Annotated in this window: 53 protein-coding genes, 1 pseudogene and 1 riboswitch (2 of these 55 only partly in view); of the genes and pseudogenes, 36 read left to right on the plus strand and 18 right to left on the minus strand. The window is 69.5% G+C overall.

The genetic code is table 11. The features are described from left to right. The 6 genes in view from alr to tsaD are tightly spaced (each overlapping or abutting the next) and all read left to right on the plus strand, a layout consistent with a single transcriptional unit that may run on beyond the window. Positions 1-462 carry the final stretch of an alanine racemase gene (alr, locus tag AB8K43_RS11685; RefSeq protein WP_370894377.1) on the plus strand. It extends 705 nt beyond the left edge of the window, so only the last 462 of its 1167 coding nucleotides appear in the window; the start codon falls outside the window, past its left edge; it ends in the stop codon at positions 460-462. Next, the gene (locus AB8K43_RS11690) at positions 449-1561 is read left to right on the plus strand and encodes an alpha/beta fold hydrolase (RefSeq protein WP_370894378.1); all 1113 of its coding nucleotides are present in this window, start codon (positions 449-451) and stop codon (positions 1559-1561) included. The genes alr and AB8K43_RS11690 overlap by 14 nt, the downstream gene beginning before the upstream one ends. Further along, entirely contained in the window at positions 1562-2041 is a 480-nt protein-coding gene (gene tsaE, locus AB8K43_RS11695; protein WP_370894379.1) for a tRNA (adenosine(37)-N6)-threonylcarbamoyltransferase complex ATPase subunit type 1 TsaE, read from the plus strand. Beyond that, a complete protein-coding gene (gene tsaB / locus AB8K43_RS11700; RefSeq protein WP_370894380.1) occupies positions 2038-2754 on the plus strand; it encodes a tRNA (adenosine(37)-N6)-threonylcarbamoyltransferase complex dimerization subunit type 1 TsaB in 717 nt (238 codons plus the stop codon). Before tsaE ends, tsaB begins: the two co-directional genes overlap by 4 nt. Then, complete coding sequence (rimI, locus tag AB8K43_RS11705; RefSeq protein ID WP_370894381.1) at positions 2751-3212, plus strand: ribosomal protein S18-alanine N-acetyltransferase; 462 nt, start codon at positions 2751-2753, stop codon at positions 3210-3212. Before tsaB ends, rimI begins: the two co-directional genes overlap by 4 nt. Next, positions 3209-4291 (plus strand): tRNA (adenosine(37)-N6)-threonylcarbamoyltransferase complex transferase subunit TsaD, encoded by a 1083-nt coding sequence (gene tsaD, locus AB8K43_RS11710; protein ID WP_370894382.1) that lies wholly within the window; start codon positions 3209-3211, stop codon positions 4289-4291. Before rimI ends, tsaD begins: the two co-directional genes overlap by 4 nt. A gap of 7 nt (positions 4292-4298) precedes the next feature. Here tsaD and AB8K43_RS11715 read toward each other — a convergent pair whose 3' ends face one another. Then, on the minus strand, positions 4299-5534 hold the full coding sequence (locus AB8K43_RS11715) for a glycoside hydrolase family 3 N-terminal domain-containing protein (RefSeq protein WP_370894383.1): 1236 nt from the start codon (positions 5532-5534) through the stop codon (positions 4299-4301). Between the two features lie 45 nt (positions 5535-5579). Here AB8K43_RS11715 and AB8K43_RS11720 point away from each other — a divergent pair, with 45 nt between their 5' ends. Continuing rightward, positions 5580-6431, plus strand: coding sequence for a ribokinase (locus AB8K43_RS11720; protein ID WP_370894384.1), 852 nt, complete (start codon positions 5580-5582; stop codon positions 6429-6431). Positions 6432-6892: 461 nt separating this feature from the next. On the opposite strand, the gene AB8K43_RS11725 is transcribed toward AB8K43_RS11720, so the two are convergent. Beyond that, complete coding sequence (locus tag AB8K43_RS11725) at positions 6893-8134, minus strand: class I SAM-dependent methyltransferase (protein ID WP_370894385.1); 1242 nt, start codon at positions 8132-8134, stop codon at positions 6893-6895. Between the two features lie 239 nt (positions 8135-8373). Here AB8K43_RS11725 and groES point away from each other — a divergent pair, with 239 nt between their 5' ends. Both groES and groL read left to right on the plus strand, forming a co-directional pair. Next, positions 8374-8667 (plus strand): co-chaperone GroES, encoded by a 294-nt coding sequence (gene groES / locus AB8K43_RS11730; protein WP_370894386.1) that lies wholly within the window; start codon positions 8374-8376, stop codon positions 8665-8667. A gap of 6 nt (positions 8668-8673) precedes the next feature. Continuing rightward, positions 8674-10290, plus strand: coding sequence for a chaperonin GroEL (gene groL, locus AB8K43_RS11735; protein ID WP_370894387.1), 1617 nt, complete (start codon positions 8674-8676; stop codon positions 10288-10290). 277 nt (positions 10291-10567) lie between these two features. On the opposite strand, the gene AB8K43_RS11740 is transcribed toward groL, so the two are convergent. Then, positions 10568-11251, minus strand: coding sequence for an NAD(P)H-binding protein (locus tag AB8K43_RS11740; protein WP_370894388.1), 684 nt, complete (start codon positions 11249-11251; stop codon positions 10568-10570). Here AB8K43_RS11740 and AB8K43_RS11745 point away from each other — a divergent pair. After that, entirely contained in the window at positions 11250-11948 is a 699-nt protein-coding gene (locus AB8K43_RS11745; protein WP_370894389.1) for an aspartate/glutamate racemase family protein, read from the plus strand. The genes AB8K43_RS11740 and AB8K43_RS11745 overlap by 2 nt on opposite strands. Here AB8K43_RS11745 and AB8K43_RS11750 read toward each other — a convergent pair. Further along, on the minus strand, positions 11945-12166 hold the full coding sequence (locus tag AB8K43_RS11750; RefSeq protein ID WP_370894390.1) for an RNA-binding S4 domain-containing protein: 222 nt from the start codon (positions 12164-12166) through the stop codon (positions 11945-11947). The genes AB8K43_RS11745 and AB8K43_RS11750 overlap by 4 nt on opposite strands. Positions 12167-12349: 183 nt before the next feature. Between AB8K43_RS11750 and guaB the strand changes: the two genes are divergently transcribed. Next, positions 12350-13894 carry an IMP dehydrogenase gene (gene guaB, locus AB8K43_RS11755; protein ID WP_370894391.1) on the plus strand — a complete coding sequence of 515 codons (1545 nt, stop codon included), beginning with the start codon at positions 12350-12352 and terminating at the stop codon, positions 13892-13894. Between the two features lie 25 nt (positions 13895-13919). Here guaB and AB8K43_RS11760 read toward each other — a convergent pair whose 3' ends face one another. After that, positions 13920-14993 carry a P1 family peptidase gene (locus AB8K43_RS11760; protein WP_370894392.1) on the minus strand — a complete coding sequence of 358 codons (1074 nt, stop codon included), beginning with the start codon at positions 14991-14993 and terminating at the stop codon, positions 13920-13922. 78 nt (positions 14994-15071) lie between these two features. Here AB8K43_RS11760 and AB8K43_RS11765 point away from each other — a divergent pair, with 78 nt between their 5' ends. Further along, positions 15072-16139, plus strand: coding sequence for a dipeptidase (locus AB8K43_RS11765; RefSeq protein WP_370894393.1), 1068 nt, complete (start codon positions 15072-15074; stop codon positions 16137-16139). 21 nt (positions 16140-16160) lie between these two features. Here the strand turns inward: AB8K43_RS11765 and AB8K43_RS11770 are convergent, their stop codons facing one another. Both AB8K43_RS11770 and AB8K43_RS11775 read right to left on the minus strand, forming a co-directional pair. Further along, a complete protein-coding gene (locus AB8K43_RS11770; RefSeq protein WP_370894394.1) occupies positions 16161-16781 on the minus strand; it encodes a hypothetical protein in 621 nt (206 codons plus the stop codon). A gap of 216 nt (positions 16782-16997) precedes the next feature. Continuing rightward, complete coding sequence (locus tag AB8K43_RS11775; RefSeq protein ID WP_370894395.1) at positions 16998-18584, minus strand: DHA2 family efflux MFS transporter permease subunit; 1587 nt, start codon at positions 18582-18584, stop codon at positions 16998-17000. Between the two features lie 118 nt (positions 18585-18702). On the opposite strand from AB8K43_RS11775, the gene AB8K43_RS11780 reads away from it, so the two are divergent. The 5 genes from AB8K43_RS11780 (at position 18703) to AB8K43_RS11800 (ending at position 24356) form a co-directional block, all read left to right on the plus strand. Then, a complete protein-coding gene (locus AB8K43_RS11780) occupies positions 18703-19824 on the plus strand; it encodes a GuaB3 family IMP dehydrogenase-related protein (RefSeq protein WP_370894396.1) in 1122 nt (373 codons plus the stop codon). After that, positions 19824-20207: a hypothetical protein gene (locus AB8K43_RS11785; protein WP_370894397.1), complete on the plus strand. Its 384-nt coding sequence runs from the start codon at positions 19824-19826 to the stop codon at positions 20205-20207. The genes AB8K43_RS11780 and AB8K43_RS11785 overlap by 1 nt, the downstream gene beginning before the upstream one ends. An 83-nt stretch (positions 20208-20290) precedes the next feature. Next, complete coding sequence (locus tag AB8K43_RS11790) at positions 20291-20860, plus strand: DUF305 domain-containing protein (protein ID WP_370894398.1); 570 nt, start codon at positions 20291-20293, stop codon at positions 20858-20860. Positions 20861-20955: 95 nt separating this feature from the next. Next, positions 20956-22548, plus strand: a complete 1593-nt coding sequence (locus AB8K43_RS11795; RefSeq protein ID WP_370894399.1) for a succinic semialdehyde dehydrogenase — start codon at positions 20956-20958, stop codon at positions 22546-22548. Further along, entirely contained in the window at positions 22545-24356 is a 1812-nt protein-coding gene (locus AB8K43_RS11800) for a GMC oxidoreductase (RefSeq protein ID WP_370894400.1), read from the plus strand. Before AB8K43_RS11795 ends, AB8K43_RS11800 begins: the two co-directional genes overlap by 4 nt. Positions 24357-24359: 3 nt before the next feature. Here AB8K43_RS11800 and AB8K43_RS11805 read toward each other — a convergent pair whose 3' ends face one another. The 4 genes from AB8K43_RS11805 to AB8K43_RS11820 form a co-directional block, all read right to left on the minus strand. Then, entirely contained in the window at positions 24360-26165 is a 1806-nt protein-coding gene (locus tag AB8K43_RS11805) for an ABC transporter ATP-binding protein (protein ID WP_370894401.1), read from the minus strand. Then, on the minus strand, positions 26162-27907 hold the full coding sequence (locus tag AB8K43_RS11810; RefSeq protein WP_370894462.1) for an ABC transporter transmembrane domain-containing protein: 1746 nt from the start codon (positions 27905-27907) through the stop codon (positions 26162-26164). Before AB8K43_RS11810 ends, AB8K43_RS11805 begins: the two co-directional genes overlap by 4 nt. A gap of 87 nt (positions 27908-27994) precedes the next feature. Continuing rightward, entirely contained in the window at positions 27995-29254 is a 1260-nt protein-coding gene (locus AB8K43_RS11815) for a glutaminase (protein WP_370894402.1), read from the minus strand. 30 nt (positions 29255-29284) lie between these two features. Next, complete coding sequence (locus AB8K43_RS11820) at positions 29285-30907, minus strand: glutamate synthase-related protein (protein WP_370894403.1); 1623 nt, start codon at positions 30905-30907, stop codon at positions 29285-29287. A 60-nt stretch (positions 30908-30967) separates the two neighbouring features. Here AB8K43_RS11820 and AB8K43_RS11825 point away from each other — a divergent pair, with 60 nt between their 5' ends. Genes AB8K43_RS11825 through guaA form a run of 3 tightly spaced genes read left to right on the plus strand, consistent with a single transcriptional unit; the run spans position 30968 to position 33832 of the window. After that, entirely contained in the window at positions 30968-31765 is a 798-nt protein-coding gene (locus AB8K43_RS11825) for an SURF1 family protein (RefSeq protein ID WP_370894404.1), read from the plus strand. Positions 31766-31771: 6 nt separating this feature from the next. Then, a complete protein-coding gene (locus tag AB8K43_RS11830; protein WP_370894405.1) occupies positions 31772-32200 on the plus strand; it encodes a DUF3817 domain-containing protein in 429 nt (142 codons plus the stop codon). A 54-nt stretch (positions 32201-32254) separates the two neighbouring features. Beyond that, entirely contained in the window at positions 32255-33832 is a 1578-nt protein-coding gene (gene guaA, locus AB8K43_RS11835) for a glutamine-hydrolyzing GMP synthase (protein ID WP_370894406.1), read from the plus strand. 135 nt (positions 33833-33967) lie between these two features. On the opposite strand, the gene AB8K43_RS11840 is transcribed toward guaA, so the two are convergent. Further along, on the minus strand, positions 33968-34468 hold the full coding sequence (locus AB8K43_RS11840; RefSeq protein WP_370894407.1) for a hypothetical protein: 501 nt from the start codon (positions 34466-34468) through the stop codon (positions 33968-33970). Positions 34469-34589: 121 nt separating this feature from the next. Between AB8K43_RS11840 and AB8K43_RS11845 the strand changes: the two genes are divergently transcribed. From AB8K43_RS11845 to AB8K43_RS11855, 3 genes are read left to right on the plus strand one after another with little or no spacing between them, the layout of a single operon-like run. Next, positions 34590-35306 carry a lysophospholipid acyltransferase family protein gene (locus tag AB8K43_RS11845; protein ID WP_370894408.1) on the plus strand — a complete coding sequence of 239 codons (717 nt, stop codon included), beginning with the start codon at positions 34590-34592 and terminating at the stop codon, positions 35304-35306. Between the two features lie 9 nt (positions 35307-35315). After that, positions 35316-36650 carry a MurT ligase domain-containing protein gene (locus AB8K43_RS11850; protein ID WP_370894409.1) on the plus strand — a complete coding sequence of 445 codons (1335 nt, stop codon included), beginning with the start codon at positions 35316-35318 and terminating at the stop codon, positions 36648-36650. Then, positions 36647-37444, plus strand: coding sequence for a type 1 glutamine amidotransferase (locus AB8K43_RS11855; RefSeq protein WP_370894410.1), 798 nt, complete (start codon positions 36647-36649; stop codon positions 37442-37444). The genes AB8K43_RS11850 and AB8K43_RS11855 overlap by 4 nt, the downstream gene beginning before the upstream one ends. An 11-nt stretch (positions 37445-37455) precedes the next feature. Here the strand turns inward: AB8K43_RS11855 and AB8K43_RS11860 are convergent, their stop codons facing one another. Then, positions 37456-38556 carry a YbhN family protein gene (locus AB8K43_RS11860; protein WP_370894411.1) on the minus strand — a complete coding sequence of 367 codons (1101 nt, stop codon included), beginning with the start codon at positions 38554-38556 and terminating at the stop codon, positions 37456-37458. Continuing rightward, positions 38553-39401, minus strand: coding sequence for a PIG-L deacetylase family protein (locus AB8K43_RS11865; protein ID WP_370894412.1), 849 nt, complete (start codon positions 39399-39401; stop codon positions 38553-38555). The genes AB8K43_RS11860 and AB8K43_RS11865 overlap by 4 nt, the downstream gene beginning before the upstream one ends. A 26-nt stretch (positions 39402-39427) precedes the next feature. Between AB8K43_RS11865 and AB8K43_RS11870 the strand changes: the two genes are divergently transcribed. From AB8K43_RS11870 to AB8K43_RS11885, 4 genes and pseudogenes are all read left to right on the plus strand, one after another. Then, positions 39428-40582, plus strand: a complete 1155-nt coding sequence (locus tag AB8K43_RS11870) for a glycosyltransferase family 4 protein (RefSeq protein ID WP_370894413.1) — start codon at positions 39428-39430, stop codon at positions 40580-40582. After that, positions 40579-41307 (plus strand): NUDIX hydrolase, encoded by a 729-nt coding sequence (locus AB8K43_RS11875; protein ID WP_370894414.1) that lies wholly within the window; start codon positions 40579-40581, stop codon positions 41305-41307. The genes AB8K43_RS11870 and AB8K43_RS11875 overlap by 4 nt, the downstream gene beginning before the upstream one ends. Before the next feature lie 30 nt (positions 41308-41337). Continuing rightward, positions 41338-41682, plus strand: a complete 345-nt coding sequence (locus tag AB8K43_RS11880; RefSeq protein ID WP_370894415.1) for a hypothetical protein — start codon at positions 41338-41340, stop codon at positions 41680-41682. Between the two features lie 48 nt (positions 41683-41730). Further along, positions 41731-41844: pseudogene (locus AB8K43_RS11885) on the plus strand (DUF664 domain-containing protein); the annotation flags it as partial. A 50-nt stretch (positions 41845-41894) separates the two neighbouring features. Here the strand turns inward: AB8K43_RS11885 and AB8K43_RS11890 are convergent. Together AB8K43_RS11890 and AB8K43_RS11895 are read right to left on the minus strand one after the other, a co-directional pair. Further along, entirely contained in the window at positions 41895-42881 is a 987-nt protein-coding gene (locus AB8K43_RS11890; RefSeq protein WP_370894416.1) for a quinone oxidoreductase, read from the minus strand. Positions 42882-42909: 28 nt separating this feature from the next. Then, complete coding sequence (locus AB8K43_RS11895; RefSeq protein ID WP_370894417.1) at positions 42910-43740, minus strand: uracil-DNA glycosylase; 831 nt, start codon at positions 43738-43740, stop codon at positions 42910-42912. Positions 43741-43779: 39 nt separating this feature from the next. On the opposite strand from AB8K43_RS11895, the gene AB8K43_RS11900 reads away from it, so the two are divergent. Further along, entirely contained in the window at positions 43780-44706 is a 927-nt protein-coding gene (locus AB8K43_RS11900) for an NAD(P)/FAD-dependent oxidoreductase (protein WP_370894418.1), read from the plus strand. 54 nt (positions 44707-44760) lie between these two features. Beyond that, positions 44761-47172, plus strand: a complete 2412-nt coding sequence (gene pcrA / locus AB8K43_RS11905; RefSeq protein ID WP_370894419.1) for a DNA helicase PcrA — start codon at positions 44761-44763, stop codon at positions 47170-47172. Between the two features lie 81 nt (positions 47173-47253). On the opposite strand, the gene AB8K43_RS11910 is transcribed toward pcrA, so the two are convergent. Continuing rightward, the gene (locus AB8K43_RS11910) at positions 47254-48087 is read right to left on the minus strand and encodes a M23 family metallopeptidase (protein WP_370894420.1); all 834 of its coding nucleotides are present in this window, start codon (positions 48085-48087) and stop codon (positions 47254-47256) included. A 165-nt stretch (positions 48088-48252) separates the two neighbouring features. After that, complete coding sequence (locus tag AB8K43_RS11915) at positions 48253-49275, minus strand: esterase/lipase family protein (protein WP_370894421.1); 1023 nt, start codon at positions 49273-49275, stop codon at positions 48253-48255. Positions 49276-49566: 291 nt separating this feature from the next. Between AB8K43_RS11915 and sucC the strand changes: the two genes are divergently transcribed. The 7 genes from sucC to AB8K43_RS11950 form a co-directional block, all read left to right on the plus strand. After that, complete coding sequence (sucC, locus tag AB8K43_RS11920) at positions 49567-50748, plus strand: ADP-forming succinate--CoA ligase subunit beta (RefSeq protein WP_370894422.1); 1182 nt, start codon at positions 49567-49569, stop codon at positions 50746-50748. Positions 50749-50768: 20 nt separating this feature from the next. After that, positions 50769-51659, plus strand: coding sequence for a succinate--CoA ligase subunit alpha (sucD, locus tag AB8K43_RS11925; RefSeq protein WP_370894423.1), 891 nt, complete (start codon positions 50769-50771; stop codon positions 51657-51659). Positions 51660-51846: 187 nt separating this feature from the next. Then, a riboswitch (FMN riboswitch) is annotated at positions 51847-51986 on the plus strand. A 155-nt stretch (positions 51987-52141) separates the two neighbouring features. Continuing rightward, positions 52142-53239, plus strand: a complete 1098-nt coding sequence (ribD, locus tag AB8K43_RS11930) for a bifunctional diaminohydroxyphosphoribosylaminopyrimidine deaminase/5-amino-6-(5-phosphoribosylamino)uracil reductase RibD (protein WP_370894424.1) — start codon at positions 52142-52144, stop codon at positions 53237-53239. A 17-nt stretch (positions 53240-53256) separates the two neighbouring features. Next, the gene (locus AB8K43_RS11935; RefSeq protein ID WP_370894425.1) at positions 53257-53865 is read left to right on the plus strand and encodes a riboflavin synthase; all 609 of its coding nucleotides are present in this window, start codon (positions 53257-53259) and stop codon (positions 53863-53865) included. Next, the gene (locus AB8K43_RS11940) at positions 53862-55115 is read left to right on the plus strand and encodes a bifunctional 3,4-dihydroxy-2-butanone-4-phosphate synthase/GTP cyclohydrolase II (protein WP_370894426.1); all 1254 of its coding nucleotides are present in this window, start codon (positions 53862-53864) and stop codon (positions 55113-55115) included. The genes AB8K43_RS11935 and AB8K43_RS11940 overlap by 4 nt, the downstream gene beginning before the upstream one ends. After that, on the plus strand, positions 55112-55597 hold the full coding sequence (gene ribH / locus AB8K43_RS11945) for a 6,7-dimethyl-8-ribityllumazine synthase (protein WP_370894427.1): 486 nt from the start codon (positions 55112-55114) through the stop codon (positions 55595-55597). The genes AB8K43_RS11940 and ribH overlap by 4 nt, the downstream gene beginning before the upstream one ends. Positions 55598-55823: 226 nt before the next feature. Next, positions 55824-56236, plus strand: partial view of a DUF6350 family protein gene (locus tag AB8K43_RS11950; RefSeq protein WP_370894428.1) — the start only. It continues 760 nt past the right edge of the window; only the first 413 of its 1173 coding nucleotides appear in the window; the start codon lies at positions 55824-55826; its stop codon lies off the right edge, out of view.

The following is a 56236-nucleotide window of genomic DNA, read 5'->3' on the forward strand; positions in this document are numbered from 1 at the left end:
CCGGTGCCTGATCTTGGGACCCCGGCCGATTACGGGCTCCGCGAGGCGATGCGCCTTACCGCGCGCTTGGTCGGCGTCAAGGACGCTCCGGCCGGGCAGGGGGTCTCCTACGGACACCAGTACACGACGAGTGGACCGACCCGGCTTGGGCTGATCCCGCTCGGCTACTCCGACGGGATCCCGCGCGACGCGACCAACGTCGGGCCTCTACAGATCGGTGATCTGCGCACGCACATCGCCGGCCGCGTCTGCATGGACCAGGTCGTCGCCGACCTCGGGCCCGACAGCCCGGCCGCTGTCGGGGATGAGGTCGTGCTGTGGGGGCGCGGCGCGGATGGCGAACCGACAGCGCAGGACTGGGCCGCCGCCACCGACACCATTAGCTACGAGTTGGTGACCCGACTCGGCGCGCGGGTTCCGCGCGTTTACCTTCGAAGTGAGACGAGCAGTGGCACCGCTTAGTCGATCGGCACAACGGAAGAACGCCCGTCGCCCCGGCCCGAAGACCGTGGCCGCGGCCGGGGTGGGCGCGGTCGGGATCGCCGCGGCAGCCGTCGCGGTCCACCGGTACGGCGGCCGGAGCCACCCAGACAGCGGGCCGTACGGGTTCGAGCCCGACGAGACGACCAATGTCATTGCGACCGATGGGACGCCGCTGCACGTCGAGATCAGCACCCCGCCGAGGTCGACCCGACGCGGGCGCCCGACCGTGGTGCTCTGTCATGGCTTCGCGCTCAACCTCACCGCCTGGGTCTTCCAGCGTCGGGCGCTCGTCGAGGCGGGCTACCGAGTCGTCGCCTACGACCAGCGCAATCACGGTGTCTCGGATGCCGGGGACCGTGAGCACTGCACGATCGAACAACTCGGTGAGGATCTGCACGCGATCATCGAGGCCGTCGCCCCCGATGGTCCGCTCGTCCTCATCGGTCACTCCATGGGCGGCATGACCGTGATGAGCTTCGCCGGTCAGTACCCGGCGATCATCGCCGATCGAGTGCGCGCGGTCGCCCTGGTCTCGACGAGCGCTGGGGGCAAGGGCGTCGTCAGCATCGGCTTCGGCAAGATGCTCGACCTCTTCGTCGTCCGCTTCGGGCCCTCGGTGCTCGTGAACCTCTCTGCGCGGCGCCGGATTTGGGGCAACCTGCGCAAGATCGGGCGCGAAATGGAGATGGTGGCGACCAAGCGCTTTGGTTTCGGCGGGCCGGTCTCGAAGGACTTGCTGCGCTATACCTCGGACCTGATCTTCTCGACGCCGCTCGACACGATCGCCGCCTTCTTGCCGCATCTCGACGACCTCGACGTCCGTGACGCCCTGCCGGGCCTCTCCTCGACCGAGGTGCTGGTGATCAACGGCGGCAAGGACGAGTTGACCCCGCCCGAACACAGCGACGAGATCGTCGAACGACTGCCGCACGCCGAGCACGTCGTGGTGCCCGGGGCCGGTCACCTGCTGCCCTATGAGCAGCCCGAGTTGCTCTCGCGCGAATTGCTCGCCCTCATCGAGCGCGGGTTGAAGAGCCCCGGTGCGACCCGCGGCCCGCGGGCCTGGATCGGCGTCTAGATGGCTGCGCTCAACCTCCCCACCGCGGATGCGACACGCGCGGTCGGAGCGGCCCTCGGCCGAGTGCTGCGCGCCGGCGACCTCGTCCTGCTCACCGGTGACCTCGGTGCGGGCAAGACGACCCTGACTCAAGGACTCGCCGACGGGCTCGGAGTCCGGGGACCGATCACCTCGCCCACCTTCGTCATCGCCCGCATCCACCCCTCCCTTCGTGGGGGGCCCGAACTCGTCCATGTCGATGCTTACCGCCTCGGCGGCATCACCGAGCTCGACGACCTCGATCTCGACACCGAGCTCGAAGAGGCGGTCACCGTCGTCGAATGGGGCCATGGTCTCGCCGAGGGCCTCGCGGACGACCGCCTCGAACTCACCCTCTCCGCCGACCCGGCCACCGAGGCCCGGACCTGCGAGGTCGCCACGCATGGTGCCCGCTGGGCCGGGGTCGATGTGCGGGCCCTGCTTGAGCCGAAGGGAGCGTGACGTCCCCCATGCTGCTCCTCGCCCTCGACACCGCGACCAGCGCGATCACCGTCGCTGCCTACGACGGGGAACGCATCCTCGCCGAGCGCACCACGATCGACCCACGACGGACGACCGAACTGCTCGCCCCGTCGATCGAGCAGGTCCTCACCGAGGCAGGCGTCGCCGCCAGCGACCTGACCGACCTCGCCGTCGGGACCGGTCCTGGGCCCTTTACCGGCCTGCGCGTCGGCATCGTGACGGCGCTGACCCTCGGGCACGTGCACCAGATTGACGTCCATGGGGTCTGTTCGCTCGACGCGCTCGCTGCCCAGTACGTCGCCGCCGGCGGGTCGACTCCCTTCGTCGTCGCGACCGATGCCCGGCGCAAGGAGGTCTACTGGGCCCGCTACGAGATCGTGGACGGCTCCGCTCGTCGGGTGGACGAGCCGTCGGTGTCCCGGCCGGCGGATCTGCCCGACGAGGTGCGCGAGCTGCCAACCGTCGGACGGGGGCCACTGCTCTACCCGGAGTATTTCCCGCATGGCGTCGACCCGACCGATGGCCTGCTGGATGTGAGCGCGGGTGCCCTCGCGCGGGTCGCCGCGGTGGGGATCGCTGCGGGCGACCCGATGCCCACCGCCCCGCTCTACCTGCGCCGTCCTGACGCGGTAGCCCCGGCAGGGCCCAAGCCCGCGCTCGCCCCCCTTCCTCCGCGAGCGAACCCGCGATGACCGCCACCGTGACCCCGGTCAGCTGGCCGGACCTTGAGGAGTTGGCCGCGCTCGAGATCGAGCTCTTCGGCGACGACGCGTGGAGCCTCGCGTCCTGGTGGGGCGAGCTCGCCGGCCGACCGCGCCGCGAATACGTCCTCGTGCGCGATGACACCGAGATCATCGGGTACGCCGGTCTCGACCACGGCGGCGAGGTCAGCGATGTGATGACGATCGCGGTGCACCCGAAGGCGCGCGGGCGCGGACTGGGGCAGCACCTCCTCGACGAACTCCTTACTCGCGCAGCCCGATCCGGCGCGCGGCGGGTGATGCTCGAGGTGCGCGCCGATAACGACACCGCCGTGCGGCTCTACGAACGGTCGGGCTTCCATCTCGTCCAGACCCGCCGCGGCTACTACCCGGGCGGGGTCGACGCGCTCGTCCTGGCCCGCGACCTCACCGAAGGAGAAGCGCTGTGAGCTTGTCGACGCCGCTGGTGCTCGGCATCGAAACGTCCTGCGACGAGACCGGCGTCGGGATCGTGCGCGGCGAGGAACTGCTGGCCGACGCGGTGGCCTCGTCGGTCGATGAGCATGCCCGCTTCGGGGGCGTCGTCCCCGAGGTGGCGAGCCGCGCTCATCTCGAGGCGATGGTCCCGACGATCCAGCGCGCCTGTGCTGACGCCGGGGTTGCCCTGACCGATATCGATGGGATCGCGGTCACCTCAGGGCCGGGGCTCGCCGGTGCGCTGATGGTGGGTGTTGCCTCCGCCAAGGCGCTCGCGCTCGGGCTCGGGATCCCCCTCTACGGGGTCAACCACCTCGCCTCGCACGTGGCCGTCGACATCGTCGAGCATGGCCCCCTTCCCGAACCGACGATGGCGATGCTCGTCTCGGGCGGGCATTCCTCCCTTCTGCTCGTCCCGGACGTCACCCACGACATCCGCTCGCTCGGTTCGACGATCGACGATGCCGCAGGGGAAGCCTTCGACAAGGTCGCGCGGGTGCTCGGGCTGCCCTTCCCGGGCGGGCCTCACATCGATTGGGCCGCGCGCGACGGCGAGATCACGATCGATTTCCCGCGCGGGCTCACCTCGGGGCGCGATATGCAGCGGCACCGTTTCGACTTTTCGTTCTCGGGGCTCAAGACCGCGGTCGCGCGATGGGTGGAGTCCGAGCGAGCCGCTGGCCGCGAGGTGCCGGTGGCGGATGTCGCGGCGTCCTTCCAGGAGGCGGTGACCGACGTGCTGACCCGCAAGGCGGTGCTCGCGTGCCAGGAACACGACGTCGCGGCCCTCCAGATCGGTGGTGGCGTCGCCGCGAACTCCCGCCTGCGGGCGATGGCGCAGGCACGCTGTGACGCGGCCGGGATCGCCCTGCGGGTGCCGCGGCCGAGCCTGTGCACCGACAATGGCGCGATGGTCGCCAGCCTGGGCGCGCAGATGATGACCAAGGGGCGCCCGGCGAGTTCGCTCGACCTGCCCGCCGACTCCTCGATGCCGGTGACCGACATCCAGTCCGGTCTGCCCGTCACGCCCGAGCACGACCACCCGCACTAGGGCGCGATCACCTGCACTCGAGCAGGCCCATGTCCTTCTTCAGGGTGAGGACCCGCACGACGGAGGCGTCCACCTTCTTGGCGAAAGCGGGGTCCTTGTCCGCCTTCGCCACGATCGCGCCCACCATCTCTTGCACCTGCGTGGGCTGAGCCGTGAGCACGATGTCACCGCCGGCGTCGATGAAGCGGGTCGCCCGGTCGGGCACGGGCACGTCGGCCACCGCCGCCGCGACGCCCACGTCATCGGTGATCACGACCCCGTCGAAGTCGAGCCGCTGACGAAGCAGGTCGGTGATGATCTTCGTCGAGAACGTCGCTTGGTTTTGGGCGTCCAGCTTCGGGTACTTCGCCGAGCCCACCATGACGATCGGGACGCCGGCCTTGATATTCGCGGCGAAGGGGGCGAGGTAGGGGTCCTTGGTCGTCGCCGTCGCGTCGGTGATCCCCGAGGCCGCCACATCGGTGTTGCCCCGGATGCGCCCGATCCCGGGGAAGTGCTTGACCGTCGGCTGCACCTTGGCGTCCAACATGCCGCGAGAGAAGGCGACCGACCCCTTCGTTGCTGCCTCCGGGGTGGTGCCGTACTCGCGCTGGTGCTTGCCGATCGGGCCGTTGCCCGTGCCGAGCTCGGCGGGGACGGTGTCGGCGACCGGTGCGAGATTGACATTGACGCCCGCGCGCTGGAGTTCCGCGCCCCACTTCGCGGCCGCGGCGCGCAGTTCGGCGGGCGCCATCTTGCCCTGCTCGACGCCGGAGGGGATCGTGGTGAAGCCGTCGCCTTGGAGCTGCTGCACCTCACCCCCTTCCTGATCGGCGGCGATCAACATGCCGACCCGTCGGCCATCGACCCGGGGCGCGACCTGCTGGAGGTGGGCGCTCGCTTCGGTCACGGCCTGCTGCCCGCGCCAGCCGCCGAGGTAGAGCATCGACCCAAGCCCCTGATCGCTGATGTGGGAATCGAGCCCGGTGGGGCCGGCGGACGGATCGAGCGCCACCATGAGGAGCTGTCCGGCGCGCTGCGTCGGGGTCATCGCCGCAGCGGTGTCGGCGGCGCAACTCGGACTCTTCTTCGTCCCGGATGTCGAGGACGGGGCCGTCGAGGTGGTCGAGTCGCTCGTGCTCGGCAACGAGGCCTCGCTCGTGGCCGTCGGGGCGGACTCGTCTCCGCACGCGGCGAGCATGGTCGCGGCGAGCGCGCCCGCAAGGATCGGGGCGGCAAATCGACGCGTCTTGGTGGTCAGCACGGGACGTGACGCTACCGTGCCAAACCTGGCCGTAGCCTGAGCGTCATGAGTGATCTCGACCGCGCGCCGCGGGTTGTCGTCCTCGGCTCGATCAACGTCGATGTCGTCGCCCGGGTCGATCGCTTACCTCGGCCCGGCGAAACCGTGACCGCCGGTGAGGTCCAGCGCCGAGCCGGAGGCAAGGGTGCGAACCAAGCGGTCGCCGCGGCCGAAGGGGGAGCCGAGGTCGTCTTCGTGGGGTGCGTCGGCGATGACGCGAGCGGGCGCGCCAGCCTTGCCCACCTTGCCGCGCGAGGGGTGGATGTCACCCACGTTCGGGTGATCGAAGGGGTGCCGACCGGCCAGGCGCTCGTGACCGTCGCCGCCGATGGTGAGAACCAGGTCGTCGTCGTCCCGGGCGCCAATGCCGAGGTCGGGGGCGCCGAGGTCGCGACGGCGTTGTCGTTCCTTGGCCCCGGCGATGTGCTGCTCCTCCAGTTGGAAGTTCCGATCGACGCGGTGACGGTCTCGGCAGATCGGGCGGCGACGGCTGGTGCGCGCGTGGTGCTCAACGCCGCCCCCTTCCGCGATCTGCCCGGCGGTCTGGTCGCGGTCGCGGACCCGGTGATCGTGAACGAGCACGAGGCCCTGGCGCTCGCCGATTCGGCGCTGGTGCCGGGGTCACTTCTTGTCACCTTCGGCGCGAACGGCGCGGCGTGGGATGGCGTCCACCACCCCGCGGTAGCGGCTGAGGAGGTCGTCGACACAACCGGAGCGGGCGACGCCTTCTGCGGGGCCTTGGCGGCAGCGCTCGCCGCCGGAGGCGATCGCGAGGCAGCCGTGAGCGCGGCGCTCGCGGCCGGCGCCGCAGCGGTCGCGCACGACGGGGCGCAGCGTGACGCCCTTCTCTCCGGGTAGGAGGTCACGACCAGGGGGGGGCGGCGACGCCGCAGAAACCGTCACCGGACGGGGTTATACCCGCGCCCGATGTCTGTACCCCCGTCCGTGCGGCCCACCTTCCGCGCCCCGCGTCCGTTTCTGCGGCACGTGCCTGTTTCTGCGCCTGGTGTCTGTTTCCGAGTCACGGACGGGGCGGCACGAGCGCCCTCTGGCGCGATGCCGCGGAAACGGTCACCGGACGGAGTTATAACTCCGCCCGATGTCTGTATCCCCGTCCGCGCTGCCCACCTTCCGCGCCCCGCGCCCGTTTCTGCGGCACGTGCCTGTTTCTGCGCCTGGTGTCCGTTTCCGCGGCACGGGCGGGGCGGCACTAGCGCCCTCTGGCGCGATGCCGCGGAAACTGTCAGCGGACGGGGTTGTAACCGCGACCATTGGCTGTAACCCCGTCCCCGCTGCCCACCGTCCGCGCGAAGGGGGAGTCAGGTCGGTTCGACGACGAGCACCGCTTGCTCGCCAGCGACCCGGGTCAGCACCACCGTGGCCTGCTCACCGTCGCCGGCGCCGCGGCCGATCTTCAACTGGCGCCGCAGCTGGTCCTCATCGAGGCGGATGCCGCGCTTCTTGATCGTCAGGCCGGTGACCCCCCGATCACGGAGCCATCCGCGCAGGGCCTTGATGCTAAACGGCATCGCTTCGGCGACGGCGTAACGGCGGGCGTAACCGATGTCATCGACGCTGCGGTCGCTCGTGATGTAGCCCAGCCCGGCCTCCAGCTCGGCGCCCCCGGTCGCGGCCGTCACCGCTCCGATGAGCCCGGCCCGGGTCACGGCCCGGTCTGCCTCGTAGAGCCACGGTCCGACCTGGGCGAGGGTGCGGGCACGAGGGGGGTCGTGGTCGGCCATCGTTTGATCCACTTCGACGGGCGGGGCTCCGGCGCGCAGGACTCGCGCGCTGCGCCCGGCCTGGCGCACGAGCGGTCCCCACCAAACCGTGCACTCAAGGACGGTGCCCTGCCACGACGTCCATTGGGCCTCGGTACCCAGCGGCGGGATGTCGTGCGGAAGGGAGGGGCTCAGCTTGGCGCCGACGGCGGGGACCGCGCTCGCCATCTCCAGGACATAACTCCACGAGGGTGAGATGTCATCGAGCCGGAACACGCGGCGGGTACGGCCCGTGGAGTCGGCGACGCCGGGGGTGCGCCGAGCGGGGTCGAGCCAAATCCCGACGCGGGAGTGCAGCGGGTCCGCGGGAGCGCGGAAGTCCTCGGCCCGTCCGATGCGGGCGCGGCTGTCCGGCCAGGGTCGGAGGTTGACGTCGGCGATCGCCGCCGTGACCGGGTCCTGGTCGATGCCGTGCACCGTCACGCCGAGGGCACTCATCGCCATCGCGTCGGAGCCAATACCGCAGCCGAGGTCGTGCACGGTGGCGAGGCTCGCGGCGGCGTATCGGCCCGCGTGCGTGGCCGCAACCTCGAGTCGGGAGGCCTGCTCGAGCCCGTCAGCGGTAAAGAGCATGCCCTCGGCGAACTCTCCGAACTTCTCCTGCGCGCGAGCCCGCAGCCTCTTCTGGGTGAGCAGCGCGGCGGCGCGCTCGGGGCTTACCCCCTTCGCCCGCAGTTGGGTCGCGGTCGCGATGGCGCTGCTCTCGGCATACTCCGGCAGATCGTGAAGGAGGGCGCGGCCGCTTGGGGAAGCGAGCCAGCGCACCGTCCGAGTATCCACGGCGGACTATCCTGCCTCACCCGGCGCGCGTTCGGTGCATCGAGAAGGGCGAGATGCCGGACTTGGCACTCAGGTTGACCGAGTGCTAATTGGCGACCTAGATTGGGCGTTGGCACTCACGTCATGCGAGTGCCAACGCTACGAGGCCAGAGCCGGCCGACCCCCGCGACGGCGACCGGTGTCATACAGCCTCGCGGCACCTACCAAACGTGTGCATCACCTACCGAAAAGGAGTCATCGTGTCGGTTTCGCTTAAGCCGCTCGAGGACCGCATCGTCGTGAAGTCGCTCGAGGCCGAGCAGACCACGGCGTCCGGTCTGGTCATCCCGGACACCGCCAAGGAAAAGCCCCAGGAGGGCGAGGTCGTGGCCGTGGGCCCGGGCCGGATCTCCGACGCCGGTGAGCGCGTCCCGATGGACATCTCCGTCGGCGACCGTGTCATCTACAGCAAGTACGGCGGCACCGAGGTCAAGCACGGTGGCGAGGAGTACCTCGTCCTCTCGGCGCGCGACGTCCTCGCGATCGTCGGCTGATCGGCGATGGCCAAGGAACTTCAGTTCAACGACGCGGCGCGCGACTCGCTGCTGCGCGGCGTCGACCAGCTCGCCAACGCTGTCAAGGTCACCCTTGGCCCCAAGGGCCGCAATGTCGTGATCAACAAGCAGTGGGGCGCCCCGACGATCACCAACGATGGTGTGACCATCGCCCGGGAGATCGAGCTCGAGGACCCCTACGAAAACCTTGGCGCGCAGCTCGCCAAGGAGGTCGCGACCAAGACCAACGACATCGCTGGTGACGGGACGACCACCGCGACCGTGCTCGCTCAGGCCATGGTCAAGGAGGGCCTGCGCAATGTTGCCGCGGGCGCTGCCCCGGCCGGCCTGAAGCGCGGGATGGACCAGGCCGTTCAGGCCGTTTCCTCGCGCCTGCTCGACACCGCCCGCGAACTCGAGGGCAAGGACGAGATCGCTCAGGTCGCGGCCCTGTCCGCGCAGGACCAGGGCATCGGTTCGACCATCGCCGAGGCCTTCGACAAGGTCGGTAAGGACGGCGTCATCACCGTCGAGGAGTCCTCCACGGCCGACACCGTGCTCGACTTCACCGAGGGCATGCAGTTCGACAAGGGCTACATCTCGCCCTACTTCGTCAGCGACCCCGAGCGCATGGAGGCCGTCCTCGAGGACGCCTACGTGCTGATCAACCAGGGCAAGATCTCGACGATCGCCGAGATCCTCCCGCTGCTGGAGAAGGTCGTCCAGTCCGGCAAGCCGCTGCTCATCATCGCCGAGGACATCGACGGTGAAGCGCTGTCGACCCTGGTGGTCAACAAGATCCGCGGCACCTTCAACGTTGTTGCGGTGAAGGCCCCCGGGTTCGGCGACCGCCGCAAGGCGATGCTGCAGGACATGGCGATCCTGACCGGTGGTCAGGTCGTGGCCGAAGAGGTCGGGCTGAAGCTCGACCAGATTGGTCTCGAAGACCTCGGCCGCGCTCGCCGCGTCGTCGTCACCAAGGACAACACGACGATCATCGACGGCCAGGGTTCGCACGACGAGGTCGAGTCTCGGGTCGGTCAGCTGAAGGCCGAGATCGAGCGCACCGACTCCGACTGGGACCGCGAGAAGCTCCAGGAGCGCCTCGCCAAGCTCGCCGGTGGCGTCTGCGTCATCAAGGTCGGCGCTCACACCGAGGTCGAGCTCAAGGAGAAGAAGCACCGCATCGAGGACGCGATCTCGGCCACCCGCGCCGCGATCGAAGAGGGCATCGTCGCCGGTGGCGGCTCCGCTCTCGTCCACGCGGTCTCGGCCATCGACGAGCTCGCGCTCGACGGTGACGAGGCCACCGGTGCGGCGATTGTCGCCAAGGCGGCCGTCGAGCCGCTCCGCTGGATCGCCGAAAACGCCGGGCTCGAGGGCTATGTCGCCGTCTCCAAGGTCAAGGAGTTGAACCCGGGCAACGGGCTCAACGCCGCGACCGGTGAGTACGGCGACCTGGTCAGCGCCGGTGTCATCGACCCGGTCAAGGTCACCCGCTCCGCGCTCACCAACGCCGCGTCGATCGCGTCGATGGTGCTCACCACCGACACGCTCGTGGTGGAAAAGCCGGAAGAGGAGGAGGCAGCCCCGGCCGGTCACGGTCACGGGCACGCCCACTGACGCCGGTGCGTTAAGCGCCTGCACCAAGAAGGGGGCGACGGTCGAGGAATTCGGCCGTCGCCCCCTTCTCGCATCCCTCGCGCCCGGGTGAACCACCCCGCCCCGTCCCGGCTTTGCTTAAGCAGCGCCTCGTTGCTTACCCACGAGGGTGAGCATCTTGACTTTGCTTAAGCAAAGACGCGCCCGTCCCGACTTTGCTTAAGCAAAGGCAGGACGGGTCGGGGGTCAGACAGCGGGGGCCGGGCCGAAGGGGGTCAGACAGCGGGGGCGACGGGGGTTAGGGGAGAAGGGCGGCTGAGTCGACGATGTGGGTGCCTGGCCGCGGGGCGAGGGCGCCCTCGACGAGAGCCTCGGCGATCGCCTCGGCCGGGCTGATCCGCAAGCCTCGCGGGAGGACCGGGCCGAGGAGGCCGGCGACCTTCAGGCCGAGCGCCTCCGCCGGACGGCTCTCGGCGCGCTCGCCGCCGATGATGTTCGGGCGCACGATCGTCAGGGACTCCCAGGTCAGGCGCGCGAGGTCGCGCTCGATCTCGCCCTTGACCTGGCTGTAGAGGAAGCGGGACCGCGGATCGGCCCCCTTCGAGGAGGTGACCACCATCGTGCGTGCTCCGTGCTGGCGGGCGCGTTCGGCGACCGCCAGTGGGTACCCGTAATCGATCCGGCGGAAGGCGCCGGCCGAGCCCGCCTGCTTGCGGGTGGTCCCAAGGGCCGAGATCACGGCGTCGACCGCCCACACCTCGCCATCGGTCGGCGGGTGATCGAAGTCGACGACCTCGGCGCGCAGCTTCGGGTGCGTGGTCTGAAGGGGGCGGCGGGCGAGCGCGACCACCTCATCGCAGCGGTCATCGCCGAGTAATAAGGCCAGGGTGTGACAGCCGACGAGGCCGGTGGCACCGATGATCAGCACGCGGGTCATGTGCGCCACCGTAACGAGATCGGCCGCCGGATAGGGTGAAGCCATGAGGCTCCTGGGTGTCATCGGCGGGATGGGCTGGTCCGCGACGGCGGAGTACTACCGGCGTTTAAACGAAGGGGTCGAGGCGCGCCTCGGCGGGCTGCATAGCGCGCCCCTGCTGATCCGCAATGTCGACTTCGAACCGGTCACCGCCGCGGAGCAGGCCGGCGACTGGGACGGGATGGCAGAGATCCTGATCGACGCGGCCCGAAGCGTCGAACGCGGTGGTGCCGAAGGGTTGATCATCGCCGCCAACACCATGCACAAGGTCGCCGACCAGGTCGCTGACGCGGTCGATATCCCGCTGCTGCACATTGGTCAGGCGGCCGCCACCGCCGTGAAGGCATCGCGCCAGCGCACGGTGGGTTTCCTTGCGACCCTCACGACCACGAACGGCGACTTCTACACCGGTCCGCTCGAGCAGGCGGGCCTGACCGTCATCCGCCCCGAACCCGACGAGCGGCCCGAGGTCGACCGGCTGATTTACGGCGAACTGGTCCACGGCATCATCAAGGAAGACACCCGCAAGTACTTCCGCGGGGTCATGAAGGGGCTCGTATCGCGCGGCGCCGAGTCGATCGTCCTCGCGGGGACCGAACTCGGGCTGCTCCTTGACCCCGAGGACGCCGATGTGCCGATGCACGACACGACCGAGATCCACGTGGCCGAGGCGCTGGACTGGATGCTGAACGAGCGCCCTTAGTCGGTCGTGACCTCGACCTCTTCGCCGGCGTACGCGACGATCTGACCAGGGCGGACCTTCGCGCCCCGGCGGGTTTCGACCTCGCCGTCGACGGTCACCTCGCCGGCCTCGACCACCGCGCGGGCCATCGCTCCGTCCTCGACGAGGTTCGCCAACTTCAGCAACTGGCCGAGCCTGATGGCGTCGTCGCGGATCGGTATCTGGGGGAGATCGCTCACGCCACCACTATAGGAAGGGCGTCGCCGGGATGAGATCGGCGTCGGCGAGCGTTAGTTAAAAATACAACCAGCGGCGTGGTGTCTCACACCCGCCCGCCGCCTCCACACACCATGATCCGCGAGCGCATCGGGCCGCTCGTGCACCGGCGATGGCCAGCCCGAGGAAGGACCTAGACTGCGGCAATGGACTTCGGCGCTACCACCCCTTCGTCCGATACGACCTCGACCGGGCACGACCCCTTCGCCAAGGTGGGGCTGACCTACGACGACGTGCTCCTGCTGCCGGGCTTTTCGGACCTCGCCCCGCAGGACCTGGACACCACCTCCCGGCTGACCCGCGAGATCAGCCTCAAGGTCCCGCTGATCTCCGCCGCCATGGACACCGTCACCGAGTCGCGGATGGCGATTGCGATGGCGCGCGAAGGGGGGATCGGTGTCCTCCACCGCAACCTCTCGATCGAGGACCAGGCCTACCAGGTGGACCTCGTCAAGCGCACCCAGACCGGGATGATCAGCAACCCCGTCACCATTGGCCCCGACGCGACCCTGGAGCAACTCGACCAGCGCTGTGGTGAGTACCGCGTCTCCGGGCTGCCGGTCGTGGACGAGCGCAATCACCTCATCGGGATCGTGACGAACCGCGACCTGCGCTTCACCCCGGTCGGGGAGTGGGCGACGACCTTGGTGCGCGACGTGATGACCCCGATGCCGCTCATCACTGCACCGGTCGGGATCAGCCGCGAGGACGCCACCGCGCTGCTGCGCCAACACAAGCGCGAGCGCCTGCCGATTGTCGAATCCGATGGAACCCTCGCCGGGCTCATCACCGTCAAGGACTTCGTCAAGAGCGAGCAGTTCCCCAATGCCAGCAACGACGGCCAGGGCCGGTTGATGGTTGGCGCGGCGATCGGCTACTTCGGTGACGCCTGGGAGCGCGCGACCACGCTGATCGACGCCGGCGTCGACGTGCTCGTCGCCGACACCGCGCACGGCCACGTGCGGATGCTGATCGAGATGGTCCAGCGCCTAAAGAGCGACCCCGCGACCAAGCATGTCCAGGTCATCGGCGGCAATGTCGCGACCACCGCTGGCGCGCAGGCCTTCGTCGATGCCGGAGCCGACGCAATCAAGGTGGGCGTCGGGCCGGGCTCGATCTGCACGACCCGGATCGTGACCGGTGTCGGTGCCCCGCAGATCACCGCCGTCTACGACGCCTCCCTCGCCGCGCGTCCCGCGGGCGTGCCCGTCATCGCCGACGGCGGGATGCAGCACTCCGGCGAGATCGCCAAGGCCATCGTGGCCGGTGCCGAGAGCGTCATGCTCGGCTCCCTGCTCGCGGGCTGCGAAGAATCGCCCGGTGAGCTGATCTTCGTCAACGGCAAGCAGTTCAAGGCCTACCGCGGGATGGGCTCGCTCGGCGCGATGAGCAGCCGCGGCAAGAAGTCCTTCTCCAAGGACCGCTACTTCCAGGCCGAAGTCTCCTCCGACGACCAACTCGTGCCCGAAGGGGTCGAAGGTCGCGTCGCGTACCGCGGGGCGCTCTCGGCCGTCGCGCACCAGATGGTCGGCGGCCTGCGCCAGTCGATGTTCTACGTCGGCGCGCGCTCGGTCCCGGAGTTGCAGGAGAAGGGTCGCTTCGTGCGGATCACCTCGGCCTCGCTGAAGGAAAGCCACCCGCACAACCTGCAAGGCATCATGGAGGCCCCGAACTACTCGGTCGGTCGCTGAGCCCGCTCCCGCGCGCCGCGCAGGTCTAGGTGAGCGCGTCGCGGTAGGAGGGCATGGCGATCCCTCCGTCCGCGCTGCGGTCGACCGAGGTCGCCGCGATCATGGCCCGCACGATCGCCCGGGTGACGCAATCGGCCGCCGCCACCTGGAGGTCGAGCAGGCCGAAGGGGGACGGCGCCGGTCGCGCGCCGGTGGCGAGGGCGAAGAAGGTGTCGCCGTCGAAGCTCGTATGCACCGGGGAGATTGCCCGCGCCAGGCCGTCGTGGGCGATTCCGGCAAGGGTCGCGCACTCGGCCTTGGTGAGGGTGGCGTCGGTCGCGACGACACCGATGGTCGTAGCCGTACCGGGCGTCAGACCTTCTCCCGCACCCTGATCGGACGTTTGCTCCGTCATCGCCTGCTCCATCGCGGCGCGGCGCGCGGCCACCTCTTCCCAATAGGCCGAAACCGCGTGGGGCCGAGGGGTCGGGAGCGCGAGTTCGTCCGGCAGGAGGGCGTGAGCGCCCCGCAGCGACCCGTCCGGGAGCATCGTCGACCCGACGGCATTGACGACGACATAGGCGCCCACGGTGGTGCCGTCGTCGAGCACCGCGCTCGCCGATCCGACCCCGCCCTTCAGCCCACCGGACTGCGCGCCGGTACCGGCGCCGACGCCCCCTTCGTCCACCGGCCCCGCCGTTGCCGCGTCGTACGCGGCGCGCCCATCGCTCGGGCCGGGGTGATGGAGCCAGGTGCCGGCCCGGCCAAGGTCGAAGACGATCGCCGTGGGCACGATCGGCACCACCTGTCCGGGTTCGCCGACCGGCCAGCCACGACCCTCGGCCGCCAGCGCGGCCATGACCCCGTCTGCGGTCCCGAGCCCGAAGGCGCTGCCGCCGCTCAATACGACCGCGTCGAGCGCATCGACCCGGTGGCGCGGGTCCAGCAGGTCGGTCTCCCGGGTGCCGGGGCCACCGCCACGGACCGCGACGCCACCCACCGTTCCGACCGGTGGGACGATCACGCTCACCCCCGTCAGCCACCCCGGCTCGTCTCGTGTCGCGTGGCCGACACGGACGCCGTCGACATCGGTGATCGCGTTGTGCGTTCCGCTGCGCATGGGCACCACCATGCCGCATCCCCGCGTCGCGTGCCCGCCTCGGCGACGTGCCTAGCGCGGGTGGTTGGATGGGGCGTCATGACGACTGCGGCGAACTCGCACCCCCTTCCGGTCCTTGATGGACACAACGACCTGCCGTGGGCACATCGCGAACTCGCGGGCTATGACCTGGATCGGGCGGATATCGCCGAGCCTCAGCCCGCCCTTCATACCGATCTGCCGCGGATGCGCGAAGGGGGCCTTGCCGCGCAGTTCTGGTCGGTGTGGGTCCCGCCAGAGCTGGCAGGTGAGGAGGCAGTCGCCGCGACGCACGAGCAGATCGACTTCGTCGAGGCGATGTGCGCGCGGTACGACGAGATGGTCCCGGCCCGCACCGCCGAGGAGGTCGAAGCGGCCTGGGCCCGAGGGCGCCACGCGGCCCTGATCGGGATGGAAGGGGGGCACTCCATCGGCGGGTCGCTTACGACCCTCGCCGAGATGGCCGAGCGCGGGGCGCGCTATATGACGCTGACGCACAACGACACGACCGACTGGGCGGACTCGGCGACCGACGAGCCGCGGCACGGGGGCCTCACCGATTTCGGGCACGAGGTCGTGCGCGAGATGAACCGGCTCGGCGTGATGGTCGATCTGTCGCACGTGAGCGCGCAGACCATGCATGACGCCCTCGATACGACCGCGATGCCGGTGATCTTTAGCCACTCCAATGCGCGCGCCCAGTGCGATCACCCGCGCAATGTGCCCGACGATGTCCTCGCCCGGATCCCCGGCAATGGCGGAGTCGTCATGGTGAATTTCGTGCCGTACTTCCTCGATGACACCTGGGCGGCCTGGCACATCGAGGCCGCCGCGCGGCGACGCCGCGAGGAGCCGGTCGATCACCCCCTTCCGACGACCCGACCCGGGATCGAGGCGGTCGTGCGCCACCTGGAGTACCTCCGGGACGTCATCGGGATCGATCACCTCGGGATCGGCGCCGATTTCGATGGGGTCGACCAGTTACCGACCGACCTTGGCGGCGTCGACACGTATCCGAATCTCTTTGCGGCCCTCACCGAGCGCGGTTGGTCCGGCGCCGAGCTGACCGCCCTCGCGCATGGCAACGCCCTGCGCGTGCTGCGGGAGTGCAGCGTGCGCAGGGCGTAGCGACCAGTAGGCGGGGGTCGGTCAGGGGGTGAGGGTCATCGTGACCTTGTTGCCCGGACCGGAGACCATGTCGGAGATGATCGAGTCGATCGCGCCGCCGGGGATCGGACCACAGCCGCGGAACTTCGGGATCGTGTAGGTCCCGGTGAGGGTGGTCGGCTCAAAGATGTTGGTCATCTTGCCGGTCACGTTGATGTCGGTGGTGGTGACCGTCTTGCAGGTCTTGGGGTTGACCAGGTTCAGCCATGGCATGCCGGCGGGGGAGATCCTGGTGATCCGGATGTTCGCCTTCTGCGTGGTGTTAATGACGAGATCCTTCAGCGTGCCCGTCGAGGGTCCGACCGGCTCCTGGACGATCGTCACATCGGCAAGCGGGTGGCGGCCGATCGTGAGCTTGGTCTTGAAGGGGGCCACCTCGACGGTGCTCGTGAGCGAACCGTTGCTGGTGTCGAACTGAGACACCGACGTGCCGGAGGTCTTCAGGGTCTTCTTCATCTTCGCCGAGTACGTCTCGATCGAGACCTTGTTGTTGAGGGTCCAGATCTCGGCTGGCGCGGCCGGGGCGGCCTGAGCATTGGTACCGGCGAATACCGGGGCAGCGACGAGGGCGGTCACCGCGAGCACGACAGCGCGTCGGGCCATGGTTCTCTCCTTTGAGAAGGGGGATGGTCCCGACGGGGTCATCGGGCTCGGAGAGAATTGTTACCACGCAGTAGCCTCGCGGGGCGAGAGGGAGGCGACGACAAATCGCCGAACGGTCGCGGGCGTCTCAGCCGGTGGACGCGACGACGCGCGTCAGCCCCGATCTCCTGGGGGAGGACCGGGGCTGACGGGCGGGCGCGAGCGGCGAAAAATGCCTTAGTGCATCAGTACCGGCTCGTGCGAGCGCTCGTTTTCTTCGCTGCGGGAGCGGGGCAGGAAGAAGGCGGGGACGAGCGCGAAGACCACGAGCACCAGCGAGACCATCCACGAGTGCCCGAAGGCGTCGGCGGCTGACGTCAGGCCCTGCGACACCATCGCCTCGACCGCGGTGGGGTCGGGCGGCAGTGGCTGCCCGGATTGGTTCGCCATCGCGGCGGTCCGCTCGGGATCGACGGTCATCCCGATTGCGAAGCTCGAGAGCGGGTTTTCCTTCAGCGCGTTGGTGAGCACGACCGAGACGACGGCGGTCCCGATCGAGGCCGCGACCTGCTGGGTGATGTTGGTCAGGGTCGAGCCGCGGGCCACCTCGTGCTCCTGCAACGTGCGCAGGGCAGCGGTCATCACCGGCATCATCGTCATCCCCATGCCAAGCCCCTGGACAAACAGGGCGCCGCAGAGGAGCAGGTAGCTCGTGTCGGGGGTGACCTGGGTGAAGGGCGCCATCCCGAGCAGGATCAGCACGATGCCGGAGAGGACGAACCAGCCCGGCCCCTTCTTGTCGGTGAGGGCTCCGGCGATGGGCATGGTCACCATGGCTCCGATGCCCTGCGGCGCGAGGAGCAGACCGGCCATCAGCGTGGTCTCGCCGCGCACGCCGATGAAGTATTGGGCGTAGAGCAGCATCGAGCCGAAGAAGGCGACGGCAAAGACGACCAGGGTGAGGATCGCGACCGTGAGGTTGAGGTTCTTAAAGAGGCGCAGGTCGATCAGCGGATGGTCCTTGCGCAAGGCGTGCCAGACGAAGGCCATCTGCAAGATCGCGCCGATCACGACCGGGACGATGACGCCGCTCGCGGTGAAGGAGCCTTCCTCGGGGATCGAGCTGACGCCGTAGAGGAAGAGGGCGAGGCCCGGGGAGAGGAGGGCGAAGCCCAGCAGGTCGAAGGATTCCGAGGGGTGCTCGGTGTCCTTCGGCAGGACCAACGCGGCGTAGATGATCGCGCCGATGCCGATGGGCAGGTTGATCAGGAAGATCCAGTGCCAGCTCGCGATCTCGATGAGCCAGCCGCCGAGAATCGGGCCGAGGATGGGGCCGAGCAGCATGGGGATCCCGAGGACGGCCATGACGCGGCCGATGCGCTCCGGCCCGGCAGCCTTCGTCAGGATCGTCATGCCGAGGGGCATCAGCATCCCGCCGCCGAGGCCCTGGAGGACCCGGAAGGCGATGAGGGATTCGATGCTCCAGGCGACGGCACAGAGCAGCGAGCCGATCGTAAAGAGCGCGACAGCGGTGAGATAGAGCCGCTTGGTGCCGAACCGGTCGGCAGCCCAGCCGGTCGCCGGGATGACCGCCGCGAGGGCGAGGGTGTACCCGGTGATCGTCCACGCGGCCGTCGCGGGCGTGGTGTCCCAGGTGGACATGAAGGTGTTTTGGGCGACACCGACGACCGTCATGTCGAGGATCGACATGATCGAGCCGAGGACGACGACGCCCGCGACCAGCAGGACGCGCCGATCGAGGCGGTCGTCGTGGGGTAATCCGTCGACGCCGAGCGTTTGCGGCTCGGCAGGCGATGTGGACACGCGTGCTCCTTGGCAGGTGAAGGGGGGTAAAGACCAGGAAGGGGCAGCACGTGTGCTGGACCCGAAGGGCGACAGCACCGTCGCGACCTCGATTATTCCCGGTCGGTAGGCTGCTCGGGTGAACGAGATCGAAATCGGACGTGGCAAGCGGGGCCGCCGGGCGTACTCCTTTGATGACATCGCGGTGCTGCCGTCACGGCGCACGCGTGATCCCGAAGAGGTGTCGCTCGACTGGCAGATCGACGCCTACCACTTCGCCCTGCCCGTGATCGCCGCTCCGATGGATTCGGTGATGTCCCCGGCGACGGCGATCGCCTTCGGGCGCTTCGGGGGCCTGCCGGTCCTTGACCTCGAGGGCCTGTGGACCCGTTACGAGGATCCCGAGCCCCTGCTCGCGGAGATCGCCGAGCTGGACGCCGGCCGGGCGACGACCCGGATGCAGGAGATCTACAGTGCGCTGATCCAGCCCGAGCTCATCACCGAGCGTCTCCGGGAGATTCGCGAGGCGGGAGTGACCGTCGCGGGCGCGCTCAGCCCGCAGCGCACGCAGCAGCATTGGCGCACGGTCGTCGACGCCGGTGTCGACCTCTTCGTCATCCGCGGCACGACCGTCTCGGCCGAGCACGTGAGCAGCCAGGCCGAGCCGCTGAACCTCAAGCGCTTCATCTACGAGCTCGACGTCCCCGTGATCGTCGGTGGAGCCGCCACGTACACGGCGGCGCTGCACCTCATGCGGACCGGTGCGGCCGGGGTGCTGGTCGGCTTCGGTGGAGGCGCGGCCCACACGACCCGGGCGACCCTCGGTATCCACGCTCCGATGGCCTCGGCGGTCGCCGATGTCGCGGCGGCCCGTCGCGACTATCTCGACGAGTCCGGCGGCCGGTACGTCCACGTCATCGCCGATGGTGGGCTCGGCACGAGTGGTGACATCGTCAAGGCGATCGCGGTCGGCGCGGACGCCGTCATGCTCGGCGCGGCGCTGGCCAGGGCCACGGATGCACCCGGCAAGGGCTGGCACTGGGGCCCGGAGGCGCACCACCCGGAGCTCCCCCGCGGCGAGCGCGTCCAGGTCGGCCATGTCGCCCCCCTTGAGCAGGTCCTTTTCGGTCCCGGTCACGTCGCCGATGGGACGACGAACCTCGTCGGCGCCCTCCGCCGGGCCATGGCCACTACCGGCTACACCGAGGTCAAGGAACTCCAGCGCATCGAGGTCGTCGTCTCTCCACACCAGCCCAGCTGATGACCCGCACGCCGTCACCGTGGGCGCGTTCGCAGGCACTGGCCCTGCTGATCGCGGCCCTCGTGTGTCACGGCGTGCTGGCCTGCCAGGTCGGTCCGGGAGGGGACCACGCGGGACACGAGGCGCCCGCGATGGGATCCATGACCCACGTGGCCGCCACGATGGCTGCGGTGAGCGGGGAGATCGCGCACCACCATGACGGGTCGCTCCTCGCGGCAGTGCTCGTCGTCCCGGTCCTGTTGCTGCTGGTCCTCTTCGCCATGCGCGCGGCGAGGCGCGCGCTCGGCCAGCCCGCGCCGCACCCCCTTCGGACTCGGGTCCTCCCGCGGGGACCGCCCCCCGCGCGCCCCCGCCGTCTCCTGCTCTGCATCAGCCGGACGTGATCGGGCCGGGCCAGCTCTGACCGCTGGCACGACCGACCTTGCGCTGCTCGCAGCGCGTCCACGATGCAAGGAGAACACCAGTCATGAAGCGCACGATTCTCGCCGCGGCAGCGACCGCCGTGGCCCTGACCCTCGGAGCCTGCGGCTCGACCACCTCAGCCACCACCGCCGATCAGACCTCGACGGCCACCTCGGCCTCCGAGGTCAACCCCCACGACGCGATGTTCGTGGCGATGATGATCCCGCACCACGAGCAGGCGATCGAGATGAGCGATCTCGTCCCGTCGCGCTCGGACAGTCAGGAGGTCAAGGATCTCGCCCGCCAGATTAAGGATGCTCAGGGCCCGGAGATCGAGCAGATGTCCGGCTGGCTCAGGGAATGGGGGATGACCGCGGGCGGTATGGACCACTCTGGCCACGGGATGGACGGGATGATGTCCGACGCCGAGATGACCGATCTCAAGGGGCTCTCGGGCGCCGCCTTCGACACCAAGTGGCTCGAGATGATGATCGAGCACCATGAGGGCGCGATCACCATGGCCGAAGGCGTCCGCAAGAACGGCAGTGACCCGCGAGTCCGCGACCTCGCCGACGCGATCATCGAGGGCCAGGAGAAGGAGATCAGCCAGATGAAGGGGATGCTCGCCTCCTAACCCGAGCACCTTGCCTCTGCGGCCGGTGGCCGCGAAGGGGGAAGAATTCTCCCCCTTCGCGGCCATCGGACGAGGAGGCCATCTACCCTTTGGTAATGACCTCGGAGATCATCGCCGACCCAGAGCTCGACCCCACCGCCACGTACGCCGTATCCCCTTCGCGCGCACGGCATTTGGCGGCTCGGGTGGTCGCCTCCCCGAAGGCCGAGACCTTCACCCGCACCTCGCCGATCACCGGCGGCCCGCTCGCGGCGCTGCCCATCTCGACGGCCACCGACGTGCGACGCGCGGTCTCGCTCGCGCGCTCGGCGCAGCGCCGCTGGGCGGCGATGTCCTTCGACCAGCGCAAACGGGTCTTCCTGCGCTTCCACGACCTCGTCCTCGAGCACCAGGTCGAGCTGCTCGACCTGGTCCAATTGGAATCGGGCAAGGCCCGAGCCCACGCCTTCGAGGAGGTCCTCGACGTCGCGATCGCGTCTCGGCACTACGCGCAGGAGGCCGAGTCGTACCTGCGGCCGCGCCGTCGCCGCGGTGCGATCCCCGTGCTCAGCCAATCCCGCGAGCTGCACCACCCGAAGGGGGTCGTCGGGATCGTCTCGCCGTGGAATTACCCGCTCTCCCTGGCGATCACCGACGCGATCCCGGCGCTGATGGCCGGCAACGCGGTCGTGCTGCGTCCCGACCAGCAGGGGTCGCTCTCGGCCCTCGCGGGCATCGAGTTGCTCGGGGAGGCCGGACTGCCCGTTGGGGTGCTTCAGGTCGTCCTCGGTCCGGGATCGAGTACCGGGCAGGCCGTGGTGGACGCGGCTGATTACGTGTGTTTCACCGGCTCCACGCCGACCGGGCGCAAGATCGCGGCTGCGGCAGCGGAGCGGCTCGTCTCCTTCAGCCTCGAACTCGGGGGTAAGAACGCGGTCTATATCGCCGCCGATGCGCACCTCGACCGCGCCGTCGATGGTGCCATCCGGGCCTGCTTCTCCTCGGCAGGGCAACTCTGCATCTCCACCGAGCGGGTCATCGTCCACACCGATATCTACGACCAGTTCGTGCCCCGCTTCGTCGCGGCGGTCCGCACGATGACGGTCGGGACGGCGCTCGAGTTCGGCTACGACATGGGCTCGCTCGTCTCGCAGGATCAGCTCGACATCGTGACGGCACACGTCGAGGACGCGGTGAAGAAGGGGGCGGAGGTCCTCGTCGGCGGCAAGGCGCGCCCCGACCTCGGCCCGTACTGCTATGAGCCGACCGTCCTCGCCGGGGTGACCGCCGCGATGGCAGTGCGCGATGAAGAGACCTTCGGACCGGTGACCTCGATCTACCGCGTGAGTTCCGACGACGACGCGATCGCACTCGCCAATGACACCGACTATGGCCTGAACGCCTCGGTGTGGACCCGGGACGTCCGCCGCGGCCGCGAGATCGCCGCGAAGATCCAGACCGGGACCGTCAATATCAACGAGGCCTACGCGGCCGCCTGGGCCTCCATGGCCGCACCGATGGGCGGGATGAAGGCGAGCGGCATGGGTCGGCGCCACGGCGCAGAGGGGATCCTCAAGTACACCGAGTCTCAAAATGTCACCGCCCAGCATCTCCTGCCGATCGCCCCCGCCTTCGGGGCGAGCGATCAGACCTTCGCCAAGGTGATGAGCGTCAGCCTGGCGCTGATGAAGAAGGCCGGCCTGTCGTGACCCGCGACGCTCGCGGCGTCGCGGCCGAACCCGATGTCGACGTGCTCATCATCGGCTCCGGCTTCGGTGGATCGGTGTCCGCGCTCCGGCTGGCGGAAAAGGGCTATCGGGTCCGAGTGCTGGAGGCCGGGCGCCGCTTCGCCGACTCGGACTTCGCGCGGACGTCGTGGGACTTAAAGAACTTCCTCTGGGCGCCCTCTCTCGGCTGCTACGGGATCCAACGCATCCACCTGCTGAGCGACGTGATGATCCTCGCCGGGGCCGGCGTCGGCGGCGGATCGCTCAACTACGCCAACACGCTCTACGTGCCGCCCGCCCCCTTCTTTGCCGACCCGCAGTGGCGCGAGATCACCGACTGGAGCGTGGAGTTGGCTCCGCACTACGCCCTGGCCCAGACGATGCTCGGCGTCGTCACCAATCCCTGCGAGGGGCCGGTCGAGCAGGTGATGCGCGAGGCCGCCGCGGACATGGGGGTCGCCGAGACCTTCCGCAAGACCCCCGTCGGGGTCCTCTTTGGCACCGGCGAAGGGGGAGAGACGCTCGCCGATCCCTACTTCGGCGGGGCCGGGCCCGCCCGCACGACCTGCACCGAGTGCGGCAACTGCATGGTCGGCTGCCGGGTCGGCGCGAAGAACACGTTGGTGAAGAACTACCTTGCGCTCGCCGAATCCCTCGGCGCAGAGGTCATCCCGCTGCGGACCGTCACCCGGATCGGGGAGGTGGTCGGCGCGCCGGGAGAGGCCGTCACCTACCGGGTGCGCCATGAGCGCACCGATGCCCGCGGCGACGAGGGCGCTCGAGTCACGACCGCTCGCCACGTGATCCTGGCGGCCGGGACGTGGGGGACGCAGCACCTGCTCCACGCGATGCGCGCCGAAGGAGAACTCCCTCGCCTATCCCCGCGCCTTGGGGAGCTCACCCGGACCAACTCCGAAACCCTCGTCGGGGCGCTCGCGTCGGCGACCCCTGCCGAGCCCCTGACGAAGGGGGTAGCGATCACCTCCTCCTTCCACCCGGATGCGGATACGCACATCGAGAACTGCCGTTATGGCGAGGGCTCGGACGCGATGGGGCTGCTCACGACGCTGCTCGCGCCCGGGGACGACAGCAGGTGGCCCCGCTGGGCGCGGCTGCTCGCCTCCCTTCCGAGCCAGCCCAAGGCGCTCGCCGCGTGGTTCCCACCGGGGCGCCACTTCGCGGACCGGACGATCATCGGGCTCGTCATGCAGTCCCTCGACAACTCCCTGTCGACCTCCGTGACCCGCTCGCGCTTCGGTCGGTGGAAGCTCACCTCGCGGCAGGGCCACGGCGAGCCCAATCCCACCTACATCGAGGCCGGCCACCGCGGCATTCGCGCGATCGGCAAGCGCCTCGCCGAGCGGATCGGCGTGCCGGTGTACGCAGGAGGGACGTGGGGCGAGGCCTTCGATGTCCCGTTGACCGCCCACTTCCTCGGTGGCGCTCCGATCGGCGACAGCCCGCAGCGCGGCGTCATCGATCCCTACCACCGCGTCTGGGGCTATCCGGGGATCTCGGTGGTTGATGGGTCGGCGATCTCGGCCAATCTCGGCGTCAACCCGGCCCTGACGATCACCGCCCAGGCCGAGCGCGCGATGTCGCTGTGGCCCAATCGCGGGGAGGTCGACCCCCGGCCCGAGCAGGGCGACCGATACGAGCGCCTCGAACCGATCGCGCCGCGCGAACCCGCGGTCGCTCGGTTCACCCACACGACGGCTCGGGTGAGCCGCCCGGGCGAGCGCGGCGAACCGGTCGACATCGGGATGCCGGTCCTCGCGCCCGCCCGCTGAGCCTTAGCGCTCGTCGCGCCACGAGCGCCAGAGCGCCGCGTACGAACCATCGGCCGCGATCAACTCATCATGGGAGCCGATCTCGCTGATCCGGCCCTCTTCGATGACCGCGATCCGATCGGCGTCGTGAGCGGTGTGCAGGCGGTGCGCGATCGCCACCACGGTGCGCTCGCTCAGGACCGCACCGAGTGAGCGCTCGAGATGGCGCGCGGCCCGTGGGTCGAGCAGGGAGGTGGCTTCGTCGAGCACGAGGGTGTGCGGGTCGGAGAGCACCAGGCGGGCGAGCGCGATCTGCTGCGCCTGCGCCTCGGTGAGAGCGTGTCCGGCCGAACCCACGAGCGTGTCGAGACCCGACGGCAGCGCGAGCGCCCAGTCCAGTGCGTCCACGGTGGCGAGCGCGCGACGCAGGTCGGCCTCGGTCGCGTCCTCCCGGGCGAGGAGCAGGTTGTCGGCGAGGGTCCCGACGAAGACGTGGTGCTCCTGAGTGACGAGGGCGACCTCCCGGCGAAGGGCGTCGAGGTCCAAATTGACGAGGGGTACCCCACCGACGACGGCCCGCCCAGCGGTGGGCGCGTCGATGCCAGCGAGGAGGCGCCCGAGGGTGGATTTCCCGGCCCCACTCGGGCCGACCATCGCGAGGCGTTCCCCGGGTCGCAGTGCGAGATCGAACCCGTGGAGCACGTCGTGGCCGGCGCGGTACGCGTAGCGCACCCCCTTCGCCTCCACCTGATCGCCGTCGGGCACCTCACCGGTCGGCGTGCGATCGGGCGGGACATCGGCGATCCCGATGATCCGTGCGAGCGAGGTCGCGCCGACCTGGATCTCGTCCAACCAGGAGACGAGCTCATCGAGGGGGTCGACGATCTGGCGCAGGTAGAGCACGACCGCGACGGCCGCGCCCAGGCTGACCCGGCCCTGGCCGACGAGCCAGCCACCCCAGACGACCGCGATGGCCGGGGGGAGGAGGTAGCCGAGCTCGACCCAGGGGAACCATTGAAGGCGCAGGCGCAGCGTGTATCGCTCGGCCCGCCAGGCGTTGCCGACGCGCTCTGCCATCCGGGCGCGGCGCTCAGGTGCCAGCTGGAGCGCGTCGATGGTGCGCACGCCGGAGATCGTCTCCGAGGCGACCGAATTGAGCTGCGCATACGCTCCGCGTTCCCAGAGATAACCGTCGCGGGCGCGCTTGAGGTAGCGGCGGGTCGAGGGCAGCACGAAGGGCAGCGCGACCAACCCGGCGAGCGCCACGAGCGGCGAGGTCACGAGGGCCGCGCCGAGGGTCAGCACCACGCTGACGATTGCGACGAGGATCGCCGGGACACCGAAGCGGGCGACATAGGAGAGGGCATCGACGTCGTTGGTGGTGCGCGCGACGAGATCACCGGTGCCGGATCGCTCCAGGGTCGACAAGGGGAGCCGGACCGCATCGCGCATAAAGCCCGCGCGCAGGCCCGCGAAGATGCTCTCGCCGAGGATGAAGGCGGTGCGCCTCGCGACCCAGGTCAGCGCGGTCTGAGCCGCCACGACGACGGCGAGACCGATCGCGTACCGGTCGACGTCACTCCTGCTGGCGCCGGTCGTCACCGCGTCAAGAAGCCGACCGATCAGCCAGGGCGAGGCCAGGCCGACACCGGCCGCGAGGGCATGCCACACGAGCGTCATCGCGAACTCGCGCCGGTGGGTTCGCGCCAATCCCCGGGTGTGCGCAAGGACGCTTGCCGGGTCGGCGACGGGCAGCGTGCGCACCATGGTGTCGGTGACCGGCGTGCTGTCGGCGGTTGCGGCGCTGGGCGCCGTCATCTGGGTGGTCACTCGTCCTCCCCTCGGATGACGATCTCGCGGTAGGCGCGGTGGCTCATCAGGTCGTGGCGAGTCCCGCTCAGGACGACGCGGCCCCCTTCGATGAGCAGGACCTCGTCGGCGACATCCAGCAGGAGGGGACTCACCGTCACGATGACGGTGGTGCGGCCGCGCCGGGAGTCGGCGAGTGCCGCGGCCACCCGCGCCTCGGTGTGGGCGTCGACGGCGCTGGTCGGTTCGATGAGCACGAGGGTCTCGGGCTCCGCGAGCAGGGCTCGAGCGAGGGCGACCCGTTGCCGCTGGCCTCCCGAGAGCGAGCGGGCCTGCTCGTCGAGCTCGCTGTCCAGCGCGCCATCGACGGCATCGAGGACATCGGTGGCGCTCGCAACCCGAAGGGCGTCCAGCACCGCCTCGTCGTCGGGAGCGAGACCGCGCACTCGGGCAGCGGAGGTGAGCTCGTCGCGCAGCACGCCGGAAAAGAGCCGCGGTTCGGCCTCGGAGACGACCACGCGCTGGCGGACCTCGCTCAGCGGGAGTGTCGCCAGATCGAGGCCGTCGAGCAGGACGGGCCCGGCGCTCGGATCACCAGCGCCGACGCGACCGAGTCGCTCGGCGATGGCGGCACTCGCCTCGGGTTGCGCCGAGACCAGCGCGGTGAGCCGGCCCGCGTGGATCGCGGCGCCGCTGGTCCGGTCGAGGAGCCGGACGGAGTCCGCCGGTCGTCTGGCCGCTGCGGTGCTCACTTCGGGCTCGACCGGCGAGACGTTGAGGACACGCAGGACCTTTGCCGCGGCGACCCGGGCCCGGATGGTCTTGTCGACCGCCTCGGTGACGGTCCGAAGGGGCATCGCGAGGAAGGTCGCGTATCCGTAGAAGGCGACGAGTTCGCCGGGGCTCACCTTCCCGTCGACGACCTCGCGGGCACCGAACCAGACGACCGCGACGGCGAAGAGGCCAGGGAGGAGCACCTGAGCCGAGTCGAGGGCCGCTTGGACCCCAGCGACCCGGACACCAGCGCGTCGCACGCGTTGGGATTGGTCGAGATACCGGCGCAGGTAGAGGCCTTCTCCACCGATCCCGCGCAGAATCCGTAGGCCGCCGACGGTGTCGGCCGCGAGGGTCGTCATCGTCCCGACCTCTTCGCGTTGGGCCGCCTGGCGGGCCTGGAGGGGCCGCACGATGAGGGCGAGGGAGGCCAGGAGCAGGGGGCCGCCGAGCAGGATCAGCAACCCGATATCGCGCGAGGTCGTGAGGAGATAGCCCGCGACGATGCACCAAGAGATGATCGCCCCGGCGAGGCGAGCCGAGACGTCGTAAACCGTGCCGATGCGCACCATGTCATTGGCGTAGACCGCGAGCACATCGCCGTGGGGGATCGTCCGGGAGATGGCTGGGCCGCGAGCGAGGACCGCCTCGTCGACGAGCTGGACCGTGCGATAACTCGCGGTCAACCAGTTGTGCACGGCCGCCCAGTGCCGAGCCACGCCAAAGAGCGCGGTCGCCACCGCAAGCGCCACGAGGACCGCCGCCCATCGCCACAGCTGGGTGAGGTCGCCGTCGCGCATCCCCACATCAATGGCGCGCCCGAGGACGGCCGGCAGCAGAGCGAGCGAACCCATCCACCCGACCCCGCAGATGACGCCGAGGATGAGCAGCGCGCGTTGCTGCCCCCCGAGCCAGAGCAGGTATCGGGTGGTGGAGCGGGTATCGGGCGTCCCGGGGTCGCGCAGGGGGAAGTCGTCGTGAAGGAGCATCGCGCTCACGGACGCTAGTACCGCCCCCACCCCCTTCGCGACCTAATTACCGGTGATGGGGGTGGACCGGAAGGGAGTTGAGCCCTCCTAGAGCTCGCCGAGGCTGAGCCGGGTGGGCCGGTATCCCTCGTCGGGATCGGGCAGGGCGTCCTCCGGGTCCACGATCGCGATGTCATGGCCATCGAGGTGGAGACGGCGTACCCCTTCGAGCAGCATGCGACGGCCGACCTGGTCGACCTGGGCGACCCGGCTGAGGTCGAGGACGACCGGGTCGGGGCCCTCCGGCAATTCCGTCAGCGCGCGCATCACGCGCTCGGCCTCGCTGAAGCGCACCACGCCCTGCAACTGGACGCGGGTGGCCTCGCGGCCGTCCAGGGTGAGCGGTCCGATATCGCGCACGGTGTGCTGACCGCTCGGGACGGCGCCCATGAGATGAAGGCCCATATCATCGGAGAGGCGCTGACAGATCTGGACTCCGCGCACGCTGTTGCCGACCGAGTCCAGTGCCGGGGAGAAGGTCCCGATCCCCACCTGACCTGGGAGCACGCCGAGGATGCAGCCGGAGACACCGCTCTTGGCCGGGATTCCGACGGCGGAGATCCAGTCCCCAGCAGCGTCATACATGCCGCAGGTCGTCATCACGCTGAGGACCTGACGAACGACGAGTGGCGAGACCACTCGCTTGCCGCTGATCGGGTTGACGCCGGCGTTGGCGAGGGTCGCGCCCATCATCGCGAGGTCCGCGGTCGTCACCGCGATCGAGCACTGCCGGGTGTAGCCCTCAACCTGATCGAGCGGGTCTCCGATGAGCGCGCCCGTCGTGCGGACCATGTAGGCCAGGGAACGGTTGCGATCCGCGGTCTCCATCTCGGAGGCGAAGACCGCCTCGTCGACCGCGAGCTCTCGCCCCGCGAAGGCGGACAGCCCCGCGCGCACGTGCTCGAAGCGCTCGTCGGCGTCCAATTCCGGCGAGCCGACCAGGCTATGGGTGGTGATCGCCCCGATATTGATCATCGGATTGCGGGGCCGGCCGCTTTCGGGTTCGAGTGAAATCTCGTTGAAGGCTTCGCCCGACGGTTCGGTCCCGACGTGGCTGTAAACGTCCTTCCATCCTCGCTCTTCGAGGGCGAGGGCATAGACGAAGGGTTTAGACGCGGACTGGATGGTGAACTCGACGTCCGCGTCACCGGCGGAGTACAGGGTCCCGTCCGGGGTACAGAGGGCGACCGCCAACCGGTCGAGCGGCGCCTGCGCGAGTTCGGGGATGTAGTCGGCGCGCTCGCCCCCTTCGTCCCCATGGCACTCGGTGAGGACCTGCTCGAGATAGTCGGGTACGGGGGTACGCATGCGCTGCTCCGTTGAGGTGGGTGAAGGGGGTCAGTCCAGGGGGCCTGCGAAGCGCACACCCGCGAGGTCGGCGATCTCGCGCTTCCAGGCCACGAGGTCGTCGCGCTCGAAGTCCTGCAGGTGGGAGTGGCCACAGGCGCGGGCCATCACCTGCATGAGCTCGATGCTCGAGGCGAAGAAGCGCTCGAGTTGTGCGGCCGAGCGCTCGATGTCGAGGCGCGCCCGCAGGTCGGGGCGCTGGGTCGCGATCCCGACCGGACACCGGTCGGTGTGGCAGGCCCGCATGGCGAGGCACCCGATCGCCTGCATCGCGGCATTGGAGACCGCGATGGCGTCCGCTCCGAGCGCGAGCGCCTTGATGAAGTCCGGGGGCGTGCGCAGACCGCCGGTGATCACGAGCGTCACATCGCTCGCATCCGATCGATCGAGGAAGCACCGTGCTCGAGCGAGGGCCGGGATCGTCGGCACCGAGATGTTGTCGCGGAAGATCAGCGGCGCCGCCCCGGTCCCACCGCCTCGACCGTCGAGGATGACGTAGTCGACACCGATGTCGAGCGCCGCCTGGAGGTCGTCTTCGATGCGCTGTGCGGAGAGCTTGAAGCCGATCGGGATGCCGCCGGTGATCTCGCGGACATGCGCGGCGACCTCGCGGAAGTCCGCGATGGTCGTCAGGTCCGGGAAGCGCGCCGGCGAGATCGCGTCCTGCCCCTCCGCCAAACCCCGGACCTCGGCGATCTTGCCGACGACCTTGTGTCCCGGCAGGTGTCCGCCGGTCCCGGTCTTGGCGGCCTGTCCACCCTTGAAGTGGAAGGCCTGGCAGCGCGCGACCTTGTCATCGCTGTAGCCGAAGCGGGCCGAGGCGAGCTCGTAGAAGTACCGGCTGCACGCCTCCTGCTCTTCGGCGAGCATCCCCCCTTCGCCCGAACAGATGCCCGTCCCGGCGCGCTCGGCGCCGGTGGCGAGCGCCACCTTCGCCTCCTCGGAGAGAGCCCCAAAGCTCATATCGGAGACGAAGAGGGGGATCTTTAGGTGCAGGGGGCGTGCAGCGCGGGGGCCGATCACGACCTCGGTCCCGACCGGATCGTCATCGAGAAGGGGGAGCCGGGCGAGCTGGCCGGTCACGATCTGCAGATCGTCCCAGCAGGGCAGCGTCGGGTTGGGCACGCCCATCGCCTCGACCGGGCCGTGGTGGCCGACGCGCTCGAGACCGTGGCGCGCGAGCTGATGGATCGCCCGGTTGCGGGGCTCATCCTTGGTGCCCTTGAGGTCTTCGTAGAGGCCGAGGTACTGGTCGCGGCGGTAGTGCTGCGGGTGATCCTTGGCGAAGGCCGCCACCTCACCGGCATCGACCCAAACCCGACCCTCATCGACCCAGGAGGTGAAGCGGGCGAGGTCCGCCCCCTGGTGGTAGAGGTTCTGGCCGGAGGAGAGGTCGTAGGTGGAGCCGTGGAGGCCGCAGACGAGCCGGTCGCCGCGGACATCGGCGTCGCTCATCAGGGCCCCGCGGTGCCGACATCGGCCGTAGAGCACGATCACGTCGTCGTCAGCACGACGGATCAGGGCGAGGTCGACCCCTTCGACCAGGGCATAGGCCGGTTTGTCGATGGTGAGGTCGGTGAGTTCGGCTACGGCGACAGCGGTGTCGGTCGTCATGGCAGGTAAGTATGTCAAGGGCTGGTCAGAGGTTCGCGAGGACTCACGTAGCCTGTTGTGGTGCTGAGGACCGCGACCCGACCTCGGTGGCTGGGCCTGTTGCTCGTCGCCATCGCGCTCGCCGTCCTCGCCTTTTATCTCGGGCGGTGGCAGTACCAAGTCGCCTATGACACCGAGCGGGTCAAGGTCGTCGAGGCGGCTGCCGAGCGGGATGTGCGTCCGCTCGATGACGTGCTCGCGCCGCGCGCCGCCTTCCCGGACGATGGTTCGGGCCAGCGGGTGAGCGCCACCGGACACTACGTCGCCGAAGGCCAACGGCTCATCACCGTGCGCCTCCTCGATGGCCGTGAGGGGGGTTGGGTCCTCGATCAGTTCGTCGTCGATCACACGGGGGCGAACCTGCCGATCGTGCGTGGGTGGATCGCGAAGGGGGCGGACGCGCCGCCGCCGCCCACGGGGACGGTGACCCTCATCGGATCGCTCGCGCCGGGCGAGGCGCCGGACGAGCGGGGGGTGCCCGAGGGGCAGATGACCTCGATTGACCTCGCGAGCCTCGTGAACCAATGGCCGGGAGATATCTATAACGCCTTCGCCTTCGCGGTCGATGAAGAGGTCGGCGGCGCGCCGGTCGCGGCCTCCGGTCTGGAGCGGGTTCCGCCCCCGCTCCCGGACGTCGAACTGAACTGGCGCAATGTGATGTACGCCGTCCAGTGGTGGTGCTTCGGTGGCTTCGCCATCTGGATGTGGCTGAAGATGGTGCGGCAGGCCGCCCGCCAGGAACGCGAGGACGGCCTCGCCCGTCAAGACCAAGGCGACCCATCGGAGCTCCCGGTGGCCGCCGCACGCAAGGAGAGTTGATTCATCGTGAGCAGTCACGAGCCGGTACCGCACGACATCGCCCCAGAGGATGCGCCGCGCGATCCGAAGGCCGCGCCCCGCGACCCGCAGGCCGCGTCGCCCGGGACCCAGCCTGGCATCACGGCGTCACCGCAGGCGATCGCCTCGGCCCTGACCTTCTTCCGCTACTCGGCGATCGCCGCCGGTATCGCCATGTTCATCTTGATCGTGGAGATGGTGCTGAATTACGGCTTCGGCAATGACGTGCTCATGTGGTGGAGCCCGGTTCACGGCCTGATCTTCATGGTCTTCGCCGTCGCGACCGCGAACCTCGGCTTCAAGGTCGGCTGGAGCCTCTGGCGGATGATCCGGGTCCTGATCTGGGCCTGCATCCCCTTCGTTGCCTTCATCGAGGAGCGTCGCGTCACCGAAGAGGTCACGCCGCTCACCCGCTAGCGGCGGCCTTAGCCCGGTCCGTTAGGAGGGCGCCACGAGGGTAGCCTGACCTGCGTGACGGAATCCTTGCAGCACGCGCCGGTCGTGGTCGTCGACTTCGGTGCCCAGTACGCCCAACTGATCGCCCGCCGCGTGCGCGAGGCCCAGGTCTATAGCGAGGTCGTGCCGTACACGATGAGTGCGGCCGACATCCTCGCCAAGGAGCCGGCCGCGATCGTGCTCTCGGGTGGCCCCTCGTCGGTCTACGAAGAGGGCGCGCCGAGCCTTGACCCGCAGATCCTGCACGCCGGGGTGCCCGTCTTCGGCATGTGTTACGGCTTCCAGGCGATGGCTCAGGCCCTCGGGGGGACGGTTGCCAAGACCGGCCTGCGGGAGTACGGCAACACCCGCGCCGACATCACCGACACCCACTCGACCCTGTTCAATGGCCAGCCCGCCGACCAGTCGGTGTGGATGAGCCACGGCGACTCCGTGAGTGAGGCCCCCGACGGGATGCGCGTCACCGCGACCACGTCGGGTGCGCCCGTCGCCGCCTTCGAAGATGACGAGCGTCGCCTCTACGGCGTCCAGTGGCACCCGGAGGTCATGCACTCCACCTTCGGCCAGCGCGTCTTGGAGAACTTCCTCCACCGCGGCGCTGGCCTCGGGTCGGACTGGACCCCGGGCAATGTCGTCGAGGATCAGGTCGCCGCGATCCGCGAGGTCGTCGGCGAGGACCGGGTCCTGTGTGCCCTCTCCGGTGGCGTCGACTCCTCGGTGGCCGCTGCCCTGGTGCAGCGGGCCGTCGGCGACCAGTTGACGTGCGTCTTCGTCGATCACGGGCTGCTCCGTCAGGGCGAGGCCGAGCAGGTCGAAGAGGAGTTCGTCGCCGCGACCGGGGTCGACCTGGTCGTCGTGGACGCCAAGGACCGCTTCTTGGAGGCGCTCGCCGGTGTCACCGACCCGGAAACGAAGCGCAAGATCATCGGCCGGGAGTTCATCCGCGTCTTTGAGCAGGCCGCCCGTGATGTCGTGCAGGACCGGGGCGACATTGAGCACCCGGTGAAGTGGCTCGTCCAGGGCACCTTGTACCCGGACGTCGTCGAGTCCGGCGGCGGCAGCGGCGCCGCGAATATCAAGAGCCACCACAACGTCGGTGGTCTGCCCGATGACCTGCAGTTCGAGCTGATCGAGCCCCTGCGCGCGCTCTTTAAGGACGAGGTCCGTCAGGTCGGGCTCGAGCTCGGCGTCCCCGAGGCGATCGTCTGGCGCCAGCCCTTCCCGGGCCCGGGACTCGGGATCCGGATCATCGGCGAGGTCACCGAGGACAATCTCGACATCCTGCGCCGCGCCGACGCGATCGCTCGCGCCGAACTCACCGAGGCCGGCCTCGACCGGGAGATCTGGCAGTGCCCGGTGGTGCTGCTCGCCGACGTCCGCTCGGTCGGCGTGCAAGGCGATGGCCGCACCTACGGCCACCCGATCGTGCTGCGCCCGGTAAGCTCTGAAGACGCGATGACTGCCGACTGGACTCGCGTGCCCCACGAGGTGCTCGCGAAGATCTCCAATCGCATCACCAATGAGGTCCCTGAGGTCAACCGCGTCGTGCTCGATGTGACGAGCAAGCCGCCGGGCACCATCGAGTGGGAGTAGGAGCGCCGCCCGGCGCTCGCTGACCCGCTCCGTCCGGGGCGAGGCTCCCCCTTCGACGGTGTCGCGGTTGGTGTGCTGTGGCGCGGCTATTGCCGCGTTGGATGACGTTTTCCCCGGCGGGCGAGCTGACCCGGCTCAGAGGAACATCGCCCCGACCGAGCAGAGAATGAGCGGCGCGAAGATCACCAGGAGCATCGCGATGAGCACGCCGAGGCCCGGCCGCTTTTGCTTCTCGTAGCCGATGGCGCCGCGCGTGAACTGGTGGTAGGGCGTCGCGTAAAACACCGGGACGGTCTGCCCAGCGGCCACATCGACGTCGAGCTCGGCCTGACCGTAAGTGCGCAGCCACTGGGTGGAGAGCGCCACCGTGTGCCGTCCGGCCGGGACCGGGATCGTGTTGAGGCCGAAGTTCGCCGGGATCGGGTAACCGTTGAAGGTCACCTTGGGGACAACCAGGCTCGTCGTCACCTGATTGCCCTGCAGGGTAAGCGCGATCGCGCCGTACCCCGGAGGAAATCCGCCCCCTGCCCAGTTCCCCGAAGGGGGAGTCTGAGCGGGCTGGCCGTGATGTGGCGCGGGTGAGTTCGGGGGCGGACCCCAGGGCGAAGGGGGTGGCGTGGCGCCGTCGTGGCTCATGGCTGAAAACCCTACGAGAGTCTGGCGTCCCGCGAGCAGTCCCGCCCTAACAGCCGGGACGGGCACCGACGAAAAGGGGCGCATGTGGTGCACGTCACGACGTCGCCTAGTCTTGATCGTCGTGGGCAGTCCGAGAGGCATCCGATTCACCGAGAAGTTGCTGCGCGAGGTCCTCGTCGGCCCGGGCCTTCGGGCCCTCACCCGCCTCACCGTCGAAGGCGCCGAACACGTCCCCGCGACTGGCCCGGTGATCATCGCGAGCAACCACCTCTCCTTCATCGACAGCATGATCATCCCGATCGCGGCCGGACGGCCGGTCGGCTTCCTCGGGAAATCGGAGTACTTCACCGGGACCGGCCCCGGAGGCTGGGCGACCCGGACCTGGTTCACCGCCTTCGGGACGATCCCGGTCGATCGGGAGGACGCCCGAGCCGCCGCTCGCTCCCTGGAGCTCGCCGAGGCTCACCTCGCGACCGGAGGCGCCTTCGGGATCTACCCCGAGGGGACACGTTCTCGCGACGGTCGGCTCCACCGAGGACGCACAGGTGTCGCCCGGCTCGCGCTCGCGAGCGGGGCCACCCTGGTCCCGTGCGCGCTCGTCGGCACCGACCGGGTCCAGCCACCTGGGGCGAAGGGGGTCCGCCCGGCGAAGGTGGCCGTTCGGTTCGCCCCGCCCGTCGACGTCGCCGCGTTGGAGCGTCAGTTCGTTAAGGGCAAGTTGCTCCGGGCGATCACGGATTCGGTGATGGATGCGATCGCGGAGCGCTCACCGCAGGAGCGCTCGGCGATCTATGCGAGCGACGTGGGGAACGACGGAGACGGCGCCACCGGCGGGTAGGGTGCAACGGTGCTGAGAACGACCGCCGCCGTACTCGCTGGGAAGGCCGCCCGAGGACTCGCCCGCATGAGAGGCGGCGGGTCCGCCCTTCCGGGCCTCGTGGCCGAGCGGGTCGACCCCGACTTCCTCGCCAACGCGCTCTCGCAGGTCCGCGGCGGCATCGTCGTGGTGAGCGGGACCAATGGCAAGACGACCACCACGAAGATGCTGGTCGCGGTGCTCCGCGAACACGGCCGCGAGGTCTTTACCAACCCGACGGGCTCCAATTTCACCCGCGGCGTCATCTCGGCGATGCTCGGCGATCTGCCCATGGGCGGACGCCTTCGGGCCGACATGGCGGTGCTCGAGCTCGACGAGGCACACGCCCTGCATTTCGCGGCCGCGGTCCGCCCGACGCACTCGCTGCTGCTCAACGTCGCCCGCGACCAACTCGACCGCTTCGCCGAGATCGACCACACGGCTGGCCTCCTTCGACGCCTCGCGGAGCAGACCACCGAAGGCGTCGTGCTCAACGTCGACGACCCGTATGTCAACACCATCGCTCCGCAACTCACGGGGGACGTCGCGATCCGCTGGTTCGGGTTGGACGCCTCGATCCACGACCGGCTGGGCGAGCTCCAAGAGGAGGACGTGCGCGAGGGACAGGGGTACACCCCGCCCCCCGCCGGCCGCGATGACGGCTTCCTGCGGCCCGAAAGTCAGCGCGAGATGACCATCCTCTTCGGCCGCGAGGGCGAAGGGGGTCAGGTCGGCCCCGTCGAGCTCAAGCAGCGTGGTCTCGCCGCCATGATCAACGCGACGGCGGCGACCACCACGGCCCGCCTGCTCCTCGGCGACGCCTTCGACCCTCGGGCCGCCGAGCGGGCCCTCGCCACCGTGCGTCCCCCCTTCGGTCGCGGCGAGATGATCGATGCCGACGGCCAACCCTTGGAGCTGGTCCTCGTCAAAAACCCCGCCGGATTCACCGTCGCGCTCGGGACATATGCCGAAGATCCCGTCGCGTCGATGATCGCGATCAACGACGATTACGCCGATGGCCGTGATGTGTCCTGGCTCTACGACGTCTCCTTCGAATCGTTGCAGGAGAAGGGGGTTGCGCTCACCTCGGGCGTGCGCGGCTGGGATATGGCGTTGCGCCTGCAGTACGACGATGTGCCGGTCGGTGGGACGGACGTGGACCTGGAGCGCGCGCTGAAGCGGTTCCTCGCCGACCACCCGAACGAACCCAAGCGGATCTTTTGCACCTACACGGCGATGCTCGCCCTGCGCAGGATGCTCGCCGCGCGATACGACCTCCCCGAGATGGGCGAGGACGCCACGACTGTGAGCGGAGCGAACCGATGAGCGACCCCCGCGATATTGCGATTTTCGGTGAACCGGCCGGGTCCGCGCTGCCGGCCACGCCGGGGCGCGAGGGCAAGGGCGTGATCAACCTCGTGCACATGTACCCCCGGGAGATGAGCATCTACGGGGACCTCGGCAACACCCGCTGCCTCGCGGCGCGGATCCGACGGCACGGCTATGTGCCGGTCGTCCACCAGCACCACCCCGGCATGGAGGTGCCCCGCGATGCGCACCTGATCGTCGGCGGTGGTGGTCAGGACTCCGGCCAGGTGAAGGTCGAAGACGATCTCGAGGCGAACGCCGACACCCTGCGCGGGCTGGCCGCCGATGGTGTCCCGATGCTGATGGTCTGCGGGATGTACCAGCTCTTCGGCAATGCCTTCATCACCGTCGAGGGCAAGGAACTGCCGGGCCTGAAGATCCTCGATGTCACGACGCGTGGCAACGCCTCGCGGATGATCGGGCCGGTGGTGCTCAGCACCGATGTTGGCGATGTCGTCGGCTACGAAAACCACTCGGGCTCAACCGAACTCGGCTCGGGGCAGGCCCCCTTCGGTCGGGTCCGGCATGGCTATGGCAACAACGAGCAGTCGGGGACCGAAGGTGCCGTGAGGGATCACGTGGTGGGGACCTACCTCCACGGGCCGGTGCTGCCCGCCAACCCGGGTCTCGCCGACGCTCTCATCGGGTGGGCGGCGGAGCAGGCGACGGGCCGCCCCTTCGAGCCCGGTCAACTCGATGACGCCGTCGCCCGCGAGGCTCAGCAGCGCCAGGTGCGTCGCCTCCTCGACTGATCCTGAAGGGGTCAGCCGGCGTCGGCGATCTCGGCGGCGTCCGCCTTCGGCATGATCGACCAGGCGAGCCATCCGAGGGCGCCGAGCGGGATCTCCATGATGTGCGTGTAGATCGAGAAGAGGACCACGCAGGCCATCGCGGTCGCCGGGTCGGCGCCCCAGGCGACGAGGGCGGCGGCGGTCCCGGTCTCGGTGACCCCGAGGCCTCCGGGAGTGATTCCGACCGCGGTCAGCAGGCGGCCGATGGCGAAGGCGGCGAAGAGCTGGCCGTAGGGGAGTGTCACGCCGGTGACCTGGGCGCAGAGCACGAAGAGGATGTAGTAGAAGCCGAAGAATCCGGCCATCCCGAGGGTCATCGGCAGCCACCCCTTGCGGACCACACCGGTGATCCGCGAGCGCATGCCGAGGAGGGCATTTTCGTAGCGTCGCGGCTCGGCCTTATGCCGCAGCACCTGCGTCACGAGGACATCAACCCCGTGCCCGACCACGCGCGCCACCCGGCTCGAAAAGAGGGCCCCGACGAAGACCGCCATGATGCCGATCCCGGTGATCGACCCCGCGATGGCGGCCTCGCGCATGACCGGCGGCAGATTGGTCGCGCCGATCGACAAGGTGATGATCGCGACGACGGGCAGGGCGACCCGAGCGAGCACATTCCAGACGCCGGTCACGATCGCCATCGTCGTCACGCTGGCATTAGAAAAACCCCAGGATCTCCCGATCGAGTAGGTCGCAGCGAGCCCGACCGCGCCGCCGCCGGGGAGGAGGTTTGAGACCGACGACCCGCAGACATTCATCACGAGCGCGCGCGGGTGCGACAGGCCGGGCATCGCCCCGGTCATCACGAAGGTGTAGCAGTAGAGCCCGACGATGACGAGCGCCGCGAACCCGATGCCCTGCCAGAGGGTCACCGTGCCAAGGACCTGCCACACGCTCGACCAGGTCGTCTTGGCGAAGTGGGGCAGCCCCCAGATGAGCATGACGATGGCCAAGACCAGGCCGATCGTCGCCTGGATGATCCGCTTGGGGGAGTAACGGGCCTTGGCGGAGATCTCCGTGGGATCGGGCTCGCCGGGAAGGGGGGCGGTCGGTGCCCCCTTCGTGCCGGTCACGAGAGGTCCTCGAAGATGTCGTGGCGGATCGGGGATCCCGCGGGCAGGGCCGGGTCGCGATACCACTCGCGGCCGAAGACGAGGTCGTAGAGCGGCCGCGGGATCTTCAGCAGCATCCCGAGCGTGCGGTCCCCATCGTCGGCGCTCGCCTGGCTGGCGTGGGCGCGCATCGAGGACCGTTTCGCCCCGATCTGTCGGCGCACCGAAATCCGGTGGGTGACCTCCGCCCGCGCCGAAAAGGCTCGGTCGAAGGAGGAGCGGTCAAACTCGGGCGGGAAGCGGTAGACCTTGGCGGCGAGGTCGATGGCGCGACAGATCGCATCGCGCGGGATGGTGGCCTCGAGGACCCGCACGCGGTGGCCGCGTTCGGCGGCGAGTTCCGCGGCGCGGGCCCCCACTTCGTGGACCCGGACGTGATCGCGGTGGCCGTAACCGCCGTTGCGGTCATAGGTGAGCAGGACGTCAGCGTCCTCCTCGAGGAGGACATCACGCACGCGCTCGGCGGCCTCGTCGAGGGGGACGCGGACAAAGCGGACCTGGCCCGCCGGGTCGGGGAAGACCTCCGGGCCGCTGCCGCTGTCGGCATACCCCAGTTCGACGACCCGGGCCACGCCGAGGGCCTCGGCACTCGCGCGTACCTCGCGGTGGCGGGTGGCGGCGAGCTCGGCTCCCTTCGACCCGTAGGAGTCAGCGGCGAGGCCGAGGGCACCGTCGGTCGCGATCACGAGGACGACCCGGTGCCCCTGCGCCGCCGCGCGCGCCATCGTCCCCGAGGTCAGCAGCGCTTCGTCGTCGGGGTGCGCGTGCAAGGCCACGAGGGTGCGGGAGGTCTGGGCGGACATCATCGCTGGACACCCTCCCACAGGTCGGCATGGCAGGCTTGGACCTCGTGAAGGTTGCGCTGCTCTCGGACTGCTACCCGCCCCGTACGGGTGGGATCGAGTCGCAGGTGAGTGACCTGGCGCGGCAGTTGCGCGCGGCCGGTCACGAGGTGGAGGTCTTCACCGCGACCCCCGGTCCGGAGGGCCAGCGCGATGGCGCCATCGAAGATGACCACGGGATCCCCGTGCACCGCATGGCGATTCGCCTGCCCGGCGACCTCCCGGTCAACCCGCTGGCGCCACCGGAGGTCCGCCGACGGCTCCTCGACGGGGGCTTTGATGTCGCCCACGTGCACATGGGGGTGGTCTCGCCCTTCGCGTGGGATATGGCTCGGGTGACGACCGGGATTCAGCTGCCGACCGCCCTCACCTGGCACTGCGTCCTCGACCGGATGACCGTGCCGATGCGGGCGACCGGCGCGGTCCAGCGCTGGGTGGACCGCGGCGCCGTCGCGAGCGCGGTCTCGGGATTTGCTGCCGAAGGGGTGCGCGCTGTCCTTGGTGCCGAGGCCCCGGTCGCCGTGCTGCCGAACGGGATCGACCCGACCGTCTGGGTGCCCCCTGCTGGCGAGGACGCGCCAGGACCCCATCGTCCGATCCGGATGATCAGCGCGATGCGCTTCGCGGCGCGCAAGCGACCGGGCGCGCTGGTGCACATCATCGAGCGGGCGCTCGCGCAGCTCCGCCCAGGTGCCCTCACCCTTGAGATCGTCGGCGACGGGCCGTTGTACTCTCGGGTGAGCCATGAGGTGGAGCGGCTCGGCCTCGCCGACGTGATCACTCTCCCGGGGCGGGTGAGCCGGGCCGAGCTCGCCGAGCGCTATCACCGCGCCGATGTCTATGTGTCGCCAACGCGGTTGGAGGCCTTTGGCATCGCGGTCCTGGAGGCCCGCACGGCCGGGCTGGCGGTCGTGGGCCGCGCCGACTCCGGCGTGCGGGATGTCATCACCGATGGGGTGTCGGGGCTGCTCGTCGACTCCGACGAGGCCTTCGTCGAGGCGGTGGTGCGGATCGTGCGCGACGACGCGCTGCGCACCTCGATCATCGAGCACAACCGGAGCGTGCCGCCGGACCAGGTCTGGTCGCGCGTTGTGGACCAGGCCGAGACCGAGTACGCCCGCGCGATCCAAAAGATGTCCCGATGAACGGCCAGCCCGCCGTCGGACCCGGCGTCGAGATCGAGGTTATCTCCGGCGATGGGACGAGGGAGGTGATCCCCCTTCCGCATGGCGAGGACCCGACGGGAGTTCTTGCCGCTCATGGTTGGCACGAGCCGCGCTGGGAGCGAGCGGTCCGAGTGGCGCCAGAGCGCACTCGCCTGATCGCCGCTGCGACGAGGGGGCCGGAGCAGCCACTTGCCGCTGATCGTCCGCAGCCTCGGGATCCGGATCTTACGATCGCACCGGGGGAGCAGGCCCGAGCCCATCAGCGAGTTGCTGCGTACGCGTTGGTCGTCGCCGAGCGACGGCTCCTGCTGACCCAACTCTCGTCTCGGGTCCACCTTGTCCCCGGGCACTGGAATCTGCCGGGCGGCGGGATTGACCCCGGCGAAGACCCGGCCGACGCGGTCGTGCGCGAGGTCTGGGAGGAGACCGGGCAGCGTCTGGCCGTGACCGGCCTCTACCGCGTGCAGTCCCAGCATTGGTTGGGGCGGGCGCCGTCGGGGGCATTGGAGGATTTCCATGCGGTGCGGTTGATCTACTGCGGCACCGTGGCCGAGCCGAGCGAACCCGTCTTGCACGATGTCGGGGGATCGACCGCGGCCGCGCGCTGGGTGAGCGCCGCCGAACTCGACGCGCTGCCCCTGGTCGTCTCGGTGCGGCAACTACGGGGCACCATCCATCGTTTGATGGACTCCTCTGAAGGGTGACCGGGCGCAACACCACGTAGCCTGGGGCCCATGTCTGCCCTCCACATGGTCCTTTACATCATCCACATGCTTGCCATGGTGGCGATCGTGATCGCGCCGGCGATCTCCGGCGGCAAGCCCTCCCTGCTGCAGGTCTGGGGTGCGCGGATCCAGCTGCTCATCGGCCTCGCGCTGGTCGGGGTGATGGAGGGGATGGGCGACGCCGACCTCAACCACATGAAGATCGGCGTCAAGCTGCTGATCTCGATCGCGGTCGTCGCGCTCTGCGAGATCTCCTGGGCCAAGGCCAAGCGCGGTGAGGTTAAGCTGCCGCCGCTGCCGTGGATCGCCGCGGGTCTCGCCGTCGTCAACGCCGTGATTGCCTTCGTCTGGTAATTCGGTTGACCGGCCGGACCGCCGCGCAGCGTACGCGGTAAGCGGCATGGCAACGCCGTCAATCTGCGCTGGATCCTCGTGCACTTAGTCGAGGAGTACGCCCGGCACCTTGGCCACATGGACCTGCTGCGCGAGCGGGTCGACGGGCGAACCGGCTACTGACCCCACCGGGCCGTGCTCGCACCAGCGCCCGAAGGGCGCGGCCGAAAAGGCTAGGGCAGGAGCAGCAGTTTGCCGCTGCTGCGGCGCCCTTCGAGGTCGGCGTAAGCCTGCGCGGCGTCCTCGAAGTAGTACTGGCCGCCGACCGAGACCTGCAGAGTTCCGTCGGCGACGGCGGAGAGGACCCGATCGCTGCGTGCGAGGAGGTCATCGCGGCTCGCGACGTAATGCCCGAGCGAGGGTCGAGTGACGAAGAGGGAGCCCCCCGAGTTGAGGCGTTGCAGGTCGAAGGGGGGAACCGCGCCGCTCGAAGCCCCGAAAAGCACCATCATCCCGAGGGGGCGCAGCGAGGCCAGCGAGGCATCGAAGGTCGCGGCACCGACCCCGTCGTAGACGACGTCGACGCCGCGACCGCCGTTGCTCTCGCGGACGGCCGCGGCCAGTTCGGATGCGGTGTCATAGTCGGCGTAGTCCAGCGCGGCGCTAGCTCCGAGGGAGAGCGCGAGCTCGCGTTTGGCCGGGGTGCCGGCGGTGGCCATGACCGTCCCACCAAGGCGCGTGATCATCTGCACGAGCAACTGGCCCACCCCACCGGCGGCGGCATGGACGAGGGTCGAGACCCCCTCCGACACCGGGTAGGTCGTGTGGACCAGGTAGTCCGCGGTGAGACCTTGAAGGATCACCGCAGCCGCGGTCTCGAGCGGCACGTCATCGGGGACCGGCACGAGCCGGCTTGCGGGGACCAGGGCGTACTCGGCGGCAGCCCCGATCGACATCGCCCAGGCGACGCGATCCCCTTCGGTGACCTCGGTTACCTCCGGGCCGACCGCGGTGACCGTCCCCGCGCCTTCGTTGCCGAGGATGAAGGGGGTGTGGACCGGGTAGGCGCCCTCGCGCTGGTAGACGTCGATGAAGTTGACGCCGACCGCGGCCACCTTGATGACGACCTCGCCGCGACCGGGTTCGGGGATCGGATGATCTTCGACGGTGAGGACATCGCCGCCCCCGGGGTGAGTGACGACCAAGGCACGCATATCCATGGGTCGCCACGGTACCGACCGAGCGCGCTCAAAGGGAGGCGATCACGTCATCGAGCATCGCCTCGGTGAGGCGACCGGTGAAGGTGTTTTGTTGGCTGACGTGGTAGCTCCCGACCAGGGCTACTTCTCGGCCATCCGGGGTGCGCAGGGTCGCGCGGGCACCGTGACCGAAGCGTGGCTTGGGACTCGGTACCTCCCAACCAGCGTGCCGGACGGCCGCGAGCGCGCCGTCCCATCCAATCGACCCGAGGCAGAGGATCGAGCGGACGAAGGGGGCCGACAGCGCCAGGTCGGCGTCGAGCCAGGGCGCGCAGGTCGCCCGCTCGGTGGCCGTGGGTTTGTTTTGGGGTGGCGCACATCGCACGGTCGCGACGATCCGGACATCGCTCAGGGTGAGGCCATCGCCGGCGGCCCAGGAATCGGGTTGGCTCGCGTACCCCGCGCGGTGCAGGGCTCCGTAGAGCCAGTCGCCGCTGCGATCGCCGGTGAAGTTGCGGCCGGTGCGGTTCGCGCCATGCGCGGCGGGGGCGAGTCCGACGATGAGGATCGGGGCATCGACCGGACCGACGGCCGGGACCGGACGCCCCCAGTACGGCTGGTCGGAGTAGGCCGCGCGTTTGGTGAACGCCACCTCTTCGCGCCAGGCGACGAGGCGCGGGCAGGCGCAGCAGACCGAGATCCTGGCATCGAGCTCTTCCGGGCCGACCTCCGGGCGCGCGAGGCGGCGAACCTGAGCGGCGGTGCGCGCGATCGGCGTGTCAGCGTCGGCCGGATCGCCCGGCCAGCCGGTCCCGGGGAGGACCGGAGAAGTGAAGGCCACCCCCGTCACGGGGTGGGGGGCGGTGCTCCCTTCGTCCATGGCTGGACGGTACCCGGGTCGAGCGCGTCATGATGGGGCATGGACGTTGTGGTGATCGGGGCCGGGGTGGTCGGGCTGACCACCGCCTACGAACTCGCCGAGGCCGGTCACCGGGTCCAGGTGATCGCTCGCGATGACCCGCGCGAGACCGTCTCGGCGCTCGCGGGGGGACTGTGGTTCCCGTATCACGCGGCCCCGCGCGAGGTGATCCATGGCTGGGGGCTCACCTCGCTCGACCGTTTCGTCGCGCTCGCCGCCCATCCGGACACCGGCGTGCGGATCGCGCGTGGGGTGATGGCCGAGAGCGATCCCGACCCGTGGTGGCGTGCCGGGCTGACCGGCGTGCGCGAAGCCCGGGAGGAGGAGCGGCCGGCCGGCGCCCCCTTCGCGTTCGTGGCTCACCTGCCGCTCGTCACCACGACGATTCACCTCACCTGGCTGATGGCCCGCCTCGCCGAGAAGGGGGTGCCGGTGCGTCGGGGGGAGGTGCGCTCGCTGAGCGAGGCGCCAGGGGCCGATGTCATCGTGGTCGCAGCCGGTCTCGGCAGCGCCGACCTGGTGCCGGGGACCGGGCTCGCCCCCTCCCGCGGGCAGATCGTGCGCCTGGCAAACCCCGGTCTGAGCGACTGGCTCGTCGATGCCGAGCGCCCAGACGGCCTCACCTACGTCCTGCCCCATGGGGACTATGTCGTCTGCGGGGGCACCGATATCGAGGGCACCTGGGATACCGAGGTTGACCCCGAGACCGAAGCGCAGATCCTCGCCCGTGCCCGGGCCGCCATCCCCGCCCTTGCGCACGCGCCCGTGCTCTCCAGTGCCGTCGGACTGCGCCCCGTCGCGCCCCGGGTGAGGTTAGAGCGCGCGCTCATCGACGGGCGCGATGTGGTGCTGAACCTCGGCCACGGGGGCGCGGGCGTGACCTTGTCCTGGGGGTGCGCGGCCGCGGTCGCGAGTTTGCTCGCGTAAGGCGCACGCGGTGGCGGCCGCTGTCAGGACCGCGACCTAGACTCTCCCTTCGAGATGAGCACCCTCTTCGACAACCTCCCCGAGCCCGACCCGTCCTGGCAGCAGGCGGTGACGGCTGCTGGCGTGCCCACCTGGGCCACGGCCGAAGGGGGCGAAGCGGTGCCCCCCTCGCGCGAGACCAGCGCCGACCCCGAAGACCTCCTGGTCGGGCTCAATGATCGCCAGCGTGAGGCCGTCCTCCACACCGGGACCCCGCTGCTGATCGTCGCGGGGGCCGGGTCCGGCAAGACCCGGGTGCTCACCCACCGGATCGCCTATCTCCTCGCCGCCCGAGGGGTGCAGCCGGGGCAGATCCTCGCGATCACCTTTACCAATAAGGCCGCCGCGGAGATGCGTGAGCGGGTCGAGGCGCTCGTCGGACCGCGGTCGAAGGCCATGTGGGTGATGACCTTCCACTCCGCGTGCGTGCGGATCCTGCGCCGTGAGGCCTCCAAGATGGGGCTCAAGAGCTCCTTTTCGATCTACGACGCGGCCGACAGCCAGCGCCTCATGGCCCTCGTCATGCGCGATCTCGACCTGGACCCCAAGCGCTATCCGCCGCGGTCCTTCACCCACCAGGTGAGCAACCTCAAAAACGAGCTGATCGACGAGGAGACCTTCGCCGCCCGCGCCGGGACCGAAGGGAGCGGCACCCACCAGGAGCGGATGCTCGCCGAGGCGTACACGATGTACCAGCGGCGGCTGCGCCAGGCCAACGCGTTGGACTTCGACGACATCATCGCGACGACCGTCTACCTCTTCCAGGCCTTCCCGGATGTCGCTGAGCACTATCGGCGGCGCTTCCGGCACGTCATGGTCGACGAGTACCAGGACACCAACCACGCTCAGTACCAACTGATTCGAGAACTCGTCGGCGGGCACGCCGAGGCCGCGCCGACGAGCGCCGGCGCGCACGCAGTGGAGCCGAGCGAACTCGTCGTCGTCGGTGACGCCGACCAGTCGATCTATGCCTTCCGGGGTGCGACGATCCGCAATATCGAGGAGTTCGAGCAGGACTACCCCGATGCCACGACGATCCTGCTCGAGCAGAACTACCGCTCGACCCAGACCATCCTGACGGCCGCCAATGCCGTCATCGAGCGCAACGCCGCCCGCCGCAAGAAGAACCTGTGGAGCGACGCCGGCGAGGGCGCGCAGATCACGGGCTACGTCGCCGACAACGAGCACGACGAGGCGTCCTTCGTCGCGACGACCATCGACACCCTCGGCGACGAGCACGGCGTGCGCCCCTCCGATGTCGCGGTCTTCTACCGGACCAACGCTCAGTCGCGCGCGCTCGAAGAGGTCTTCGTGCGCGTTGGCCTGCCCTACAAGGTTGTCGGTGGCACGCGCTTCTATGAGCGGCGCGAGGTCAAGGACGCGCTCGCCTACCTACGGGTCCTCGCCAACCCCGAAGACACGGTCAACCTCCGCCGGATCGTCAACGTCCCGAAGCGCGGCATCGGCGATCGCGCGCAGGCGGCGGTCGCAGCCCTCGCCGAGCGCGAGCGCATCCCCTATATCGCCGCGCTCGGACGCGCCGAGGACGCCCCGGCGATCGCGACCCGCTCGGTGAGCGCCATCCGCGGCTTTACCAGCCTGCTGGAGGGCCTGGGTGAACTCCGCGACGGCGGCGCCGGCATCGGTGACCTGCTCGAAGCCGTGCTGGACCGCTCGGGCTACCTCACCGAACTGCGGGAGTCTCGCGACCCGCAGGACGAAACCCGCGTTGAAAACCTCGCCGAGTTGGTGGCCGTGGCCCGAGAGTTCGACGCCGCGCGGGCGGAGACCGGCGAGGTGATCAGTCTCGACGACTTCCTCGAGCAGGTGAGCCTCGTCGCCGATGCCGACGAGATCCCCGAGGAGCCCGAGGGCGAGGAGCAGGGCGTCGTCACCTTGATGACCCTCCATACCGCCAAGGGTCTGGAGTTCCCGGTGGTCTTCTTGACCGGCATGGAGGATGGGACCTTCCCGCACCAGCGCTCGCTCGGTAAGTCCAGTGAGCTCGAAGAGGAGCGGCGCCTCGCCTACGTGGGGATCACCCGGGCGCGCGAGCGCCTCCATGTCTCTCGCGCATCCGTGCGCTCGGCGTACGGTGCGCCCCAGTACAACCCAGCGAGCCGCTTCCTCGAAGAGATCCCTGAGCACCTCGTGCACTGGGAGCGCACCGGCCCGACGACGAGCATCGGTCGCTCGCAGGCTCCGGCCGTCGCGCGACTGGCTGCCCGCCCGGGGGTCCGTTCGCCGGGTAACCGGCCGGTCATCGCCCTTCAGTCAGGGGACCGGGTGACGCATGACTCCTTCGGCCTCGGCACCGTCGTGCGGGTCGAGGGGGAGGGCGACAAGGCCATGGCGCATGTCGACTTCGGAGTCGATACCGGCGTTAAGCGACTGCTCCTGCGGTACGCGCCGCTCGAAAAGCTCTAGACCGAGACCCTCGAGACGCGCGAAGGGCGAGCCGCCTCTGACATCGAGGTGGCTCGCCCTTCGCGGGTGATGGCTCGTGAATTAGCCGAGCATGCCGTGGTTCGCCATCCACGGGATCGGGTCGATCGGCGCGCCGCCACCGGGGTGGATCTCGAGGTGGAGGTGCGGGCCGGTGGACATCCCGGTGTTGCCGCTCTGGCCGACCGGGTCCCCGGAGGAGACGACCTGACCGACGGCGACCGAGACGGAGTTCATGTGGCCGTAGCGCGAGACGGTGCCGTCCCAGTACTCGATCTCGACGAGGTTGCCGTACCCGCTTTGCGCGCCGGCGAAGGTGACGGTGCCCTGGCTCATGGCGCGCAGCGGCGTCCCGACCGGGACCGAGAAGTCGACGCCCGCGTGGAGCCGGGTGACGCCGGTGACGGGGTGCTTACGCATGCCGAAGGGGGAGCCGGGGGAGACCTGCGAGGCGAGCGGGAAGACCCACGCCTTGCCTTCGCGCTCTTCCTTCTGCTTCTTCTCGGCCGCCTTCTTCGCGGCGAGCTCGGCGCGGGCCTTGCTACGCGCGGCGCGCTGCTGGTCTCGACCCTGGGTCTCCGCGGTCGCGCGGGTGTAGTCGCTGCGGCGCTCGGAGAGAGCGTTGTAGTCGGCGACGGCGTTGGCGGCCTCGCTGCGCGACTTCTCCGTCACGATCGGGTCGCCGAGCGGATTGATCCGGGCCGCGGCCTTGCTGGTGTCCGCCGGGAAGGGCGAAGACTGGGCTGCGGTCGCGCCGACAGCGGAGAGCACGAGGGTCGCAGCAGCGGCCGTCGGGACGGCGTAGCCGGGGCTCAGGCTGATGGGAAGGCGACGACCTTCGAGTCGGCGGCGCTCAGCCCGGGTCGGCGGCCGGTGTCGGCCAGCGTACTTCGTCATAGATCAGGGGTGTCCTCAGCAGGGGATTCTCGTTACGGACCGGGATGACTCTAGCGTGACCTGTTCGTTATCCAAAAACGACCCGGTGGATGAGTGTGGACAGTGGGTCGGACCAGCACCATCGGGCCTGGTCAGCGGGCCGATCGGGCCCCTCCGTGGCGCTCGTCACCGGCTCGCACCACGCCGCGCGGCGGTGATATCGGTGACCGATGCCGTGACCTGCCCGTCGCTATCGAGTTGGGCGAGGCTCGTCGAGATCTGGTGCACGACGCTCGGCAGGATCGGGAGGGAGAGGTGCCCGACGGCCTGGAGGGGCACATCGACCACGTCGAGATCGGGGTGGCGCAGTTGGGCCCCTTCCGAGGGCAGGACCGCCTCGTCGGTATCGGACCACATCGCGATGAAGCGGGTTCGACAGTTCGGGGCGGGTTGCTCCAGCTCCTTGAGCAGTGGGCTGCCGGGGCGGAGCTGACGGGCGATCCTCGTGGGCAACAGATGCGCCATCAAGGTGCCGTGGTGCGGCGAGCCGAGGGTGACGACGGTGTGGACCCTTTCGTCACCACCGAGGCGGGTCGTGTAGTACCGCGCCACCAGCCCGCCGAGGCTATGCGCGACGATGTGGATCCGCTCGTAGTGGGTCTCGGCGACGATCGCTTCGACCTCTTCGGCCAACTGTGCGGCGGCGGTCCGCACATCGCTCGTGCGGACCGAGTAGTTCATCGAGAACACCTGGGTGAAGCCCCGGCGTTGAAGCCCGCGCCGCAGCAGGGCGAAGATCGAGTGGTTATCGGCCATGCCGTGAAGGAGCAGGATCGGGGTCCCGGCTTCGGCGAGGCGGGCGATCACGAGGCCGCGCTGGATCGGGGGGAGGTGCTCGACCCGATAGCCGTGACCGGGCGAACCGTGGCGCGTGCCCTGAGCGCCGAAGGGGTAGAGCGCGACGTGGGTCGTGGCCCAGAGCGTCTCGACGATCGTGCCGACGAGGGCTTGCGGGGTGGCAAGGGCCCGGATCCGGTCCCGGACGGCGGCAATCAGCCCGGGTTGATCGGAGGTCACCCTGCCGGATGCGTCTGCCTCCCGCCGGTCGCCAAGGCCGGCGAAGCTCTTGACTGCGGGCGCCGCGGCGGTGCTGGCGCTTCCCGCAAGGCGCCGGATCGACTCCGGCACACACAGGTCAGGTGGACGCATAGTGACTTGACCGTAGCGGCCCGGTGACGGTTCGTCAGCCTCTTCGGTCACATTGGCGCGCAAACGGATTCACGTCAGGGCGCAGTCACTGCGCAGTTGCGGCCCGGGTGGGGGAGCGGTCGCGGCGCGGGGCTACGTTCGGAGCAGGGCGTCAGAGGTCCGCCCGCCGCCCGCCGCACGATCGGGGCCGCTAAGGGTGACGCATGCCCCCTTCGTCGGACCGGCCTCCTGGCGGGGACTAGGCTCGGGTATACACACCCGTTACTTCCAGTAGAGGACGGAAATACCTTCGTGGATCTCTTCGAGTACCAAGCACGCGATGTGTTCGAAAAGCACGGCGTCCCGGTCCTGGCCGGCGCCGTTGCCACCACCCCCGCCGAGGCCCGCGAGGCCGCCGAGAAGATCGGGGCAAACAGCGGCGGCGTGACCGTCGTGAAGGCCCAGGTCAAGACCGGTGGCCGCGGCAAGGCCGGCGGCGTCAAGGTCGCCAAGACCGCAGATGAGGCAGAGAAGTACGCGACCGACATCCTCGGCATGGACATCAAGGGCCACACGGTCCACAAGGTGATGATCGCCCAGGGCGCGCAGATCGCCGAGGAGTACTACTTCTCGATCCTGCTCGACCGCACGAACCGCTCCTACCTCGCGATGTGTTCCAAGGAGGGCGGCGTCGAGATCGAGCAGCTCGCCGAGGAGCGCCCCGAGGCCCTCGCCAAGGTCGAGGTCGACCCCAACGTCGGCATCGATGACGCCAAGGCCCAGGAGATCGTGGACGCGGCGGGCTTCGACGACGCCGACAAGCCGGCCCTGATCGACGCGATCAAGAAGCTGTGGGTCGTCTACCGCGAAGAGGACGCGACCCTGGTCGAGGTCAACCCGCTCGTGAAGACCGAGGGCGGCGAGATCATCGCCCTCGACGGCAAGGTCACCCTCGATGGCAACGCCGACTTCCGCCAGCCGGATCACGCGGCCCTTGAAGATGAGTTGTCGGCCGACCCGCTCGAGGCCAAGGCCAAGGAGAAGGGCCTCAACTACGTCAAGCTCGACGGCAACGTCGGCATCATCGGCAACGGCGCGGGCCTGGTCATGTCCACCCTCGATGTCGTCGCTTACTCCGGTGAGGACTACACCGACGGCGTGAGCGCCCCGGCGAACTTCCTCGACATCGGTGGCGGCGCCTCCGCGCAGGTCATGGCCGATGGCCTCGACATCATCCTCGGCGACGAGCAGGTCAAGTCCGTCTTCGTCAACGTCTTCGGTGGGATTACCGCCTGCGACGAGGTCGCCCGCGGCATCAAGGGCGCGCTCGAGACCCTCGGCGATGCGGCCACCAAGCCGCTCGTGGTGCGTCTCGATGGCAACGCCGTCGAAGAGGGTCGCGCGATCCTCGCCGAGTACAACCACCCGCTCGTGAGCATCGAAGAGACCATGGACGGCGCGGCCCGCAAGGCTGCCGAGCTGGCCGCGAAGTAAGGACAGGCGAGAAAACAGACATGGCTATCTTCCTCAACGCTGACTCCAAGGTCATCGTCCAGGGCATGACCGGCTCGGAGGGCATGAAGCACACCACGCGCATGCTCGCCTCCGGCACCGACATCGTCGGTGGCGTGAACCCGAAGAAGGCGGGCACCACCGTCGACTTCCCCGAGGGCCAGCAGGTCCCGGTCTACGGGACCGTCGCCGAGGCGATGGAGGCCACCGGGGCAAACGTCTCGGTCGTCTTCGTGCCCCCGGCTTTCGCGAAGTCCGCGGTCATCGAGGCCATCGACGCGGGCATCGAGCTCGCCGTGGTCATCACCGAGGGCATCGCGGTCAAGGACACCGCGGAGTTCTTCAACTACTCCAAGGGCAAGAGCACCCGGATCATCGGTCCGAACTGCCCCGGCCTGATCAGCCCCGGCAAGTCCAACGCGGGCATCATCCCGGCGAACATCGCCGGCGCCGGCCGCATTGGCCTCGTCTCGAAGTCGGGCACGCTCACCTACCAGATGATGTACGAGCTGCGGGACTTCGGCTTTTCCACCGGTGTCGGCATCGGCGGTGACCCGATCATCGGCACCACGCACATCGACTGCCTGGAAGCCTTCGAGGCCGACCCCGAGACCGACGCGATCGTGATGATCGGCGAGATCGGTGGCGACGCCGAGGAGCGCGCTGCCGACTACATCGCCAAGCACGTCACCAAGCCGGTCGTCGGGTACGTCGCGGGCTTCACCGCCCCGGAGGGCAAGACCATGGGCCACGCCGGCGCCATCGTCTCCGGCTCCTCGGGCACCGCGCAGGCGAAGAAGGAGGCCCTCGAGGCCGCCGGGGTCAAGGTCGGCAAGACGCCGTCGGAGACCGCTGAGCTGATGCGCGAGATCATGAAGGGGCTGCAGAAGTAGTCTCCGCCGGTTCTTTATCTGAAGAAGGGGGCTAAGCGACCTGGTCGCTTAGCCCCCTTCTTGCGTATCCGAACACCGCCGGCGCCCTTCTCTTCGCCGGAGATCGCGACGAGGGTGAGACCGGACACCTTGTCGCGGCACGACGCGGTCGTTGTCGTAGAGTCGGCGCCGTTAAGTACTGCGAAGTACGCGTGCTCCGGGGTCGGTGTAATTCCGAACCGGCGGTGATAGTCCGCGACCCCCGCCCATCGCGCCAGCGTTGGGCAGGGTTGAACCGGTGAAATTCCGGTACCGACGGTGAAAGTCCGGATGGGAGGCAGCACGCGGCCCTCGGCGTACGCGTCGCGTCCGACTCCCTCGGACGCGCGCGCGGGCGCCGACGACCGGCGACGCCTATGGCAGGCGCGTCGGCCCGGCCGCATGCCCTCTTCCTTCTCCCCGGTCCGCGCGGACCGATGTGAAAAGAGAGGGACGTGCCCCGCGTGGATCTGGAGCCAGTCGCAGCGGCGATGCGCCGCGCCGTGCAGCTCGCCGAACGCGGGCTCGGGGCAACGACCCCTAACCCCGTGGTCGGTTGCGTCATCCTCGCTGCCGACGGCTCGGTCATCGGCCAAGGCTGGCACGAGCGGGCGGGCGGGCCGCACGCCGAGATCCGGGCCCTCGCCGCCGCCGGCGAGCGGGCCCGTGGCGGGACGGCCGTTGTCACCCTCGAGCCCTGCACGCACACCGGTCGCACCGGGCCCTGCGCGGAGGTGCTGATCGCCGCGGGCGTGAGCCGCGTCGCGATCGGCGTGGCCGACCCGACCCCACGCGCGGGTGGGGGAGCCCAGCGGTTGCGTGAGGTCGGCATCGAGGTGATCGACGGGGTTGAAGCGCAGGCCTGCGAGGACGTCGCGCGACACTGGCTCACCGCCGTGCGCCGGGGGCGCCCGCGCGTCACCTGGAAGCTCGCGGCCACCCTGGACGGGCGCACCGCCGCCGCCGATGGGTCGAGCCGCTGGATCACGAGCGCCGAAGCCCGCGCCGACGTCCACCGGTTGCGCGCGCGCTGCGATGCGGTCCTCGTCGGTGCCGGGACCGTGCGCGCCGACGATCCGCACCTCGCCGTGCGGGGGATCGAGGGCGCACGCCAACCATTGCGCGTCGTGATCGACTCCGCGGGCGCGGTGCCCCCGACCGCTCGTGTGCTCGACGCCGCGGCGCCGACGCTCGTCATCGCCGGTGAGGACGCACCGGCGCAACAACTCCGACGGTTGCGCGACGCAGGAGTGGACGTCGCGGTGGTGCCAAACGCCGCGAAGGGGGTGGACCTCACCGCCGTCCTGGCCGAACTCGCCCGCCGCGAGGTGATCGACCTCGTCGTCGAAGGGGGTGCGCGCCTCGCCGGATCGCTCGTCTCGCTCGGTGTGGTTGACGAGGTCATCGCCTACCTCGCTCCGGTGCTGCTGGGCGCGGGCCCCGCGGCCCTGGGGTCGGCAGGGATCGAGACGATTGATGACGCGCTCCGCCTTCGACCCATCGACGTGACCCCCTTCGGGCCCGATATCCGCCTGACTGCCGTGACCACCCTGACGAACTAGAGGAGAACGCAGCAGAAATGTTCACCGGAATCATTGAAGAACTAGGCCGGGTAGAGCAGGTCACCCCGCTCGCGGACTCGGTACGCCTCACCGTGCGGGGCCCGAAGGTCACCGCCGACGTCGGTCATGGGGCGTCGATCGCCGTCGACGGAGTGTGTCTCACCGTGACCGACGAGCAGATCGAGGGCGGCGTCTTCACCGTCGATGTGATGGCCGAGACGCTGGCTCGGACCGCGCTCGCCGACGCTCGCGTCGGCTCGCCGGTCAACCTCGAGCGCCCCATGGTGTTGGGCGGTCGCCTCGACGGGCACCTCGTCCAGGGGCATGTCGACGGCACGGGAACGATCACCGACCGCGTCCCCGGTGAGCGATGGGAGGTCGTGCGGATCGCGATGCCTACCGAACTCGCCGGCTATGTCGTCGAAAAGGGGTCGATTGCCGTCGACGGCATCAGCCTGACCGTCGTCGAAGTGGGGGACGCCGACTTCACGGTGTCGCTGATCCCAACAACTCTGGCGCTCACCACATTGGGGCACAAGGGAATTGGTGACCGAGTGAATCTGGAGGTGGACGTGATCGCCAAGCACGTCGAACGCTTGCTCGCTGTCCGTGGAGGTGTGGCATGACCCCCTTCGCCACCATCGAGACCGCCCTCGCCGCGATCGCGGCCGGGCAACCGGTGCTCGTCGTCGATGACGAGGACAGGGAAAACGAGGGTGACATCATCTTCGCGGCCGACGCCGCGACCCCCGAGATCATGGGCGCCACCGTGCGCCATGGCTCCGGGGTGATCTGCGTGGCGATGACCGGCGCGGACCTCGACCGCCTCGGGCTGCCACCGATGACCGCGGTCAACGAGGACGCCAAGGGCACGGCCTACAGTGTCTCGGTCGATGCGCGGGACGGTGTCAGCACCGGGATCAGCGCGAGCGACCGGGCCCACACGGCGCGGGTGCTCGCCGATCCCGCAAGCACCCGCCACGACCTCACTCGCCCGGGTCATGTCTTCCCCCTGCGGGCGCGCGAAGGGGGCGTCCTCGTCCGCCGGGGCCACACCGAGGCGGCGGTGGATCTCGCGCGGCTCGCCGGGCGTGCCCCCGCCGGGGTGATCTGCGAGGTCGTGACCGATGACGGGGAGATGGCGCGTCTGCCGCAGTTGGTAGACCTGGCTCACGAGAAGGGGTGGCCGCTCATCTCGATCGAGGATCTCGCACGCTACCGCGCCCGCACCGAGTGCCAGGTCGAGCGGATCGGTCAGACCCGATTGCCTACGGGTGCAGGCGAATTCGCCGCGGTCGGCTATCGCAGTACCGTCGGGGGCGATGAGCAAATCGCCCTCGTCCGGGGCGATGTCGCGGGGCGTGAGGGCGTCCTGGTTCGCCTCCACAGCGAGTGCCTGACCGGAGATGTCTTCGGGTCGCGGCGCTGCGATTGCGGACCGCAGCTCGACGCGGCGATGCGCGAGGTCGTCGCGGCGGGAGCCGGCGTGATCGTCTACGCGCGCGGTCACGAAGGGCGGGGTATCGGCCTGGTCGAGAAGTTGCGCGCCTACGCCCTTCAGGACGCTGGTGCGGACACGGTCGATGCAAACGTTGACCTGGGCCTGCCTGCCGACGCCCGCGACTACACCGCGCAGGCGCAGATCCTGCGCGATCTTGGCGTCGGTTCCGTGCGCTTACTGACGAACAACCCCGCGAAGGTCGACGCCCTCACCCAGCTGGGGGTGGAGATCACCGAGCGGGTCCCCCTCCGCGCCGGAGTCACCGATGACAATCTCGCCTATCTGCGCACCAAGCACGCGCGGATGGGACATGACCTCCCATGGCTCGATACGGCGACACCTACTCACCCCCTGACGGAAGGACGACTGGCATGAGCGGCGATGGAGCGCCCACGATCACGATCGCCGAGGACGGCGCGGCCGAGCTATCGCTCGCCGTCGTCGCTTCCTCGTGGCATACCGAGGTGATGGACGGACTGATTGCCGGGGCGCTCGCGGCGATCGCCGAAGCGGGGGTGCCCACACCTCGGATCGTCCGGGTGCCGGGGAGCTTCGAGCTCCCGGTCGTCGCTGATGCGCTTGCGGAGGTCCATGACGCGGTGGTGGCGCTCGGGGTCGTCATCAGGGGCGGCACCCCCCACTTCGATTACGTGTGCTCGGCCGCGACCGACGGTCTCGCGCGGGTCGCTCTCGACCGGGCGACGCCGATCGGGTTCGGCTTGCTGACCTGTGACGATGAGAGTCAGGCGCTGGACCGCGCCGGTGTGCCGGGCTCCTCGGAGAGCAAAGGGCACGAAGCCGCGCAGGCGGCGATTGCGACGGCGCTCATCCTGCGCGGTCTCAGATCGGACCTGTAGGTCGGCAGCCGCCGATGTGTCGCAGACCACCCCGCGCGAAACCCCCACCGGGGAGGTGGTTTCGGTTTAGCCTTGGCGATACAGTGCCGGCCCGGTCGACCTCCCCCTGCTCCCGGGTCGGCGCTGCCTTATCTGCTCGCTTAGCCCCCGCCTCCGGCCGCGCAATCGCGGGCCTTCCCGGCGTTGCGCCACCTCATGATCGCCCCGGTCGGGGACGATGGGGGCAATGACCGTCATCGACAAGTTCCGCGCGGCGACCCAGACCGAAGACGCGCAGGGCGAGCAGGTACGACGCCGTGAGGTGTCGGCCGGGCTTGCTGGTGCGACGACCGCTCTCGGCGGGCTCGCCGTCTTCGCGCTGCTGGCCCTCGTCGGTGGGTTGATGGTCCCTCGGGCCGACGCCGGGTTTGGCGCGTCGATCGGCTCCGGCGCCGCCCTATGGCTCCTCGCAGGCGGGGCGCGCCTCGCCCTCGGCGAGGCGGTCATCGCTTTTACCCCGCTTTTTGGGGCGCTGGCCCTCGTCCTCGTGGCCCGCGGTGTCGCTCGGCGCACCCTCAGCGAAGAGGACGACTGGCGCACCGTCGGCGCGTGGTACGGCGGATACGCCGGGGTGGGGGCCACCGCCTGGCTGCTCGCGCT

Source organism: Janibacter sp. GXQ6167 (assembly GCF_041365945.1).
In the GTDB taxonomy this organism is placed as follows: Bacteria; Actinomycetota; Actinomycetes; order Actinomycetales; family Dermatophilaceae; genus JBGFSK01.

Excerpts from the sequence above, each read along its gene's own strand:
- tsaE (WP_370894379.1), top strand. The coding sequence starts at position 1,562 with ATGGCTGCGCTCAACCTCCCCACCGCGGATGCGACACGCGCGGTCGGA.
- rimI (WP_370894381.1), top strand. The coding sequence starts at position 2,751 with ATGACCGCCACCGTGACCCCGGTCAGCTGGCCGGACCTTGAGGAGTTG.
- AB8K43_RS11720 (WP_370894384.1), top strand. The coding sequence starts at position 5,580 with ATGAGTGATCTCGACCGCGCGCCGCGGGTTGTCGTCCTCGGCTCGATC.
- groL (WP_370894387.1), top strand. The coding sequence starts at position 8,674 with ATGGCCAAGGAACTTCAGTTCAACGACGCGGCGCGCGACTCGCTGCTG.
- AB8K43_RS11745 (WP_370894389.1), top strand. The coding sequence starts at position 11,250 with ATGAGGCTCCTGGGTGTCATCGGCGGGATGGGCTGGTCCGCGACGGCG.
- AB8K43_RS11740 (WP_370894388.1), bottom strand. The coding sequence starts at position 11,251 with ATGGCTTCACCCTATCCGGCGGCCGATCTCGTTACGGTGGCGCACATG.
- guaB (WP_370894391.1), top strand. The coding sequence starts at position 12,350 with ATGGACTTCGGCGCTACCACCCCTTCGTCCGATACGACCTCGACCGGG.
- AB8K43_RS11760 (WP_370894392.1), bottom strand. The coding sequence starts at position 14,993 with ATGCGCAGCGGAACGCACAACGCGATCACCGATGTCGACGGCGTCCGT.
- AB8K43_RS11765 (WP_370894393.1), top strand. The coding sequence starts at position 15,072 with ATGACGACTGCGGCGAACTCGCACCCCCTTCCGGTCCTTGATGGACAC.
- AB8K43_RS11770 (WP_370894394.1), bottom strand. The coding sequence starts at position 16,781 with ATGGCCCGACGCGCTGTCGTGCTCGCGGTGACCGCCCTCGTCGCTGCC.
- AB8K43_RS11785 (WP_370894397.1), top strand. The coding sequence starts at position 19,824 with ATGACCCGCACGCCGTCACCGTGGGCGCGTTCGCAGGCACTGGCCCTG.
- AB8K43_RS11790 (WP_370894398.1), top strand. The coding sequence starts at position 20,291 with ATGAAGCGCACGATTCTCGCCGCGGCAGCGACCGCCGTGGCCCTGACC.
- AB8K43_RS11795 (WP_370894399.1), top strand. The coding sequence starts at position 20,956 with ATGACCTCGGAGATCATCGCCGACCCAGAGCTCGACCCCACCGCCACG.
- AB8K43_RS11810 (WP_370894462.1), bottom strand. The coding sequence starts at position 27,907 with ATGCTCCTTCACGACGACTTCCCCCTGCGCGACCCCGGGACGCCCGAT.
- AB8K43_RS11815 (WP_370894402.1), bottom strand. The coding sequence starts at position 29,254 with ATGCGTACCCCCGTACCCGACTATCTCGAGCAGGTCCTCACCGAGTGC.
- AB8K43_RS11820 (WP_370894403.1), bottom strand. The coding sequence starts at position 30,907 with ATGACGACCGACACCGCTGTCGCCGTAGCCGAACTCACCGACCTCACC.
- AB8K43_RS11840 (WP_370894407.1), bottom strand. The coding sequence starts at position 34,468 with ATGAGCCACGACGGCGCCACGCCACCCCCTTCGCCCTGGGGTCCGCCC.
- AB8K43_RS11855 (WP_370894410.1), top strand. The coding sequence starts at position 36,647 with ATGAGCGACCCCCGCGATATTGCGATTTTCGGTGAACCGGCCGGGTCC.
- AB8K43_RS11865 (WP_370894412.1), bottom strand. The coding sequence starts at position 39,401 with ATGATGTCCGCCCAGACCTCCCGCACCCTCGTGGCCTTGCACGCGCAC.
- AB8K43_RS11870 (WP_370894413.1), top strand. The coding sequence starts at position 39,428 with ATGGCAGGCTTGGACCTCGTGAAGGTTGCGCTGCTCTCGGACTGCTAC.
- AB8K43_RS11875 (WP_370894414.1), top strand. The coding sequence starts at position 40,579 with ATGAACGGCCAGCCCGCCGTCGGACCCGGCGTCGAGATCGAGGTTATC.
- AB8K43_RS11880 (WP_370894415.1), top strand. The coding sequence starts at position 41,338 with ATGTCTGCCCTCCACATGGTCCTTTACATCATCCACATGCTTGCCATG.
- AB8K43_RS11890 (WP_370894416.1), bottom strand. The coding sequence starts at position 42,881 with ATGGATATGCGTGCCTTGGTCGTCACTCACCCCGGGGGCGGCGATGTC.
- AB8K43_RS11895 (WP_370894417.1), bottom strand. The coding sequence starts at position 43,740 with ATGGACGAAGGGAGCACCGCCCCCCACCCCGTGACGGGGGTGGCCTTC.
- AB8K43_RS11900 (WP_370894418.1), top strand. The coding sequence starts at position 43,780 with ATGGACGTTGTGGTGATCGGGGCCGGGGTGGTCGGGCTGACCACCGCC.
- pcrA (WP_370894419.1), top strand. The coding sequence starts at position 44,761 with ATGAGCACCCTCTTCGACAACCTCCCCGAGCCCGACCCGTCCTGGCAG.
- AB8K43_RS11910 (WP_370894420.1), bottom strand. The coding sequence starts at position 48,087 with ATGACGAAGTACGCTGGCCGACACCGGCCGCCGACCCGGGCTGAGCGC.
- AB8K43_RS11915 (WP_370894421.1), bottom strand. The coding sequence starts at position 49,275 with ATGCGTCCACCTGACCTGTGTGTGCCGGAGTCGATCCGGCGCCTTGCG.
- sucD (WP_370894423.1), top strand. The coding sequence starts at position 50,769 with ATGGCTATCTTCCTCAACGCTGACTCCAAGGTCATCGTCCAGGGCATG.
- AB8K43_RS11935 (WP_370894425.1), top strand. The coding sequence starts at position 53,257 with ATGTTCACCGGAATCATTGAAGAACTAGGCCGGGTAGAGCAGGTCACC.
- AB8K43_RS11940 (WP_370894426.1), top strand. The coding sequence starts at position 53,862 with ATGACCCCCTTCGCCACCATCGAGACCGCCCTCGCCGCGATCGCGGCC.
- ribH (WP_370894427.1), top strand. The coding sequence starts at position 55,112 with ATGAGCGGCGATGGAGCGCCCACGATCACGATCGCCGAGGACGGCGCG.